At 38.2% G+C, this 57,671-nt stretch carries 33 protein-coding genes (2 of these 33 cut by a window edge); 14 read left to right on the top strand and 19 right to left on the bottom strand.

Annotated elements, in window-relative coordinates; genetic code table 11:
- From WFH39_RS10685 to WFH39_RS10620, 14 genes are all read left to right on the top strand, one after another.
- Positions 1–896: the 3' end of a SusC/RagA family TonB-linked outer membrane protein gene (locus WFH39_RS10685; RefSeq protein WP_336689891.1), read on the top strand. It extends 2,119 nt beyond the left edge of the window; 896 of the gene's 3,015 nt are visible here — the last part of the coding sequence; its start codon lies off the left edge, out of view; its stop codon occupies positions 894–896.
- Positions 897–906: 10 nt separating this feature from the next.
- A complete protein-coding gene (locus WFH39_RS10680; RefSeq protein WP_336689890.1) occupies positions 907–2,739 on the top strand; it encodes a RagB/SusD family nutrient uptake outer membrane protein in 1,833 nt (610 codons plus the stop codon).
- Between the two features lie 80 nt (positions 2,740–2,819).
- Positions 2,820–3,842: a pectinesterase family protein gene (locus tag WFH39_RS10675; protein WP_336689889.1), complete on the top strand. Its 1,023-nt coding sequence runs from the start codon at positions 2,820–2,822 to the stop codon at positions 3,840–3,842.
- Positions 3,843–3,870: 28 nt separating this feature from the next.
- Positions 3,871–5,280 (top strand): pectate lyase family protein, encoded by a 1,410-nt coding sequence (locus WFH39_RS10670; RefSeq protein ID WP_336689888.1) that lies wholly within the window; start codon positions 3,871–3,873, stop codon positions 5,278–5,280.
- A gap of 50 nt (positions 5,281–5,330) precedes the next feature.
- Positions 5,331–6,326, top strand: a complete 996-nt coding sequence (locus WFH39_RS10665) for a DUF4861 family protein (RefSeq protein WP_336689887.1) — start codon at positions 5,331–5,333, stop codon at positions 6,324–6,326.
- 11 nt (positions 6,327–6,337) lie between these two features.
- Positions 6,338–7,597, top strand: a complete 1,260-nt coding sequence (locus tag WFH39_RS10660; RefSeq protein ID WP_336689886.1) for a glycoside hydrolase family 88/105 protein — start codon at positions 6,338–6,340, stop codon at positions 7,595–7,597.
- A gap of 234 nt (positions 7,598–7,831) precedes the next feature.
- Positions 7,832–9,475 (top strand): glycoside hydrolase family 43 protein, encoded by a 1,644-nt coding sequence (locus tag WFH39_RS10655; RefSeq protein WP_336689885.1) that lies wholly within the window; start codon positions 7,832–7,834, stop codon positions 9,473–9,475.
- 123 nt (positions 9,476–9,598) lie between these two features.
- A complete protein-coding gene (locus tag WFH39_RS10650) occupies positions 9,599–10,432 on the top strand; it encodes a rhamnogalacturonan acetylesterase (RefSeq protein WP_336689884.1) in 834 nt (277 codons plus the stop codon).
- A gap of 4 nt (positions 10,433–10,436) precedes the next feature.
- Positions 10,437–12,104: a glycoside hydrolase family 28 protein gene (locus WFH39_RS10645; protein WP_336689883.1), complete on the top strand. Its 1,668-nt coding sequence runs from the start codon at positions 10,437–10,439 to the stop codon at positions 12,102–12,104.
- A 147-nt stretch (positions 12,105–12,251) separates the two neighbouring features.
- Positions 12,252–13,160 (top strand): alpha/beta hydrolase, encoded by a 909-nt coding sequence (locus tag WFH39_RS10640; RefSeq protein ID WP_336689882.1) that lies wholly within the window; start codon positions 12,252–12,254, stop codon positions 13,158–13,160.
- Between the two features lie 181 nt (positions 13,161–13,341).
- Positions 13,342–14,313, top strand: coding sequence for a pectinesterase family protein (locus WFH39_RS10635; RefSeq protein ID WP_336689881.1), 972 nt, complete (start codon positions 13,342–13,344; stop codon positions 14,311–14,313).
- 264 nt (positions 14,314–14,577) lie between these two features.
- Complete coding sequence (locus WFH39_RS10630; RefSeq protein WP_336689880.1) at positions 14,578–15,315, top strand: rhamnogalacturonan acetylesterase; 738 nt, start codon at positions 14,578–14,580, stop codon at positions 15,313–15,315.
- A gap of 172 nt (positions 15,316–15,487) precedes the next feature.
- Positions 15,488–15,841 carry a cupin domain-containing protein gene (locus WFH39_RS10625; protein ID WP_336689879.1) on the top strand — a complete coding sequence of 118 codons (354 nt, stop codon included), beginning with the start codon at positions 15,488–15,490 and terminating at the stop codon, positions 15,839–15,841.
- A gap of 587 nt (positions 15,842–16,428) precedes the next feature.
- Positions 16,429–17,547 carry a pectate lyase family protein gene (locus WFH39_RS10620; protein ID WP_336689878.1) on the top strand — a complete coding sequence of 373 codons (1,119 nt, stop codon included), beginning with the start codon at positions 16,429–16,431 and terminating at the stop codon, positions 17,545–17,547.
- A 127-nt stretch (positions 17,548–17,674) separates the two neighbouring features.
- Here WFH39_RS10620 and pelA read toward each other — a convergent pair whose 3' ends face one another.
- The 19 genes from pelA to WFH39_RS10525 all read right to left on the bottom strand — a co-directional run.
- Entirely contained in the window at positions 17,675–18,700 is a 1,026-nt protein-coding gene (gene pelA, locus WFH39_RS10615) for a pectate lyase (protein WP_336689877.1), read from the bottom strand.
- A gap of 11 nt (positions 18,701–18,711) precedes the next feature.
- Positions 18,712–19,896, bottom strand: a complete 1,185-nt coding sequence (locus WFH39_RS10610) for a DUF4861 domain-containing protein (RefSeq protein ID WP_336689876.1) — start codon at positions 19,894–19,896, stop codon at positions 18,712–18,714.
- Positions 19,897–20,818: 922 nt separating this feature from the next.
- Positions 20,819–23,515 (bottom strand): triple tyrosine motif-containing protein, encoded by a 2,697-nt coding sequence (locus WFH39_RS10605; protein WP_336689875.1) that lies wholly within the window; start codon positions 23,513–23,515, stop codon positions 20,819–20,821.
- Between the two features lie 78 nt (positions 23,516–23,593).
- A complete protein-coding gene (locus WFH39_RS10600; protein WP_336689874.1) occupies positions 23,594–25,168 on the bottom strand; it encodes a T9SS type A sorting domain-containing protein in 1,575 nt (524 codons plus the stop codon).
- A gap of 86 nt (positions 25,169–25,254) precedes the next feature.
- On the bottom strand, positions 25,255–26,955 hold the full coding sequence (locus tag WFH39_RS10595) for a family 16 glycosylhydrolase (RefSeq protein ID WP_336689873.1): 1,701 nt from the start codon (positions 26,953–26,955) through the stop codon (positions 25,255–25,257).
- A gap of 485 nt (positions 26,956–27,440) precedes the next feature.
- Positions 27,441–28,337, bottom strand: coding sequence for a glycoside hydrolase family 17 protein (locus tag WFH39_RS10590; RefSeq protein WP_336689872.1), 897 nt, complete (start codon positions 28,335–28,337; stop codon positions 27,441–27,443).
- Between the two features lie 86 nt (positions 28,338–28,423).
- Complete coding sequence (locus WFH39_RS10585; protein WP_336689871.1) at positions 28,424–30,787, bottom strand: MFS transporter; 2,364 nt, start codon at positions 30,785–30,787, stop codon at positions 28,424–28,426.
- Between the two features lie 21 nt (positions 30,788–30,808).
- Positions 30,809–32,293, bottom strand: a complete 1,485-nt coding sequence (locus WFH39_RS10580) for a glycoside hydrolase family 30 protein (RefSeq protein ID WP_336689870.1) — start codon at positions 32,291–32,293, stop codon at positions 30,809–30,811.
- Positions 32,294–32,428: 135 nt separating this feature from the next.
- Complete coding sequence (locus WFH39_RS10575) at positions 32,429–33,640, bottom strand: glycosyl hydrolase family 17 protein (RefSeq protein WP_336689869.1); 1,212 nt, start codon at positions 33,638–33,640, stop codon at positions 32,429–32,431.
- Between the two features lie 329 nt (positions 33,641–33,969).
- Positions 33,970–37,392 (bottom strand): hypothetical protein, encoded by a 3,423-nt coding sequence (locus WFH39_RS10570; RefSeq protein ID WP_336689868.1) that lies wholly within the window; start codon positions 37,390–37,392, stop codon positions 33,970–33,972.
- Between the two features lie 148 nt (positions 37,393–37,540).
- Positions 37,541–38,368: a glycoside hydrolase family 16 protein gene (locus WFH39_RS10565; RefSeq protein WP_336689867.1), complete on the bottom strand. Its 828-nt coding sequence runs from the start codon at positions 38,366–38,368 to the stop codon at positions 37,541–37,543.
- Positions 38,369–38,386: 18 nt separating this feature from the next.
- Entirely contained in the window at positions 38,387–40,270 is a 1,884-nt protein-coding gene (locus tag WFH39_RS10560) for a glycosyl hydrolase family 16 (RefSeq protein WP_336689866.1), read from the bottom strand.
- A gap of 11 nt (positions 40,271–40,281) precedes the next feature.
- Positions 40,282–43,410: a glycoside hydrolase family 2 TIM barrel-domain containing protein gene (locus WFH39_RS10555; protein ID WP_336689865.1), complete on the bottom strand. Its 3,129-nt coding sequence runs from the start codon at positions 43,408–43,410 to the stop codon at positions 40,282–40,284.
- 563 nt (positions 43,411–43,973) lie between these two features.
- Positions 43,974–48,596, bottom strand: coding sequence for an FG-GAP-like repeat-containing protein (locus WFH39_RS10550; protein ID WP_336689864.1), 4,623 nt, complete (start codon positions 48,594–48,596; stop codon positions 43,974–43,976).
- Positions 48,597–49,577: 981 nt separating this feature from the next.
- Positions 49,578–53,123, bottom strand: coding sequence for a PAS domain S-box protein (locus tag WFH39_RS10545; protein ID WP_336689863.1), 3,546 nt, complete (start codon positions 53,121–53,123; stop codon positions 49,578–49,580).
- 5 nt (positions 53,124–53,128) lie between these two features.
- Positions 53,129–54,271, bottom strand: a complete 1,143-nt coding sequence (locus WFH39_RS10540; protein WP_336689862.1) for an FIST signal transduction protein — start codon at positions 54,269–54,271, stop codon at positions 53,129–53,131.
- Between the two features lie 598 nt (positions 54,272–54,869).
- Positions 54,870–56,057 carry a HupE/UreJ family protein gene (locus tag WFH39_RS10535; RefSeq protein ID WP_336689861.1) on the bottom strand — a complete coding sequence of 396 codons (1,188 nt, stop codon included), beginning with the start codon at positions 56,055–56,057 and terminating at the stop codon, positions 54,870–54,872.
- A complete protein-coding gene (locus WFH39_RS10530; RefSeq protein WP_336689860.1) occupies positions 56,017–57,384 on the bottom strand; it encodes a DUF3500 domain-containing protein in 1,368 nt (455 codons plus the stop codon). The genes WFH39_RS10535 and WFH39_RS10530 overlap by 41 nt, the downstream gene beginning before the upstream one ends.
- 26 nt (positions 57,385–57,410) lie before the next feature.
- Positions 57,411–57,671, bottom strand: partial view of a TonB-dependent receptor gene (locus tag WFH39_RS10525; RefSeq protein WP_336689859.1) — the 3' end only. It continues 1,941 nt past the right edge of the window; 261 of the gene's 2,202 nt are visible here — the last part of the coding sequence; its start codon lies off the right edge, out of view; its stop codon occupies positions 57,411–57,413.

Here is a 57,671-nt window from a genome sequence, read left to right as displayed (position 1 = left end):
ACGCGAATATCTCTGCCAACAAAAATGTGATAAAAAGTTTAGGAAACAGTGCTTCTGCAAGTGCGAATTCTTACTTATATCCTTCCGGATGGCAAAATAACCTGAATGATTTCCTTGTACAGGTCGGAAAACCGGTAGGAACATATTGGGGCTATATTACCGCAGGAAGATATGAAATAAGCGATTTCGATTATAATCCTACCACTCAGGTTTATACTTTAAAAGCCGGAATTCCAAGTTCTGCAGCAGCAGCAAACGGAGCGAAAGCTGTACAGCCGGGAGATCTTAAACTTGCAGACCTTAACGGTGACGGAATTATCGATAATAAGGATATGACGGATCTTGGAAATGCGCAGCCTAAATTTTACGGAGGTTTCAACCAGACATTCCGATACAAAAACTGGGACATGAGTTTAATGTTCAACTTCTCTGTAGGAAATAAAGTATATAACGCGAACAAAATAGAATATTCTACACAGTATCTTTACCGGGACAACAATATGCTGGCTGAAGTTGCCAACCGATGGAGATGGTTTGATGATGCAGGAAATAAAGTGAATGATCCTACCGCTCTTGCAGCTTTAAATGCCAATACAACAGGATTTACACCGCCTGCCGGAGCTTACTTCCTTCATTCTTACGCTATTGAAGACGGTTCTTTCCTGAGACTGAACAACGTTACAATAGGATATTCTTTAGGAAAAGATTTCACCAAACAATTGGGATTATCCAATTTCAGATTGTATTTTACGATGAACAACCTGTTCACGATTACAGGGTATTCCGGATATGATCCTGAAGCCAACACAAGAAGAAATCCTTTAACACCGGGGGTAGATTATGCAGCGTATCCGCGAAGCAGATTTATTTTATCAGGAGTTGATATCACTTTTTAAACCTAATATTATGAAGAAAAATAAATTTTTAGCCATTCTTTTTTCTGTCATCGGAATATTTTCTCTGAATTCTCTTAATTCCTGCGAAGAATATTTAGATGTAGAAAGCTTATCCAATACTTCAGAAAAACAGCAGTTTGATTCCGCGGCAGATACATTTTCTGCTTTGGTCGGAGTCTACAACGCAACCATGGGAGACAACACCTACGGACAGAGAATGAACCTGATTCTTTCGCAATCCGGAGACGATATGAGAACTTCGGGAGATTATAACGCAAACGACCGAAGAGGGGTAAGCTGTTTCGGAGCCATTCCAACAAATACTGAGCTTTTAAGACCGTTTTTAGATACGTACGCAGGAATTGAAAGAGCCAATCTGGTGATTAAAAACATTCCGCTTTCTCCTGTGTATCAGACGGGTTCAGCAGCAGATAAAAAATTAATGGACAGATATTTGGGAGAAGCTTTAACTTTAAGAGCACACTTCTATCATGATCTGATCAAAAACTGGGGCGACGTTCCTTTTCAGGATGTTCCTTCTGCTGATCTTCCGAGCGTGTATCTGCCAAAAACAGACAGAGATGTTATTTATGATAAAATTCTGGACGATCTTTTAAAAGCGGAAAGTTTAGTTCCGTGGAGATCCGAAGGCGGAACTACCGCTCAGAGAATTTCGAAAGCAGCCGTAAAAGGATTAAGAGCAAGAATTGCACTGGCAAGAGCCGGATATTCATTAAGAAGAAGCCCACAACAGATGATGCAGGGTTCCAATCCTCAGAAATATTATCAAATTGCTTATGACGAATGCAAAGACATCATCAATTCCGGACAGCATCAGTTGAATCCGAGTTATGAAGGATTATTCAGATCACTTCATACTAACAGCGCAGATACATCCAACGAAATAATTTATGCCATCGGAGCTTTCGGAGGAAACTCCAGAACAGACAGTAAAATCGGATATTACAACGGTTTAAGACATGATGATACCGACTGGAAATCTTCCGGAGGAATCAGCGCAATTCCTGTTTATTTCTATGAATTTACAAAGTATGACCTGAGAAGGGATGTAAATATTGCCATCTTCAGGGTAAATACTTCAAAGCAGGAAGAGCTTCAGACTTCCATCAACTGGAACGATGGAAAATTCAGAAAATCGTGGACTTCCATCACCGGAACTTCACAAAACCTTGGAATCGACTGGCCTTTGCTGAGATATGCAGATATTTTATTAATGTTTGCGGAAGCCGATAATGAGCTTAATAACGGACCTTCTGCACAGGCAATCAATGCAGTTCTTTCGGTAAGACAGAGAGCCTATGCAGGAAATTTAAGTCAGGTGGGAACCATTCCGACCGACAAAACAGGATTCTTTAATTATATCGTTAAAGAAAGACAACTGGAATTCGGAGGTGAAGGTCTCAGAAAATACGATCTGATCCGCTGGAATCTTTTAGAAACGAAAATCAACGAAACAAGAGCCAAGCTTACCCAGTTTATGAACGGTACAGGAGCTTATGCCAACGTTCCTGAGTATATTTTCTACAAAAAAGTAGCCTATACTCCTACAAAAACAGCACAGCAAAACGTAACTGACATCGATTTCTACACTGCAGCCGGAGTTGCCAAAGCAGACATTTTCTACAGCCCGAACCAAAGTGTTGCAACGCCTTCCGGATACACAAAAGTAAACTGGAGACTGGCGATGACGCAACCTTACATCAGTGGAGATCCTGTGAAAAGTTATGCCTATTATTTTCAGGCCAACAGAAAGGAATTACTGCCGATTGCTTTAGACGTAATCAACTCCAATTATAATCTTACACAGGATTATGGGTATTAGAAAATAGTTCACATTTATATCAGAAAAATACAGGCTTCATCTCCAAAGTGGAGTCTGTATTTTAATCAAAAAAAATTTCAATGAAAGCTTCCTTTTTTCTTAAAAATTTAAATTCTTTTTTTGCTTTTCTGATCGTATTGCTCAGTTTTCTTTCTTTTAAAGCCAATGATAAAACCATCGTGGTTTCAAAAGACGGAAAAGGAAATTTCTCCACCATTCAGCAAGCCATCAATGCAGCAGAAAACGGATCTTCCGTAAGAACGAAAATTGTAGTAAAAGAAGGAATTTACAAAGAAAAAATTACCATTCCGGAAACAAAAGGCGCTATTTTGCTCGAAGGTGAAAATCCTGAAAAAACCATCATCACCTACGATGATTTTGCATCAAAAAAGAATCCGGAAGGAAAAGAATTCGGAACTACAGGTTCTTCAACGGTTTTTATTTATTCAAATGATTTTACGGCAAAAAATATTTCATTCGAAAACAGCTCAGGAAAAGTAGGACAGGCAGTTGCTGTTTTAACGACGGGCGACCGAATAGCTTTTGAAAACTGCAGATTCTTAGGAAATCAGGACACCTTGTATTTAAAAGGCGTTCAGGATTCATCAGACAAAACAAAGCCTTCCAGAAATTATTTTAAAAACTGCTACATCGAAGGAACAACCGACTATATTTTCGGAGCAGGAAACGCTGTTTTTGAGGATTGTATCATCTATTCCAAAGAATCGGCAAGCTACATTACCGCGGCTTCTACTCCACAGGAAAACGAATTCGGATTTGTTTTTATCAATTCAAAAATAGAAGGAAACGCAAAAGAAAGTTCAGTCTATTTAGGAAGACCGTGGAGACCATTTGCAAAGACCGTTTACCTCAATTGTGAGATGAATTCCACCATCCAACCGGAAGGATGGCACAACTGGAACAAGTCTGATGCAGAACAGACCACATTTTATGCAGAATTTAACTCAAAAGGAAATGGTTCAGATCGCTCGAAAAGAGTATCATGGTCGCATCAGCTAACCAAAACCGAAGCCAAAAAATATACAAGAGAACAGGTCTTAAAAGGAAAAGACAACTGGAATCCGCTAATAAATCTTAAATAAATATTGTAACCACCACAATTTTTCAGCAATGAAAAAATACATCACAAAACTTTTTATCGCAGGAATTTTCAGCATTGCAACCAGTGCCGAAGCGCAGAATATTCTCAGCTTTCCCGGCGCCGAAGGTTTTGGAAGATACACAACAGGCGGTCGCGGCGGAAAAGTCTATTTCGTCACCAAACTTACAGATGACGGTTCAGAAGGTACTTTAAGGTATGCTTTAAACCAGAAAGGAGCAAGATACATTGTCTTTAAAACAGGCGGAACCATTTATCTGGATTCTCCGTTAAAAATAAAAGAGGGTAACGTTACGATTGCCGGACAAACCGCTCCCGGAGACGGAATTACGGTTGCCAATTATGAAACCTTCGTTGCGGCAGATAACGTGGTGATCCGTTACATCCGTTTCAGAATGGGCGATCAGAAAAAGTTTGAAGGCGATGCTTTCGGAGCGAGATTTATTAAAAATCTTATCGTCGATGACTGTTCAATGAGCTGGTCTACAGATGAAACCGTTTCTGTATATGCCAATGAAAATACAACCGTACAGTGGTGCATCATTGCGGAAAGTTTAAGGAATTCCGTTCATCAGAAAGGCGCTCACGGATATGGCGGAATTGCGGGCGGAAAATACGCAAGTTTTCATCATAATCTGTACGCGCATCACGACAGCAGAAATCCCAGACTGGGAGAATATGCGGGAAGTAAATTTGCATTGACGGATCTTACCGATTTCAGGAATAATGTGATCTACAACTGGGGACACAACAGCATTTATGGCGGTGAAGGGATGAATGTTAACATCATCAATAATTACTATAAACCCGGACCTGCAACCCTCAGCAGACAACGGATTGTTGCTATTGATAAAAATGAAAAACCGGAAACCGAAGTGTATAACATATGGGGAAAATACTACATAAACGGAAATGTAATTGAAGGAAATCCTGAAGTTTCAAAAGACAACTGGACTCAAGGAGTTTTTGCACAGATAAAGCCGTCTTACCACCTTACGGATCAGGATAAAAACAAAATAAAAATCAATCAGCCTCACGACATTCAGAATAACATAAAAACACATTCTGCAAAAGAAGCTTACGAAAAAATAGTACAGATCGCTGGAACTGCTTTAATAAGAGACGCTGTCGATTTACACATTCTAAAAGACGTAAAAAACGGAAGTTTTACCTACGAAGGTTCAAAAGGAAGCACAAACGGAATTATAGACTCGCAGAAAGATGTCGGCGGATTTCCTGATTTGAAACCGGGAACTGCGCTACCCGATTCTGACCATGACGGAATGCCTAACGAATGGGAAATTAAAAACAAACTGAATCCTGAAGCTGCTAATGCCAACGGAAAAGATCTGGATAAAAACTATGACAATATTGAAGTTTACTTTAATGATCTCGTGAAAAACATAACCGGACAACAATAAAGCAATAACAATGAAACTTTTATTGAAAACAGTGATCTAATAAAATGTATATGAAATTGAATGTATTTAAAATAATAGCTGCAGCAGTATTGGTGTCCTCAAATTTTCAGGCTCAGAATTCTGTTATTCAAAAGATCAGAAGCAATCCTAAAGCTCCCTTCTCTTATGCAGAACTTGCAGTGAAAGAAGGCGGAAAATGGGATGGCGACAAATACATCGGCGGAACTTTCAAAAACGTTCAGGAACTCACAATTCCGGAATCGCATACCGATCATTCCACCTACATCAGATACGAAGGCATCGGTCTGGAAAACAACCAGATCGGATACCGCTTATATCTCGACTGGAGAAATGCAACAGATATTTTTGGTAAAAAAGTAAACACTCTGGTTTTACCGGAAGTCGGACAGGACGGTTTTGAATCGTACCATCACGATGCAGCCTGGGGACAGGATATTCTGAAATCCGGACGTACCATCGGAATTGGCTCCTACGGAAGATACGATGAGCAGAATGATTTTGTTGAAACATTTAAAATCGTAAAAAGTACCGCCGCGAAAGTGGTGAATGAAAAAGAACAGTCTTATGCAACCATCGAATACAAAGGCTGGAAAACATGGGGCGATGCCATTGATCTTGCTTCAAAACTTACCATTTTCAATAAAGACCGTTTTGTAAAAGTGGATTTAAATCTCAGTAATTCTATTTCAGGGTTATGCACCGGAATTGTTGCCATGAAAAATATTCCGTTAAAACAGGGAATCAGCAAAAATAAAAAATGGGCTTACATTGCAACTTACGGTAACCAGACCGAAACCCAAAAAGACGATAATCTCGGAATGGCAGTCTTCTACCCTCTTGAAAGTCTTGATAAATATATAAAGACAAAATCTACGCATACCGTAGTTTTCAAGAAGACAAAGAATGTTTCCTATTACTTTTTAGGAGCATGGTCTCTGGAACCGAACGGTTTAAAAACTGAAGAAGCTTTTTATCAGGATTTAGATCAAAAACTGGAAGTTTTAGATAAAAATAATCAACTTTAACGTTTACAATCATGAATTTCATTACTCAGCATATCAAACTATTCACCCTTGTCGCTTTGAGTTCGGGAATTTTTTCTACCTGTGCGCAGACAAAAACTCCGGTTAACGCTTCAATTCAGAAACAATCTTCAAATTCCGGAAAAAAAGTTCCCCTCAATCTGAAATGGTCAGAAAGAATGCTGCTGTCCGAAATGCACCGTTTTCCTGAGGCATGGATGCTGGATTTCAGCAAAACCCCGAAATGGACGTATCCTACTGCCATTGTTCTGGATGGTGCAGAAAAATTGTATACCAAAACAGGCAAAAAAGAATACTACAACTACATCAGCGAATTTGGCGAAAAGCTCATTCAGGAAGACGGAACCATCATTACCTATGAGCTTGATAAGTATAATATTGATATGCTGAACAGCGGAAACGTTCTCCTCTATCTTTACGAAAAAGAAAAAAAAGAAAAATACCTGAAAGCACTTCAGACGCTTCGTCTTCAGATAGACGGACAGCCAAGAACGAAAGAAGGTTCTTTCTGGCACAAAAAAATCTATCCTTATCAGGTATGGCTGGATGGTTTATACATGGGAATGCCTTTCTACACACATTATACACACGACTTCGTGAAAGGAGCCGACGCTTCAAAAGCCTATGATGACATCCTTTTACAGTTCGATTCTGTTCAGGAGCATCTTCTCGATAAAAAAACAGGTCTTCTCTATCATGCATGGGACGAAAGCAAAAAAGAAGCTTGGGCAGACAAAGAAACCGGACTGTCGCAGAATTTCTGGGGAAGAGCAATGGGATGGTACGGAATGGCAATGGTAGACGTTTTGGATTATCTGCCAAAAGATCATCCCGGAAGACCCAAATTAATTTCTTACATTAAATCTTATACCGATGCCATCATTAAAGTTCAGGATAAAAACAGCGGACTGTGGTATCAGGTTTTGAATAAAGCAGGAGAAAAAGGAAATTACACCGAAGCAACTGCCTCATCCATGTTTGTTTACACTATCATCAAATCTGTGAACAACGGTTATTTGCCGAAATCCTATAAAACGTATGCTAAAAAAGGCTACGACGGAATCATTAAAAATTTAATCACTGTTGATGAAAACGGAGTGGTAAATTTAAATAAATGCTGTGCAGTCGCGGGTTTGGGCGGAAAACCTTATCGCGACGGTTCTTACGAATATTACATTAATGAAGAAATCCGTTCCAATGACGCCAAAGGAACAGGGCCATTCATTCTGGCAAGTCTGGAGTTTGAAAAATAATACTTAAAACCATTGAGATGAGGTTAAGAAGAATTTTAAAGTATAGCTAATCTTAACTACACTAAACTCCTTAATAAATCTTAATGGTTAAGAAATTTTCAACAACTATCATTTGCTGAGTAAATAGTTTATGCTGAGCTTGTTAAAGTACCATTGCGACTGGAAAATGTACAGTAAGCAATTAAAAAAAATCTTTTCGCTTATGGCGTTAAAACCAGATTAAAAATCTGATGTATGAAAACAAAAAATATTTTAAATATACTTTCAATAGCTATTTTTTCCATTGTATCAAATTATTTGAGCGCACAGGAAAAAAATTACGTTTCCGAAGTATGGACTGCCGATCAGGGAAAAAACTATAGAAATCCCGTTCTGTATGCAGACTATTCCGATCCGGATGTGATTCGTGTGGGAGATGATTATTACATGACGGCTTCAAGTTTCAATGAAACTCCCGGTTTGCCGATTCTTCATTCAAAAGATATGGTGAACTGGAAACTGGTGAATTATGCCATTCAGGATATTTTGCCGAAAGAACATTTTTCAACCCCGAAACGAGGCGACGGAATCTGGGCTCCGAGCATAAGATTTCACAACGGCGAATTTTATATTTACTGGGGCGATCCCGATTTCGGAATCTATATGGTGAAAACCAAAGATCCGCTGGGAAAATGGGACGAACCTGTTTTAGTAATGCAAGGAAAAGGACTGATAGATTCCTGTCCGTTCTGGGATGAAGACGGAAATGCCTATCTGGTTCATGGCTGGGCGGGAAGCCGTGCCGGAGTAAAAAGCATTTTAACATTAAATAAAATGAATCCGGAAGGAACAAAAGTGCTGGATAAAGGCGTTCACATTTTTGACGGTCACGATGCTCATCCCACTGTTGAAGGTCCCAAAATGTATAAAAGAAACGGCTATTACTATATTTTTGCTCCGGCAGGCGGCGTTGCTACAGGTTGGCAATTGGTATTGAGATCAAAAAATATATACGGACCTTACGAAGAAAAAATTGTACTGGAACAGGGTTCCACAAAAATAAACGGTCCGCATCAGGGAGCGTGGGTAGATACACCTTCAGGAGAAGACTGGTTTTATCACTTTCAGGATGTGGATGCGGGAGGAAGAATTATCCATCTGCAACCTGTAAAGTGGGAAAAAGACTGGCCTTTTATCGGAATTGACCATAATAAAAACGGAATTGGCGAACCTGTTTTAACGTATAAAAAACCAAACGTAGGACAATTCTATCCTATCGTTACCCCGCCCGAAACCGATGAATTTGATGGTGAAAAATTAGGATTACAATGGCAGTGGAGTGCAAATGAAAATATCGTATGGTCTTCCAAACTTCCCGGACAAAAGTTTTTAAGATTATTTTCCATGAAATTTCCCGAAAGTGAAAACAACCTTTGGAATGTCCCGAATCTGTTAACTCAGAAATTTCCGGCGCCCAATTTCGCAGCTTCCACAAAAGTTAAATTAACGCCCGAAGAAGCCAAAGAAGGAAAAACTGCAGGACTTTTGGTGATGGGACTGGATCATCAGTCCATCGTGATTACCAACAAACCGGATGGATTTTATGTACAGTTAAGAAGATCCGAAAAAGCAGATAAAGGCGGCGAGGAAAATATTTTATTTGAAACAAAATTAAAAAACAACGAAGTCTATCTGAAAGTAAATGTAAACGAACCGAATGGTTTATGCCAGTTCAGCTACAGCGAAAACGGAAAAAATTTCATCAAAACAGGTGATCTTTTTCAGGCAAAACCCGGAAAATGGATCGGAGCCAAAGTTGGGTTGTACAGCATCAGTACATCAAAGGCACCTCGAGGCGGATATGCCGATTTTGACTGGTTCAGAATCACCAAGAATTAATTTTTATTTGATTAAAAAAATCTGCTCCATCTGCAACATCTGCGAGTGAAAAAATTACAATCAGATCCTTCGTTCTATTTCATTCAGCAATGACATTGTACAAAAAAAATTTAGTTAGAATCAATGAATAGGAAAATTTACAATATAGTTTCATTTTTAATCGTCGTTTTGCTGTTGTCGGGATGCAAATCTCAGAACACTACAGCAGCAAAACACGTTAAAAAGATTACCCATATTTATCTCATCGGAGATTCCACCATGGCAGATTACACCGGAAACTACGAACCCGGAAAAGATTATATGAAAGTAAGATATCCCATTACAGGATGGGGACAGGTTTTTCAACCGTTTTTTATGAAAGACAGTTTGGCTTCTTTAAAACCTGCCATTTCAGCGGACTCCGTGGAAATTATCGACAAAGCACATGGCGGAAGAAGCACGCGTACATTTTTTCAGGAAGGAAGATGGAGAGAGGTGTACGAACATTTACAGCCGGGTGATTATGTCATCATGCAGTTTGGACATAACGACAGTTCGGAAAAACATCCGGAACGGTACGTAAACATTCAGGGATACAAAGAATTCTTAAGATTATTTGTAACGCAGACGAAGCAGAAAGGAGCAAATCCTGTTATTTTAACTCCCGTTGCCAGAAATTACCCATGGAAAGACGGAAAATTGGAAAATGTACACGGCGAATACGGCAAAGCTCCTATTGAAATTGCTAAAGAAATGAACGTTCCGTATATTGATCTGAATACATTATCTATGGAATATTTTACCGGAAAAGGACAGGATTTTACCACAACTCATTACTTTATGAATCTTCCGGAAAATGTATACGAAGCCTATCCGAAAGGTCAGAAAGACAACACTCATTTTCAGCCCGAAGGAGCAAAAGTAGTAGCATCCATTGTTTATCAGGAATTTAAAAAAATAATTAAAACTCAAAAATAATAAAATGAAGAAGACTTTTAAAGTGATCGGTTTAGCAGCAGCAATGCTATTTTCAGGGCAAATCTGTGCTCAGAATTCTGATATTTATAAAAATATTGAGTTTAAAATGCCGCAGGTTGCAGAAACTTCATTTGCAGCCAACACCGTTTCCATCACACAATACGGTGGAATTGCAGGCGGAAATGTAAAAAATACAGAAGCTTTTAAAAAAGCAATTGAAGATCTGAGCAAAAAAGGAGGCGGAAAATTAGTCGTTCCCCGCGGAATGTGGCTTACCGGTCCCATCGTCTTGAAAAGCAACATTAATCTTCATGTAGAGGAAGGAGCGATGATTATCTTCAGTAAAGATAAAAATGATTATCCGTTGGTAGATGTAAGTTTCGAAGGATTGAATACAACGCGTTGCCAGTCTCCAATTTCGGCAAAAAATGCAACAAATATTGCCATTACAGGAAAAGGAATAATCGACGGAAGCGGTGATGCATGGAGAGCCATCAAAAAAAGCAAAGTTTCTGAATCTGAATGGAAAGAAATTGTAAAATCCGGCGGAATTGTATCTTCTGACGGCAAAAACTGGTATCCTTCGGAAAGCTATAAAAAAGGATTGGAAAGCAGCTCCAACTTCAATGTTCCCGACAAGATTTCCAAAGAGGAATTGATTACTGTGAAAGATTTTCTCCGTCCGGTAATGGTAAGTCTGGTGGAATGCGACAAAGTTTTGCTGGACGGACCGACCTTCCAGAATTCTCCGGCATGGAATCTTCATCCTTTGATGTGTTCCAATGTCATTTTAAGGAATCTTACCATCCGAAACCCATGGTTTTCTCAAAATGGAGACGGTCTGGATCTGGAATCCTGCAAAAATGTTCTGATCTACGACAATACCTTTGATGTGGGAGATGATGCCATCTGTATAAAATCCGGAAAAGACAAAGACGGAAGAAAAAGAGGAATGCCAACTGAAAATGTTATCATTAAAAACAATATTGTGTACCACGGTCACGGAGGTTTCGTCATCGGCAGTGAAATGTCTGGCGGAGCAAGAAATATCCACGTTTCAGACTGTACTTTCATCGGAACAGATATCGGGCTTCGTTTCAAAACCACGCGCGGAAGAGGAGGAATTGTGGAAAATATTTACATAAAAAATATTGATATGATTAATATTCCGACTCAGGTTATAGGCTTCAATATGTTCTACGAAGGCGCATCTCCGGTTCTGGAAGACGGGCAGAAACAGGAAGGCAACAAAGCTCCGGAAAAAGTATATCCCGTAACGGAAGAAACGCCGGTTTTCAGAAATATTTTCTTTAAAAACATTACAGCAGCCAATTCCGATGAAGCGATTACTTTATTCGGTTTAGCTGAAATGAATCTTAAAAATATTGTGATTGAAGATTCTCAGTTTGATACCCGAAAAGCTTTAACCATAGTAGATGCAGACGGAATTCAGTTAAAAAATGTAAAGCTGAAATATTCCGAAAGAACGGGAGCAACGATCTACAACAGTAAAAACATCAATCTTTCAACCGTAAAGTTTGATTCGGCAAATAAACCTGTTGTAAAAGTGTTAGGAAATAAAACAGGTGCAGTCTTATTACCGAAAGAAATTACATCTGATAAAAACTCGCTTTCTATCGGAACGGATGTAACGAAAAATGCAGTTAAATAGTGTATCAATAATTTAAACCATTAAGATCAATTAAGCTGTTAAGACAGATAAGATCGCTTTATTTTAAGATAAAATCATACTGATTTTCTTAATAAAACTTAACCTCTTCAATCTCCTTAATGGTTTAAAAATTTAAAATTTGACAACATGATGTTTAACCGAAAACATACTTATATTTCTATTTTTTTTATGGGGACAATGGCATTCGGACAGGTAAATCGACCGAATGCTACTCCCTATACCAACGAAGGAACATTTGAAAAATTCAAAAAAAAATATCCGTTTATAACTCCGATTGACCGTCCGGTTCCTCAAAATATCAGAATCGAAAAAGATGTAGAATATAAAAAAATCAACGGAATTTCTCTGAAAGCGGATGTGTATTATCCTTTATATCAGAATAAAAAATATCCCGGAATTGCAATGGTTCATGGTGGCGGATGGATTTCAGGAAGTAAGGAAAACGAAAAATTCATGGCGATGGAACTCGCTTCAAAAGGTTATGTGGTGATTGCCATCGGTTATCGTCTGGCTGATGCTGCGAAATTTCCTGCCGGAGTGGAAGACATCGAAACCGGAATTGAATGGCTGAAGAAAAACCATAAAAAATATTCTTTAGACCGAAATAAAATAGCGGTTCTGGGAGAATCTGCCGGAGCGCAGATCGCCACTTTGGTCGGTGTAAAATCAAAAAATAAAATTCAGGCAATCGTAAATGTAGACGGAATTGTTTCTTTTATTCATCCCGAAGCGGAAGAAAGTACCTACGCTTCCTATTGGCTGAACGGAGACAGAGAAAGCAATTTAAAAAACTGGACAGCCGCTTCTCCGTTGGAATTTGTGGATCAAAATACCCCTCCTACTCTTTTCATCAACAGTTCGCAGCCACGATTTCATGCCGGAAGAGACGATATGATGAAAAAACTGAAGAGTTATAATATTTGGACGGAATTTCATGAGATTAAAAATACGCCACACTCCTTTTGGTCGGCAGAACCATGGTTTACGGAAACATTGAATCTGACTGTTGATTTTTTAGATAAAGTTTTGAAATAGTGATCTTAAACGCAAAGTTTTTATTAATAGATATGTTAAATTTTAAGGAGCAAAGATGAATCAACAAGTTGATTTGATGAAGTTATCGTCATAGCTTGGCGAAGCAAATTTTATTTGCCTTTACTCCCTAAAAATTATGAGGCTTTACAAAAATCTTTGCGTCAAAAAAATAATTCAAACTATGAAAAAATTATTTTTAATCTTTCTCATTTCGATGGCAAATTTGCTGTTTGCCGGAAATGATCCGTATATCAAAATTACCGTTGCAAAAGACGGAAGCGGAGATTTCATCTCGATTCAGAAAGCCATTAATTCCATCAGAGATTTGGGTGCGGAAGAAGCTTTAATTTTAATAAAATCAGGAACCTATCATGAAAAAGTGGTGATTCCTTCTTCAAAACATAAAATTACGCTGGAAGGCGAAAATAAAGATAATACCATAATTACCAACAATGATTTTTCAGGAAAACCGGATTCTTTCAATGAAAAGATGACCACGTTTAATTCTTATACGTTATTGGTGATGGGAGATGACATAAAAATCAGCAATATAACGATTCAGAATACTTCCTGTAATGAAGGACAGGCGGTTTCACTTCATGTGGAAGGTGATCGTTTTATCATTAAAAACTCGATTATTTCAGGTTGTCAGGACACCGTTTATTCCGCAACCAATCACAGCCGACAGTATTTTGAAAACTGCTTTATTGAAGGAACGACTGATTTTATTTTCGGACAGGCAACCGTTGTTTTTAAGAACTGTACGATTAAAAGTTTAGCCGATTCGTTCATCACGGCAGCCGCAACGGAAGCAGACAGAAAGCATGGTTTCGTGTTTTTCGACTGTATATTAACTGCAAAAGAAGGCATTACCAAAGTGTATTTAGGCAGACCTTGGAGACCTTACGCAAAAACAGTTTTCATCAATACAGAAATGGGAAAACATATCCTTCCAGAAGGTTGGAATCCGTGGAAAGGCGACAAAATGTTTCCCGATAAAGAAAAAACAGCCTATTACGCGGAATTCGGAAGCAAAGGAGAAGGCGGAAATACTTCAAAACGCGTAAACTGGTCGCATCAGCTCACAAAAAAAGATCTGAAAAATTATACCGTAGAAAAAATTTTTGATGGCTGGAATCCTGAAGATAAGTAATGAGTAATTGATAATGAGTAATGATTACCATTCGCTAAATCGACATAGGAAAATGAGTGTTTAGAAAATTAATTCTGTGAACGTTAAGAAAATTCTATTGTTTGAGCGCGACCAAAATACTGAATAAAAGACAAACATCAAATTCGCGCGAGTTCTAGGATTTTTAGTGAATAGAAATAATTTTTAGCGGAAGTTTCCAGGTCTTGAACTTTTGATTCTTTTGTTTCCAAGACAAAAGAATATAAATTAAAAAATTTATTTAAAATGAAGAAAATACTTTTATTTTTTAGCATCGCAGTTTCAACTTTAATGATGGCTCAGCAAAAACCCACTCTTTTCTTAATCGGAGATTCTACCATGGCTAATAAAGAAAATCCTGACAAAAATCCGGAACATGGATGGGGACAGGTTTTCCCCCAGTTTTTAACCAACGGAATTGAAATACAGAATCATGCGGTGAACGGAAGAAGTTCCAAAAGTTTCAGAACGGAAGGACGATGGGATCAGGTGGAAAAACAACTGAAAAAAGGAGATTTCGTCATTATACAGTTTGGTCATAACGATCAGAAAATCAAAGACTCTACAAAGTTTACCAATCCTTACACACAGTACAGAGCGAATCTTGAACGATATGTGAATGAAGCCAGAGCAAAAGGGGCGATTCCTGTTCTGATGACTTCCATTGTAAGAAGAAACTTCAACGAAAACGGAGTATTGATCGATACGCATAAGGAATATCCTCTGGTTGTAAGAATGGTCGCAAATGATCTGAAAGTTCCTTTTGTGGATATGCAGTTGTTAACAGAACAGATGGAAATTTCTTACGGCCCTGAAAATTCAAAAAAACTTCATCTGTATTATAAAGAAAGCGAAGATCCGTATTATCCTAAAGGAAAAGAAGATGACACGCATTTATCGAAATTGGGAGCGGAAACGGTGGCTAAATTAGCCACGAAAAGTTTAAAGGCATTAAAAATAGGGTTGGAAAAGTATATTAAATAATAGAGATCCCGCTGATTATGCGGATTATACATATTAAAATTATTTTAAAGATCTGCTCAATCAGCAAAATCTGCGCAAGAACAACATAAAATCAATCAATACATTAGATTTCTCCTTCCTCGAAATGATAGGATGTAAAAATTAGTTTAATAAAAATTGAAAAAGCAATAAGATGAAATTCAAAAAAGAGCCTTTCTTAGATGGGAATTCTGAATGGGAAGATTTGGGAGACGGCGTTTCCAGACAGTTCGTCGGATATAATTCCCAGGTCATGATGGTGATTGTACAATTTGAGAAAAATGCTATCGGTGCATTACATAATCATTTTCATTCTCAGATCACGTATGTTGCGGAAGGAAAATTTGAAGTTACGGTTGATGGTGAAATGAAAATTTTACAGAAAGGCGACGGATTTTTTGCGCAACCCAATATTTTTCATGGGGTGAAATGTCTCGAAGCAGGAAAACTGATTGATGCGTTTGCTCCTTTCAGAGAAGATTTTATTAAAGATGAGTTTTCGGACTAAATTCAAGTTCGGGATTTAATTTCCACCTCAAATACAACAATCTGTTTTTCAGATAAATAAAACATTTACCAAACAGCTAATATTTTTTTCCTGAAGATATTCCGTTCATCAGACTTGATCTGTAATACCGGATCATCTTTGGGATTTTTATTTATTATTTAACTTCAGTTCGGGATAAGAAATAAATTTAAAAAATTGATTTATAGAATTATATTAATTTATCGCAAAGAAAAACAAAAGATTTTTTTACTTATTGAGAGTTGGTAAGCTAAAAAAAAGGCACTTCGTTTATTTAAAAAAGACAAAAATGGTATTACTTTGATCAATTTTACGCCTTTGTATATCTTAAAAGCAGAATTCCTGATAATTGAATCTCTTTGTTTAACCTTGCATTTAAGAAGACTTATCCCGAACTCAGGTTATTTAAAAAGTAAATAAATTTTATACATTAAATAAAATGCAACCGATTAACTAAATTAAATAATTAATATTATAATTATATAAATATGGATATTTTAAAATATAAATTATTTAATTGAAGTATTTGTAATTTCGAATCCTATCATAATTAAAAACAATTACTTACTATGAAACAAACATTTAAAGCTGCTTTTGCTACGGCAGCTCTCTGTTCGGTTTTTGCCTTAACCGGATGCGGACAGGAAGAAATTAAATCTGATTTGTCCGAAAACAACAGTGACCTGAACATGAGAAGTGAACTGGTTGCGAGTGCGGTAATTCCGTTAGCCGATTGTTCTGCTCCGGGATGGGCTTCACAAAACGGCGGAACTACAGGAGGCGGAACTGCCGCTGAAACTACCGTTACCAACTACGCCCAGTTAAAAGCTGCCATAGAAAATTCTGCGGTAAAAGTAATTAAAGTAACCGGAACCATTACTGTTTCAGCACGTTTATCGTTTCAGGATCAGACAGGAAAAACAATCTACGGAACGAGTGGTGCAAAATTAGTTTCTACCGATCAGACGAAAGATGGTTCAGGAATCATCAACATCAAAAGATGCAATAATATCATCATCAGAAACCTGATCTTTGAAGGTCCCGGAGCTTATGATACAGATGGCTGGGACAATGCTATTCTGGACGACTGCCGAAATGTATGGATCGATCACTGTGAATTCAGAGACGGAGTAGACGGAAATTTTGATATTAAAAATAAATCTGATTTTGTAACGGTATCCTACACGAAATTCCATTATCTGAAACCTCCGAAAGCAGGAGGATCGGGAGGAACAGACGATCACAGATTCTCCAACCTGATCGGTTCCAGCGACGGTGCAACAGCAGATGCAGGAAAACTGAATGTAACTTTTGTTCGTTGCTGGTGGGCTCCGGGATGCAGAGAACGTATGCCGAGAGTGCGCTACGGAAAAATCCATATTCTGAACAGCTATTTCAACAGTTCTGTAAGCAACAAATGTATTGCAGCAGGAGTTCAGGCTAATATTCGTGTAGACGGAAATGTTTTTGAAAATGTAAACGAGCCGATTAACCTAATGAGCGGTTATACGGCAGTAACGGTTACTTCCAACAATACTTTTACCAACGTTACGGGTAATAAGTTAGGAAACGGAACAGCTTTTACGCCTCCATATACCATTAATACACTTTCTCTTTCTTCAGTAAAATCTAATGTTACGACGAATGCGGGAGCAACATTATCAGGGAATATCTGTAATTCTTTCTAAAGCAATTTTTTTTTATACTATTCATACTTTAAGCGGCTGTCCCGATCGGGACAGCCGCTTTTTTCTGCAGAACTTGGATTCTAATCTTTTTTACTAAACTTATCTAACTTCCATGATCCGCAATTAACTATAAATCAGAAATATTATTTTTTTCCAGCCATTTCGGATATTCTCTGGCAAGGAGTTTTTCGGCATAATCTCCGTACCAGCTGTAGCCGTTTCTCCGTTCTTCGGAAACTTCGTTATAATTGTATTTTATGCTTCCGTCGCGGTCTCCAAAAAGAGGTTTATTGTTATTAACATCATAAAATCTTGCCCAGATCACAGAATTTTTATCTTCTGTTAAAGTACGTACTGTTTTTCCGTTTACTTTGGCAACGTCGTAACTGTAGCCTTCAATTTTATTTTGTCTGAACCATTTTATGGCAGATTTTACGGATTTTTCGATTTCCGGAGTTACAGGCTGCATCATTAAAAATCTTACGATTCCCACAGATTCTGCAGTAGCTAAAGAGACAGGTTCAAAAGCTCTCGCTTTATCCGGCTGTAAGGTTTCTTCGTTGTACTGGTCTCCCCAGATTGCCGGAGTGTTTTTTTGCAGAACCTGCGTTTTTAAAATACACTCTATTCCTTTCTGAACGGCGGTTTTTGATTTTTCTTTCAGTTTTGGATCCACTACATCAAATCCGTTTTTTCCTTCGGCAACATTATACAGAACGGTTAAAGCATTGATCATGGCGTTGTCATTATACGTAATCTGCTTTCTGTACAATCCTTTATTGGGATAATACTGCGGAAAACCTCCGTTGTTTTTATACTGCATCAGCAAAAGATAGCTGATTCCTTTTTCTGCCGATTTTAAATATTCGGGATTTTTGGTGACAGAATATGCTTTAATGAGCGCATTAATCTCCCTTGAAGTCGCATTGTTGTCAATGGTTGCATGATCGTCTCCTGTTGCTTTTATCTTTCTTAAAAGTTCCTTGCTGAGAGGCAGATTGTAATTGACGACAGATTTATCTTCGAGCTGTTTTCCCCAGCCTCCGACCGGAAGCTGATAGATAAGCATTTTTTCAGCTAAAGTATCTTTTGTCTGGGCAGAAAGATTTACAGCAACCCAGCTTAAAGCAAGTATGTACAGTTTTGTTTTCATCCTTAATAATGTTATTTAATAGTTATCTGCAAAGGATTTGCAATGATCTGCGTCTGCTTTTTCAACAGATTCTCCCAGTCTTTTTGAGTCTGAATTTCTCCGCTTTTCTGCCATGCGAATCCTGCATAATAGGTAAGTTTCTTCTGAGGCTTTGTGATGACCAGCAAATTGCTCTGATCCGGAGTTTCAGATTTAAAAGCCAGCGATTTTTCAGTTATTTCAGGTGTTACCACAATTCCCTCTCCTACAAAGGTATCATCAATTTTTTCCCAATGAAGATAATAGCCTTCTTTGTCGTTAAGTTTTGTTTCTCCTTCGTTTTTATGGAGGGTAATTCCGATGGTGTAATTCGGAACCTTTTTTTCAGCTTCAAAAGTAGATTCGAATTTTGAAAAGTTTGAACTTAAATCTAAAGAAATTCTTTTGGTTTCTTTTACTCCAAAATCACTCCATGAATTATATGTAAGTTCAAAAACCGTTCTTAAAGGTCCTTCTGCAATGGTTTCTGAGGTAACAAAATTCTGTGAGACCTGTAATTTTCCGTCTTTCCAGATTCCGATTCCTCCGGTTCCGCGGCTGTCTCCTACGTGATAAGGATCGTAGCCTTCTCCTCTGGAATCTCTGTGGTAATACATCGGATCGGTTAAGTAGCCTTTGTACCATTTATTGATAACCGACTGCTCTGTTCTTTTCAGCCAGATATCGACTCCGCTGGAAAGGGTACTTTCTTTTACTCCAGCCAAAGCTTCTCTCTGCCCTTTCGGACCGTACATTCTGAAAGCAATTCTTTCATTTTCCCAGGCATAATCGTCTACTCTTTCCGGAACCAGTCTGGAATAAGTGGTTACTTTACTTTCGGAAACCGGAGATTTTCCATCGGCTATAATGGTATAATTCTCAGAAGACTTTCCCTGAATGTGCACCATGAAAAGCAACTCATCATTGTTGCCGTCTCCATCGTTATCGATCCATTGAATGGTTATTAATTGTCCTTTACTGTTTTTTATCCTTACATCTGCTTCTTTATTTTTATTTAAAAATGATTTTAGCTGTGAAACGGGAACTGCAACCACTTCATTTCTTTCAAAATTCAGATTATTTTTCACCTGAACAGAAGTCTGGGCATTGCACAAAGATGAATTAATGCAACCGATTGCACAAGCGAATCCAAGAATAGAATTTTTAACTGTAACCATATTTTGTATTGCTGAGTTAATCTTTCAAAAGTAAAAATAATTTTTGTTCACCGAGAGAAAATTCTAATGATTTAACAAAAATTTGTGACATTTAATCCGATATTCTTTTTTAAAATAAAAATACTTGCTGATAAAAGTTTCTGTATGGTTTCATCAATAAAAGCTTATAACAAGTTATAAAGTTGTTTAAGGTGAAATGCTAAAAACTCTATGGAGTTTTATCTGTGTAGAATCATATTAGGCTTACGTTCGGTGTTGCGTAGGAACGCTATCTTTAGAAAATTCAATCCTACGGATTGATTGATAGATTTATTCTTATTTCTACACAGATTCTGCTCTTAAAGGAGCAGAGATCTTTACTTTAAACAACTTACATAATTAATTCAACAAAATTAAAAATAAAAAGCGTCCACATTTCTGCAGACGCTCCAAACTCAATCTTCTTCATAATACATCGATCACTACTTTAACTCCTCCACATACATTTTTATTGTGTTTTAACCCTCTTTTTTTCTAAAAAAATCCCGCAGACTGACAATCTATTTTTTATCTAATTAAATTGATTAAAATCTCAGATCATTGTTTTATAAGCCTTAATTAAATACTGATCTGCTTCATCTGCGGGAAAAACCTGAACAAATTCTTAAAAAACCACAATCACATGAACTTGTTGGTTACCTCATTTAATTTTACAGTATATCCGAAGTACTTTTTAATCATCTCTATTTATATAGATGCAGAAAAATGGAAAAGCGTTGGAAAAATTTTTAAAAAAAATATTAATTTTCACAAAAAAGACCATAAACCACTGATTATAAACCTAATAAAATTTCAATAATTGTTACAGGAAAAAGTTTCTGAATGATATTCAGAAGAAAAATTTAATCATGGGCAGAATTTAGGTAAGCATATTTTTAGAAATCTATTCTAAATTATTCAGAAAATCAAACAGATCATCTTCCGGTTTCAGCCCGAGTTTTTTTCTCAGTCTGGATCGGCTTACATTGATACTGGAAGGCAATACCTGAAAAATATCTGCCATTTCTTTAGAATTCAGACCAATTTTAAGATACGCGCATAAACGCAGATCGTAGATGGAAAGATTCGGGAATTTCTTCCTCATTGCCTTAAAAAATTCCTGATGCAGTTCATCCATCTGGATTTCGAAGGTGTGATCGTCTGTTTCCAGATAGGTTTTCAGGGTTCTGCGGATTTCTCCGAGTCTTATTTTAGAAATATTAGGGTTATTCTCTATTTCAAGTATTTTCTCGTTAATGGTGGAAAGAAGACGGTTTTTATCCTCATCCTCTTTGGCTTTGGTGGCAAGTTCTATGGTCTTGCTTTTAATTTCTTCCTTGAGGTTATTTTTTTCGTTTTCAAGCTGCTTTTGCTTTTCAAGAATCATTTCCTGCCTGTGCTTTTCTGCCTGTTCACGGAGCGCATTCTGCTCTTTTTTCAGGAGTTCCAGTTTTTGCTTTTTGAGTTTATTTTCCTGATATCTTTTGAGGAAATAAAATAAACCAGCGATCATAAGAAGATAAGCAACATAACTATACAGGCTTCTGTACCAAGGCGGATTGATTCTAAAGGTAAATGTTTTTACGTCAGATATCTGTTTTCCGATTTTAGCTTTTACCAAAAGACTGTATGTTCCTTCTTTAAGACCAAGAAACTCTATTTTATTTTCAGAATTCCAAACAGACCAGTCTTTAGAAAATCCATCTAAAAAATATGAATATTCTACTGCATCTTCATTAGGAAGTGAAAATACAAAGCGGAGATTATTAAAGCGATAAGGAAGCTGCTGCTGGTTTTCCAGATCAAAATTTCCGGTGTTGTTAAACATTTCCGCTTTTCTGAAAATAAGTCCGGAACTGAATCTTTCCTTATTCTGAAGATTCAGTTTTTCTAAAGCAAAGCCATTGTATACAGGAAAAAAATTGTAGTCTGTGGATATTTTCTGCGGAATATAAAAACCGGGAAGTTTTCCGCTGATTACCGGAAGCTGTATTTTGTCTGTAGCAGGAAAAAATTTATTGTTCCGGTTATTAAAATCATACTGTTCTGCAGTTGTGAATATTTTGATCTTCTGATGGATTCTGTAAATATCAGGAAGATTTCCTTTAAAATTATTGTCCGGAAAAATCTGACGGTTAACCGGATTAAAATTATCATCTACAGTCGTCCTCAGAATACCGTAATTAGGAATGTTGATCCAGATTGTATGGTCGTTTTCCACTTCGATCTGGCTTACCGCTCCTACGATTAAATTCATCTTTTTAATGAATTTCAGCGTATTATTTTCTTTTTTATAAACAAAAACTCCGGAATAATTCCCTGTTAAAACATAGTCTTTTCTGAAAGGAGTAATTGCAGAAACACCATATTCGTTATTAATCTTTTTCAGACTATTTTTATCCAGTACGAAAAGACCTTTGTCGTGGCCACAGTATAGATTTCCGTCAATATTTTTAAGCGTCCAAACCTGTCCTTCCGATCCTTCAATCATCTGTAAAAAAGTACCGGAACGCGGATTTCCCATTTCATTCCAGTCTGTAAAATACAATCCCTGATTAGAACCTAAAAAGAAAGTATCGTCTTTAAAAGCGGCTGTGTAACCCGTTCCGAAATCATCATCCTGACTATAGAAATACGTAATATCATTTTTAATATCTACCGAAGAAATTCCATAATCCAGACCTAACCAAAGTTTTCCGTTTTTCTGGTAATGCATACACAAAACCGTATTATTCGGCAGCCCTTTGCTTTTGTTGATGTGCTGAATGATTTTACCATTCAGATCCGTGATGTAAATTCCGTCGAGTATGGTTCCGAAAGCATAATACTGAGTTCCCAGATTGATAAAACTGAAAACTTTACCTTTGATCAGAGAAGGAGAAACTTCAAATGACAGCGGGGTAAGTTTGCCATTATTCCATTCAAAAATCCCTTTGTTTTTAGTTACAATCCGTAAAGCATTGCCGTTGATAAATACACCACTGATGTCTAACGGATTATTATCTGTAAAAGGAAAAATAAGCTTTAACTGTGAGCCGTCATATTCAAACAGTCCTTTCTTTTCATCGGCAAGAAATAATCTTCCGTTCACAAAAAAACTGTTGGAAAATCTGGACTGTGCAGAAATTTTGGTAAGCTTTTTATACGAAGAAATATAAATGTTTTGATGAGAGACAAAAACCATCTGATTTTTAATCTGATACGTTCCCCAAAACTCTTCATTCACACCACCTATTTTCTTTCTGTAAGGATACAGTGAAGTAAAGCTGAATTTTCTGAATTTATTTTTCTTCCAGACTCCAAAATCCATATCTGCACCGGCGTAAATGGTAGAATCATTGGCAACGTACAATGATCTTGTATATCCTCGGTAACTCTTGAAATGGCTCCATGTTTTACCGTCAAACTCCAGAAGTCCGTCTTCGGAAGCCATATAGATCATGCCGTTTTTTGCAGATTTAATATCCCAGATTTTACCGTGATTCCCATAATTTTCGGGCAAATAATTCTGCACAAAAGGCATCCCTTTTTCCAAAATGCTCTGCGCATCTGAAAAAAAACTCAGGAACAATAAAAAGTAAGCGAAAAAATATTTTAGCATCCTTCCAAATATAAACAAAATTTAAGAAAAAACGCCCGCTTTTGCTAACGCACGTTTATAATGTATGGATGTATTTAATTATTTTACAATAACTTTAGAAGACTGAACTTCCCCTTTATCTGTCGTGGTTTTCAAAATATACATTCCTTTAGCAAATCCTTGTGTGGATATGGTATTTGAGTTCTCACTTTTTACTTTTTGTCCCGATAAAGTATACACTCCGATGGTTTTCACTTTACTTTCTGCCGTAATTGTTTCACCGACATTCGCAGGATTAGGATAAACTCTCAAGCTTTTGGAAATGGCAACTTCATTGGTTCCCAACACTGTAGCTTTATGAAAATAGAGATTATCAAAATAAACCGTTCCAATGTTGGAAGTAATCACAAACTGGGCGATATCATTTCTTGCAGCATTATTCGTCCAACTGCTCAACGGAACATCGATAGAAAGCCATTGCCCTTTCACCAAAGCCGGTGTACTTCCTGCATTCAACGGAAGCTCCAGAGCAGAAACCTCACCGGAAGTTCCTCCCCATTGTGAAAGTTTGAGATTGAATACTTTTCCTACCAGATCCACACTATTGTCGATCCATATATCCATATGGAAATGGGTGAAATTAGTTGCATTGATATGATGTCCGGCTCCGCTGAAATCCACTCCTAAGAAATTGGTAAAAATAATTTTTTTAGTATCGTTTCCTGCTACTTGAATATCTAAAATACTGGAATCATCCCAAACCGCAGACCACGCATCAATCGGAATATTCGTGTACGCATTGCTGAACATTGAAATTACGTCCGTCGTTGCCCGCGCAGGAGGAGTCGGAGCCGCTACGTTAGGTCCTGAAACCACATAATTTACCGTGTACGTTTTGGTTACCAATCCGTTTTGTGAGGTTACCAGAACAGTTGCCGTACCCGGAATTGCCGATGCCTGGGTAATGACTTTTGTTGCGCTTGCATTGGTAGTTGTAGCTGTCGTAATCTGTGGAACCGCCGTGGTTCCCTGCGGATATTCCAAAGTGTAAGAAACAATGGCAGAGCTGAAGCCAGTAACAGTGGTTCCGTTTACTTTCAGATCGCTTAATGTGGCATCTGCCGCCGGATTTACCGGATTTTTCCAGAAATAGATATTATCCAGATAAATGGTTGAAGGATTTGCTCCGGACTGCCCGTCAAATTTCAGCTGAAAAACGGAATTCCACGTCATTCCCGTGAATGCAGATTTTGGAAGATCCACGCTGCTCCATCCTGCATTGGTAAGAGGAACATTCACTAAAAATTCACTGGCTCCCGTTCCGTTATTGATAGGCGAAACTTTAAGCACGGCTCCTGCAGTATTTGTCCATACATCAATGTGAAGATATTCCATCGCCGCAGCATTCTGTGTGGTAAGATCTGTTCCCTGATAATTAAAATTAGAATACACCAGAATATTGTTTCCGGAGCCCGAAACCGCCTGAAAAGATGTGTTCACACTTCCGGACTGTCCCCAGTTCGGATTATAGTTCGTAGCAACATTCGTATAGGCATCACTGAATATGGAAATCACATCCGCTGCGGCTTTTGTAGGTGTAGGTGCATTAGTTGTTGGCTGAGAAAAGCCAAAACTAAATGCCAAAAGCATTAGAAAAAGAGATAAATTTTTCATCTTTATAAAGTTTTAAAAATTAGTATTATTGTTGACTGTTAATTTTCAGAAATGATGTTCTTAAAAATCGCGAATCCTTTTTTGTCTTATTTTTTTACGATTTTATATGTATTGACTCCTTTGGAATTTTCAATTCTGATTAAATAAGTACCTGCTGTAAAGGAACTAAAATCTAAATCCAAAGTCGTCCCCACATTTTTTTCAAAAAGTTTCTTCCCTGAAAAATCATAAAGTGTAACCGTATTTTTGTTTTCAGGTAATCTCAGATTCAGGCTATTTTCAACAGGATTGGGATAAAGCAGTTCTTTGGCTTTTAAAAAATCTGTAACTCCCAGAGAAATACACGTATCGCCAACTACGTAAGAATAATATTTGGTCACCGACATTCCTCCTGCGTAGGCAAACTTCACCGCATAATTAATTGTAGAACCCGCGGTTTGTCCTGTAATGGTAACAGAAAATTTCTTTCCGGAAACATTGGTCATCGGGGTTTCTGTAAAAGGGGTTTGTTTCCATAAGTAAGCTACAACACCTGTTTTATCGGAATCTAAAAGTTCAAACGTAATTTTCACATCGGTTCCAATGGTTTGGAAGTCGTATTTGTATCCGGTAGAAAATGCTCCCTGCGAAGCTAAAGTAGAGGTTCCGCTGCAAGCGGTATTGATATTGGAAAGAGTGGTTGCATTTACCGTGATGGGATTATTGACCGCAGTATTTCCTGCTGCATCGCTTGCTGAAACCATAAATGTATAGCTGGTTGTTGGACTCAAACCTGAAATTATCACAGATTTCTGTATTCCTGATGTACCGTAAACCGTTTGTGTCGTACCACCCGAAATCTGATAGGTAATTGCTCCAAAATTATCGGTTGCATTCAGTAATAATTCTACGGAATCGCTAGTTACCGCTCCAACAGTCGCCGTAAATTGAGTGGGCGCAACAGTATCCGGAGTAGTGTTTTGATAGACTCTCACATAATCAATAATCATCGAAGCATCGGTAAATGTGGAAGGAATAGTTCCTACAACACCGCCCATTGCAATATTAAGCAGCAGATACTGTTCTTTATCAAAAGGCCAGGTTGATGCATTTTTTACGGAAGGATTATAGGTATAATACGCTACTCCATCTAACAAAAATGTTATTTGATTCGGCGACCAGTTCATCGAATAAATATGATAATTGGCGGTAATATCTGATGAAGCCAACATTCCGCCATGGTTGACAGAATTTCCTGACGAAGACGGCGTATGCAAAGTACTTTGAATAAAGTTATCAGGAGCAGAAGGGAAAATTCCGTATTCCATCATATCGATTTCTCCGCAAGCCGGCCAATTGGTATTTCCGAAAGTAGAAGCGAAATAACCACCCGGTTCATTCACATTTTTTCCTAAAAGCCAGATTGCAGGCCATGTTCCCTGATTTTTCGGAACTTTTGCCCGAACGTCTATTCTGCCGTATTTAAAGGCGAATTTTGAATTTAATCTTGCTGAAGTGTAATTTTTGGTATACCCCTGATCGGTAAAGGTTTCTTTTTTAGCAACAATATTCAGTTCCCCGTTGCTGGCGAAAGAATTGGTGATGAGATTGGTGTAATGTTGCTGCTCATTATTATACCAACCTGCTGTTGTAGGCAATTGGGTCTGATGAAACCATTTGGTATTGTCAACCGCTCCGTTGGTGGAAAATTCGTCGGACCAGACCAGATCATTGTACACCACATCGACCTGCGCCAAATAGAGTGTGCTGAAAAGAAATAAAACGATATGGTGTAATTTTTTGATCATAATATTTTTTTTATTCCCGCAGATCTTCGCAGATTTTATACGCAGATTTTCGCAGATATTTTTGTTTTATAATGATGTCGCCACTTTGTGGCTTTCTTTTCGATTTTATTCGTATTTCATAGGGCTTCACCCTATGCTTTTGATGTCGCCCTTTCAGGGCTTTTTTTAACTTTTTTATTTTTAAAATGACTTTAAAAGATTGAACTCCTACGGAGTTCTGATTTTGCATCATTCTTTTTTGCTACACAGATAGTACTCTTACGGAGTGTTTTCTTTTTTTGTTCTTAACCTTGTCAGGGTTTGAAACCCTGACAAGGTTTTTGCGTTGAATCTCTCGCAGCCCGACTTGAGTGCAGCTCTTTTTGTGAGGAGGAACGACGAGCAAAAAAGCGGGAACGGAAGGCGGATTAAGCTGCCCAAAAAAATTTCCCTCTTCCAGCATCCATCACCCAACATCCAACTTCCGACTTCCATCTTCCCTCTCATTAATACTTCAACTTTTCGTGCTTATCCCAGATTCCCCAATGTGCGCCGACTTCGCCTTCGGGACCTATTTTCCAGGATTCATCGAAAGAGGAAAAGTAGAAACAGTCGATTTCCTCGTCCATATACCACAATTGGGTACTGATGAAATAATCCAGTGCATTTTTTTCTGATGGAAAAGCACCTTTTAGTTCTTCTCCTTTGCTTGGCCAACCTGTTTCGGAGATGATGACTGGTTTTCCATTGGCTGCCTGTTTTGCCTGCTCATACATTTGCTTTATATAATTGAGCGAGTTTTCGGCGGGACAACTTTCCCAAAACGGATAACAGTTTGCCAAAATAACATCGCAAGCTTCGGTAATTCTTGGTTTTATCGTGAATTCATAATAAGCATCTACGTAACCTACCGGAATTTCGGGGATTTCTTTTTTTACACGATTAATAAAATCTAGCAACTCGTCTTCGGACAAATCTTTGCGGTACATTACTTCATTTCCGACTGCTGCAATATCTACAAAACCTTCTTTGGCAAGTTTTATCAATCCTTCCACTTCTCTTTCGTTGATTTCGGGATCGTTTCCGAGCCACGCTCCGACCAAGGTTTTCATTCCGAATTCTTTGGCGATTTTCGGGATGTGTTCGTTGCCTTCGGTGCAGGAAAACGAGCGAACCCACGAAGTGTGTGGTTTCAGGATTTCCATTCTTCGGCGAACCTGTTCTTCGGAAATGATGTCACCGGGTTTTTGTCCGTCTTCGTATAAACTGAAACAAAAGCCGTGAACGCCGTTGTACAGAATTTCTCTGAACAAATCTTTTTTTTCGGTTTCGGTTTTTCCTTGAATGTAATTATCCTGATTTTGCTTGGGTAAGGATAAATACTGCTCTGCTCTGTATGACATGTTCTTAGATTATAGTTGTGATAAATGATGATTGATAGATGATGATTTAGTCTAATATCTCTTGTCTTTTAGTCTTATATCTTTTTTTAAAATTTGAATTTTTCATTAGCACCCCACAATCCCCACGAAGTTCCTGCCCAACCTTCGTAATGGATTTTCCATGACTCATCGAAAGAAGAGAAATAAAACAGGTTAATTTGTTCTTTTGATGCCCATTTCTGGGCTTCGATGTAGTATCTCATCAGATTTTCGGGAGATGGTTCTGCATGTTGTACGGCTTCACCTTTACTTGGCCAACCAGTTTCTGCGATGATGATTTCTTTTCCGCCTGCAATTTTTTGGGTTTGATGATACATTTCCTGCAAATACATTCCGGCGTGGTCTATGGATGCGCCTTCCCAGAAAGGATAACAATTAATTAAAATTTTATCACTTGCCGCTACCAATTTCGGGTGGTTAATGATTTCATAATATACATCGATATACGTTACAAGAACATTCAGTGTTTGATTTTTAACTTGTTGAATGTAACCCAATAAAGTTTCTTCGTTTTGGTCGCCACGGAAAAGCACTTCGTTTCCAACGGCGGCGATATCTACATTTCCTTCTTTGATCAATTGAATTAAAGACTGAATTTCCTGCTGATTTTCTGCATCATCTTTGCCAATCCAAGCTCCCATTAACACTTTGAAGCCCATTTCTTTGGCGATTTTCGGGATATTTTCGTGTCCGTGAGTAGAAGAAAATACTCTGATCCATTGCGTATGAGGTTTTAATATTTCGAGGCGTTTTTTGATCTGTTCTTCGTTGATGAAGTCTCCCGGAAATTGTTTTTCGTTAAAGACGCTGAAACAGATTCCGCTCATTCCGGCTTTGAAAACCGTTGAAAATTCGGTTTTTATACTTTCAATATGGGTGTAATCGACCGTCGGGAAATAATATTGTGAGAATTTCTGTTGCAATTGCGCTCTGGAAAGTCCGGTAAGTTTCATTCCTTCCAAAACATTGTTGGCACCGTATCCTGAAGGTTTTGGGGCTTTTCTTTTTTCTAACAAATCTCTTACTTCTCTGGCTTTTGCTTCATCTACATCATAATTTTTCATGGTCCAAATGGCAGTCAAAGTTCCAAGAATCGGAATTCCAACAAAGAAAATTCTTAACCAAAACATCGTTTCATCGGTTTGTGTAGCGGCATTGGATTGAAAAGCGACCAGAGAAAGAATCATCCCACTTAATAAGCCCGCAACAGCGGTTCCGAATTTTACCATCCACCAATAAATGGCGCCTAAACTTCCTTCTCTTCTTTTTCCTGTGTTGAGTTCATCAATATCGATTACATCCGAAGTCATGGACATCATTAAGGTAAACAAACTCCCGATTCCGAAGGAGAAAAACGGCAACGCAAACAGAAACAGATACGGTTTGCCCGGAACGAAAAGTAAATACAGTAAAATGTAACCCACGATTGAAATGCTCTGAGAAACCAAAAATGCTTTCTTCTTCCCCATTACTTTCGACATTCTTGCTACGATAGGAATGACTACAACGGTCGTGATTATCGCACCTACGCTTCCGAATAAAGTGGGCCATAATCCAAATCCTTCTTCATTTCCTTTAAACAAATAATATTTGATGATGAAGTAGGAAAATCCGGCTGTAGTCTGAAATGCATTAAATATTAAAAAAGTAGCAATACATATTTTTCTGAACGGTTTAATTTCTACCGAAGCTTTTAATCCTTCTTTGATTTCACCAAAACTTCCTAAAATTCCTTTCAAATCAATCGGGCTGTAGTTTTCGTGGAGTGTCGATTTGCCTGGAATAAAAAATGCCGGAATTGCCGCTAAAATGGCACAACCAATAGCAACATAAACCGCCAAAGTTCTTACCGCAACATCACTAGATGGAAACAAGGACTGATCTGCCATGATTACCCAAAACCAAGGTGCAACCACCCAAGCTAACTGACCAATCAACTGAGAAGTCGCCATAATATTGGTGCGCTCATGGAAATCGTCGCTCATTTCGTAACCCATTGCTACATAAGGAATACTGAAGATGGTGAGTCCTGAATAAAAAATAAGTGAAACCACCAAAAAGTACCAAAAATTGTACGTAACACCATTTTCAGCATACAACTGCCACATCAAAGCAAACGAAATCCCTAAAATAATAGCTCCTGCTAAAACATACTGTCTTCTTCTTCCCCATTTCGATTTGGTATTATCGCTTACATATCCCATGATCAAATCAAACAAAGCGTCATAAAACTTGGGAATAAAGTAGGTTAAGCCTAACAAAAATCCGCTAAAGCCGAGTTTCTCTACCAACACAACGGTGAAAATCCCGATCATTGCAGGAAACATCTGGTTCGCCAACATTCCCAACCCAAAAGCGACCTTCTGACCGATTGGAACTTTATTCGCTGGTTTTTTGATTTGATCTGCCATTTTTCTTGTGTGTTTTTTTAATTAAAAAGTTAAATGAACCGTTTGCAGTGCTTTTGCACTGATGCGAATCGGAATTTTTTGATTTTCTAAGGAAATTTCTATATTTTTTGCCTGTTCTGATGGGTTGAAAACTACCACCGCAACCGAACCGTCGGGATTTTTAGCAGCTGTAATTTTTAAATCAGAATCGGGATTTTCAAAACCAATTCTTACCGCTTCGGGACGAATAAATTTGCTGAAATGCGCCATCGTGTAGTATAAAGGCGTTACATACACTTCGTCTGTTTCGGGATCTACCAAAATCGGTGCGCCACACCAGTTTTTAAACCAATTCGGACCGCCGTTTTTGTCCAAAACCATATTCCAATCGATCCAGCCATCTACCTGATTGTTCAAGCAGCCGATGATATCTCCTGCGTAACGGAACACCGGAACGTATTTCGGATGCAGATATTTTTCTTCTTCTTTCGCCCAGTCAAATCCCCAGTCTGTCGCTTCTGCGCTCCAATACCACGAATCATCTTTCCATTTCGGAATATCGCCGTCTATGCAGGCTTCGGTTTGAATTAAGTGTTTTGACGGATTTTTCTGATGTGCATATTGCAGCTCGTCTTCAAAAATTTTATAGGTGCTGTCGTACCAATGAATGGCTGTTCCTGCAAAATATTTGGAAGATTTTTCGGAACGGTACATTTCGTTTACCCAGTTTTTAAGTTCAGAACGGTTTTGGTCGTAGCCGAAAATTTTTACGTTTCCGTAGCCGTCTTTTTCTAATTTCGGACCAAGGAAATTTTCCACGAAATCGGTCATTTCTTTTGGGGTAAACAACATACTTTCCCAGTTTCCGCCGTTTCCGTGGGGTTCGTTGATTACAGTAATTCCCCAAATCGGAATGTCCAGTTTTTTATATTCAGTTAAATATTTTGAAAAATAGAGTGCAAAGGTTTCGTTGTATTTCGGCAATAATTTTCCGTTGATCCACGCATTGTTATCTTTCATCCAAGGCGGTGAGGTCCACGGTGAAGCCAGTATTTTAAACCCATTTTTTGAAATTTTCTGCGCTTCTTTAATCATCGGAACCAAATCGTTCATATCTTCCTGTACCGAAAAATGTTTCAGTTCTTTATCGTCTGCAACCGGAGCGTAGGTGTAATGTTTCAGAGAAAAATCGCAGGAAGCAATCGTGGTTCTGGTTAAAGAATAATTGGCTCCATCTTCCCCAAAATACAATTGCAACACTTTTTCCCGGTTTGCTTTGCTTAATTGGTTGAGCAAATACGCAGAACTTTCGGTAAAAGCACCACCAAATCCCGTAATTTTCTGGAATTTATGTTCGGGATTGAGTTTGATTTTAACTGAATTTTCAGCAGGTTTTCCTGCAATTATTTTCGTTAACTGATTTCCGTTTGCCGAGGTTTCGTAGATATTCGCTTTCCACGATTTTTGAGATTGACAACTCATCATCAAACTGGTTATTAAGGCGATATGTAAGATTTTTGTTTTCATATTTTTGGATTTGTTTTCCAAATGTTTTTTTATCTCGCAGATTATACAGATTTCGCAGATTAAAAAAGTTTAAATAAATCTGCCCAATTAGATAAATCTGCGAGAGCATTACCTTTTTGAATCATCTGAAAATTATCATTTCGTTTCCAACAATTGTTTTTCAAATTCGCGGTGTGGAGGCATTTCCACAGAATCTAACAATCGTTTCAGATTTCCGTTAAAGGTTTTCTGAATGGTGTTTCCGTCCCGTTTTAGTTTTTTAAAAGCGCCTTCATCCACCAAATTCCAAACCGCATATTTTGCATTTCCATCTACGGTAAACAATCCGAAATGATTTTCCGAACCGCCTGAATTTCCGGCATCTTTCCAAGGTTCGTCGAACGCTTCGAAATAGAAACAGGAAATTCCCGCTTCATTCGTCCAATCGCGCATTTTGTGGTAAAAAATTCCGGCTTTGTATTCGTCTACTGCTTTAGAATCGTTGCTTCCATACAGCTCATTGGAGAATGTTGCCCAACCGGTTTCGCCAATATGAATTGGTTTATCTACGCCTAAACTCTGCATATACTTTTTCACCGAATTGTACTGTGATTTTGCGTAATTCACGGAGCGATTCATCGCCAAATCCAATTGTTTTTCTTTGGAATATTGAAATTCATCTTCCGAAATTCCCCAAAAAACCGGGTTGTAATGCGTGTCGTGCATCGGATAGGTGTGCATCGAAATATAATCGACTGCTTTTATCAACTCATTGAGGTCTTTCGTGTGATAGTCTTTGTCGCCACCACCCCAACTTGCAAAATTGTCAGAACTCGTGATCCACAAATCTTTTGGCAACTCGCCTTTTTTCTTTAAATCCTGCAAATGATTCACCCATTTCAAAATCACGGAAGGCTGCACGTAATAAGCCGTTGCCCATTTTACCATCGCTTCGTTTCCTACTGCAATGACTTTAATGATTTCCGGATATTCGTTCGCCAATTCTACAGCGTGTGCAATTTCAGAGGCGTTTCTTTCGCTTTCTTCGTTGTGATTGGGTTCAAAACCTGTCCACGCATTTTTACAGTCGATCCACGCTCCGAGCATCACGTACATTTCAAATTCGGGATTTTCCTGACGCAATTCTTTAATCGCTTTCAGCACATTTACGGCTTCCGGAAGATGTACATTATACGTTCTGATGATTTTCACACCCATCGCCGAAAGAATTTTCATATCTTCTTTCAACTGCGAAACGATAGGTTGCACTCTTCTGGAATTGGTTCGGTAACCGCCGTAAGACATTGCCAAATAGTTAGGATTTCCTAAAATTTCGGATGCACTTTTATGTTTGATTGTGTTTTGCATACTGTTACACGACATTAAATAGGTCAAAATAAGGATTGGTATTACACGGAATAATTTCATTAATCATTGAAATTTTTTCATTGTTGCCCGATAAAAAGAATTTTCACCTCAACCATTTAAATGTTTATGAGATAGATTAACAGGTCGCTCCTACGGAGCTTTGCATTCTTGGACCCTTTCATTTTCTATTAACAGTACGCTCCTAAAGGAGCTGTATTTAGTCCCATCGGGACTTACTGTTAATAGGAAATTTGTATTCTTCGGTAAAAAGCTCCGTAGGAGCGACCTTTTAATTATATTTTTTTATCAGACAATAATTATTTTTTTCGTTATTTCAACTGTTCTTTTCTAATTTTCACTTTAATCAAAGAGATTTTTCCGTTTCTTTTGAAGATATTTTCGGAGTCTTCTTGATTAATGGTTAAACTGTTCTCTATTTTTGCTTCGCATTGTTCATTAAAAATTTCTACGCTTTCGGTTTCCGAAATTTCATAGATTACAGGAACTTCACACTTGGTAAAAAATAAAGCATTTTTAGGTACTTTCAGTGATGAAGCGTTAGATTGTACATCAAAATATTCGATTATTTTTTCTTCTGTTAAGAATTCTTCTTTTCTTAGCAAATCGGGCTTAAACTGCAATTGTCCGTCTTTTATCGCGATTCCTAATTCTCCGAAACGGCTCAGCAAATCTTCTTTTACCTGTCCCGTCATTCCCGGTTGTTGTGCGCCTTTTCCAAATGGCGTGTGCGAATACGCATCGGTTGGAAATGCACCATACAATTCTGGAGATTTGTGAACGCCGATTCCTTCGTTGATTTCATAGAAATGTTCCAATAATCTTCCCACGGTTTCGGGCGAAGCATTTTCATTGATGGCTTTTTGGCAAACTTCCATTACGGCTAACAATAATTTGGAAACCATATGCCAATAAATAGAGCCTAAACCTTCGTAACCGTAGAACGTTCCGCTTCTTCCGGTAAATTCTTTATGATTAAAAACTTCTTCAAAAATTGCTAAAATCAAGGCTTTTTCCTGATTTTCAACTTGTAAAGCATCCAAAGCCAATTCTAAATCGCCTGCATTTTTGAAATTTCCATTGAAATGATAATTTCCTAACACATCTTTTTCGATGATTTGCGTATTTTTTTCGGAAACTAATTGTTGAAGCAATGCTGATTGCTGAACCAAATTTTCCGGAATGCTGTTTCTTTCTAAAAATCCTTTCAATTGCTTGTTAGGATACAATAAATAGCTGTATTGATCCTCCCGGAACAACGCTGAATTTTTCAATGCGTCCAAAACTTTTAAGCCTTCTTCGGAAGTCAGAAATTGAGAACTCAACACGGCAACCTGTCCTTCCAACATTTCGCTGAGATACGAAACCGCAACAGATTTATCATTGGATGTCATCAAATTATACGCGTGATACAAACCGTCTTTTCTTTCATTGGCTTTGATAGAATGTTCCAAAAACTGAAGTGACAGATTGGTAAATCGTCTTAAGCCTTCCAGCGAAACGGTTATTTTTTTACCCCAAAATCCTTTCTGATATACGTGATTTCGGTACTCCGAAGCGGCTTCGCCAAATAGATCGAGGATTTTTTTGCGGTCTTCGTTGCTAATATTTCCTTCCAACAACGCTAAATTTTCCTGAAAACCTTCTCGTATTTTTTTGTAAAAATCGACCAGTTCGCTGGAGATTTGTACGTTTTCCAACGCCGAATTTTCAAAAACAGCCTGGAAAAATTTCATCATTCTTCGCAGATAATACAGCGTGACCATCGAAACTCCGTTTCCAACCAAAGCGTTGTTAGCATCGTTCCATTCCGGACGCTGTGTGTTCATCCAAATTCCGCCTTCCAAAATGAAGTTGGATAATTTGGCGAGAACCGTTGCGAGTATTTTTTCGGTGAAATTCACTTTCAAAACGTCTCCGTTTTCGTCACAGAGCAAAGCACCGTCTGCGCCGATTTCTTTTCTTCTTTCGTGAATTGTTGAATCCAAATCGAAATCAAAATCAATGGTATCTTTCGGATTTTTCAGAATTTCGGTGTAGGATTTTATTTTATACGGAACATTGGCGTACACGAAATATTCTTTGTCTAAAAGTGTTTCCAAAGAATTTGGGAAATAATTTTCGGCAAATTCTAAAAATTTCAACAGATAAATAATCTGATGATCGCCCCAATATCCGATGTAACTCCAAGGATCATCGGCTTCAATCGTTTCCCAATCGAAACCGTCTTTGGTTACCCGATACGGATTGTATCCGTCAAAAGTCGTTGCGTTGAGGAATTTAAAAATCATTCCCTCGATAAAATACGGATAGGAATGCGCCAAAGCTTCCCAATTCTGGAAAATATCTCTCCAGTTTCCTTCGTAATCGAGGATTTTAGAACCGTCGGTTTCACTTCTGGTATTGATGGAAAATTTGTTCCAGGGACGGGAAGGATCGCCATGACGGCGGGAAAATTTGAGCGGTAAATATTCTTTAGCCAATCTTATTAAATTGGCATCTTCTGTATTCTTTAACGATTCATTTAATTCAAAAAGATTAAATTTTTCTGGAAGATTATTTAAAATTTCTTTTGAATGATTGAAAATATTTTGATTCGCTTTTTCTAAATATTTGGAAAAATCCCACTTTTCGATGGTGTAATTGTCATCAAAAATTCCGCCACGCATTATGTTGAACAACGTGTTGGAAAAATGACGGCTGTCTCGCAGATCGTCTTTGGTAAACTGCAATCCATCGGCAGAAGCGACTAATTTTTTGAGATTTTCGGTGCCTAAATCAATATCTTTTTGGATGTTTTCAGCAATATTTTTTTCGTTTTTAATTCTTTCAATCCAACCGATTACATTGGATTGCGACTGATTCACATTGGCGATAAACCACCATTCTTTCTCATCATTTGTGTTTAATTCTAATTCCTGCTGAATAAAATAGGCTCCTTTTTCGCCTTTAATATCGTTTTCCTGTGTAATTTTTTCACCTTTTCTGAAATTTTTCAACTGAAGTGAAGACAGCAAATACGTTGGATTTTCTGTGCCAATGGAAAAAATGGTGTTTGCTTTCAAGGCTTCACTTGGTTCTGCTTTATCCACGATAATGGCACTTAATGCGAAAATTCCGAGTCCGGATATTACGTCGAGTTCGGTACGTTTGTAGGCATCGCCCAAATTGCTGACACGGTTTTGCAAATCGCTTCCGATTCCGTACGGTAAAATATTTTGCAGTCCGTCTAAAACGGTTATATATTGATTTTCAGCCGCTAAATTTTTGATTTTTGATTTTTTGATGAACCCAAATTCGCTGCTGTTGTTCCACTCATAGGAAAAAGCAAGTGATAAATCATGGTTGATTTCTTCAAAAATAATCTTGTTTCCGAATTCATTTTTATAGACATTTCTCGAAGTGTGAAACTGCGCTTCATTGCGAACGGAAAAAGGTTCCCAAACGATAATTTCCTCTTTTTTATGAATCTGAACCATCGTTTTGCTTCCGGTAATTTCTGCCGATTCGGTGATTTTATCATCGGTGTAGTACGGAAAAAGGGCAAATTCTGAGTTTTTTCTCCCTGCGGAAAGTCCGCCATTGCTGGAAACGAACATCCAATGATTGGAATCGCTGACGATGGTCATAAAAAACGGACGCAACGTTTCGACATCGGAGATTTTGAAAAAAACTTCGTGGTTGATTTTTATTGTTTCTAAAGAAGGTTCGATATGGGAAATCGTGGATTGCATTAATTAATTTTTGATGAATTATTTTTGAATTTGGTTTGTAAAGCCCTTCCGAAGGAAAAATTTCCTTCGTTAAAATGGTATAAAAATGTTGTTTAATGGGGAAACCTCACAGGTTTTAAAAACCTGTGAGGTTTTCTGTTTGAAAAAATTATTTTGCTTTGTAAACTCTTACATAATCGATGTACATACTTTGCGGGAAAGAGGTGCTGTCCGTTGGAAATCCTACGAAGTTCCCTCCCACTGCGACATTAAGAATCAGGAAAAAAGGATGATTGTACACCCACTCTCCGGAAACATCCGAAGATTTTACCCGATGATAAAGATATCCGTCTACAAAAAAGTCTATCTGGTTTTCCTGCCATTCTACGCCAAAGACATGAAAATCCTGATCGAATCTGGCATTCTGCAATCCATACGCTTTTGTTTTTGCATTTCCGCCGGAATATCCTGGACCGTGAAGCGTTCCGTAGACCACATTCGGGATATGCCCTTTCAGTTCCATGATGTCTATTTCTCCGCACTGCGGCCATGTTACAGTGTTTACATTATCGCCTAACATCCAGAAAGCAGGCCAGATTCCGGGACCGTAAGGTGTTTTGATTCTGGCTTCAATTTTTCCGTAAGCATGGGAGAAAAGTCCCTGCGTTTTCACCCTTGCTGAGCTGAAAGCATTGCCGTTTTTTCTTGCCGTAATCACCAGATTTCCGTTTCCGTCTAAAGAAACATTATTGGTGGAGTTGGTATACGACTGCAATTCCTGATTTCCCCATCCGTTGTCTCCGTTTCCTAAATCGAATGTCCATTTTTTATTATCCGGAAGACTTCCCGCAGTACCATTAAATTCATCACTCCAGACCATTTCAAAGTTTCTTTCGGGCAATGTCTGTACAGATTCCCGATCGCATGCACTCATCGAAAAAAGAAATGCAGGAACAGCCAGAAGCTTTAAAATTTTATTTTTAGGTAAATATTTCATAATTGTTCTTTTAAAATTTTAGTTGTGGAAATAAATATTATCAAAGAAAATATCTCCGTTTCCATCTACTTTGAATTGAATGATGTTGCTGAGTACAACCGGAGAGAAGGAAGAAAGCGGGATGTCCAAACTTTTCCAGCCATTGGTATTGGCACCAATTCCTGAAGGAACGGAAAGCGCGTACGCTTTTTCTACAGGTCCCGGACTGATGAGATAGAAATTAAGATTAGTAGAATTGGCAGTATAGTAGTCTATATGAACATATCCGTAAGAAGAAACGTTGAGCGGGCTTGCAAACTGGGTTCCCTGATAGTTTAGACCTGCATATTTCAACGTATTATTTCCGGCAATCGCTGTTTGGGAAACGGCGGTACTTTGTCCCCAGTTCGGATTAAAATCTGTTCCCGAAACGTTGGTATACGAGTCACTGAAAACAGACAATACACCGGCCGCAGGAAGAGTTGGCACAGGTGCAGCCGCAGTTGGCGTTGCAGGAATAATGCTTCCATCGTTGTAATAATAGATGTTATCTGCATAAAAACCGGAAATATTGGTTCCCACAAAAACAATTTGCCCGATATGAGCTTTTGTGCTAAGCCCTGTAAACTGAGTAAGTTTAATATCAAAACTTTTCCAGACCTGAGAAGCTAGAGAAGTTCCGGCAATGGTATATTCACCCGTTTTATCATCACTTCCTCCATACACTCCGTCTGCTCCGAAATCTACCACCTGAATTTTTAAATTAGCTCCGGAAGCAATAGCATTGGGAAAATAGAAATCGAAATGTAAAGTAGACATCAAACTGGCATTTACTGTCGGGTTGCTGGACTGTATTCCCACAAAATTAAAATTGGTATAATTAAGAACGTGGTCATTATTCACTGTAAAATCAGCCGATTGTGTGGTCTGATATGGAGCCCAGTATCCGTTGTAGTAATCTACAGGAACATTGGTATAGGCATCACTAAAAATAGAAATGACTTTATTGGAAGGCTGTGTAGGTACAGGCGCATGAACAAAACTTCCTGAAGAATTAATGGTAAGGCTTCCATTTGCTGTATTACCGCCTAAAGTAGCCGTAATAACGGAGGAACCGGATCCTATTGTGTTTACATTTCCAAGCTGGTCTACCGAAGCTACTGCTGTATTGGAAGTTTTAAAGTTGAAATAATATGGGGTAAGATTCACCGCCTGTGTTGCTCCGTTGGGCATACTGTAAGCGGCGGTAAGTCCGTCGATTTTATTATTTACACCTACAAAAGAGGTAATCGTTTTGTTGTTTCCGTTCAGGATGGAAGCTGACTGATAGGAAATGGTTCCGAGCTTTTCGAATTTCACCTCATCTACCCAAAAGGTATATCCTTTGTTGTTTTCGGGACCTTCGGAATAGAAAAACATTCCTTTTTCCATTTTTAGTTTTGAAGGATCAGGAATCGGGATAATTACTTTTTTCCAGTTGGTATTCACCGGAAGTGCGGAAAGGGATACCTGATATTTGTTTTCGCCGAGATCATTCCCAAAACCAATCACGTCTATATTGGCAGCCTGAGTTGCTTTGATCCAGAATGTTAATGCATTGTAGTCTGAAAGATCTCTTCCTACAGAGGTGTAAAATGATCCTCCTGCGTAAGCTCCTTCGGGACTTCCATAATCCGGAACGGCAAATTTCATGGAAGTGGTTCCTGAATATTTTACCTGGGTATCTACATCAAATGCTTTTACATCCGATCCTCCGAATGCCGAATAATTCAGTCCTGAACTGAAGGCATCTATAAAAACTTCCGGATTTTTGGAATATTCTGCCGGTTCAAGTTCGCTGATGTCTCTCTGACAGCCAAAAGCAACTAAAAGTGAAGCACTTAATATTACTCTTGTAAATGTATGTTTAAATATATTTTTCATTTTTGTACAAGTTATTTACCGATGTTGATTTGAATATACGTTCTTATCTCCCATTCGTTTCCGTTCGGGAACCCGATTGCGGTAGGATCAGGAACCCAGTTTCCGGCTCCGTTAATGGTATATGTAGGGGCATATCTCGGAGAATACTGATCTAAAGTTCTGTACGTCCCGCGAACTCCGATTCTTGTTCCCGGAAGAATCCACCATTCCGGTTTTCCGATTTCAAGAGAGAGATCTCCCATCAGCTGCATCGGGAAGGTAAGGTTATAATCTCTGTGGTAATCGTAAGGTCCCCAGTCGTTCAGTTTGAATGCTGTAACAAATTTTAATTTTTTGTAAATGGTTCTCAGCTCCAGTCCGAATCTTTCGATTTTTCTGGTATCGCTTCCATTCGCCTGTGCCGTTCCGCCGTAAATATTGGCAATCACTCCGAAGTCTGAGCTTACTTTAGAAACAATTCTGGCATTGGCTTCCCAAAGATTAGCTGCCGGTGCAGCTCCCGGAAATGCGAACGTGGTTCTTCCGTCCGGTAAAATTCCTATTGCAGCATCCTGTGTTGTCGGCAAATGTCTGTATACAAATCCTGTACTGAATGCAAATGGTGCATCTTCTGTTTTATCACTGTCCCACGCGTACATCCATGTAGCCGGAGTAGGATCATACGTGAAAAGGATTTCTCCTGCGGTCTGCTCGCGGTTTGCTCTTACCACAAAAGGATCTTCCAGTATGTTTCTTGGTCTTCCCGGTGCAGGTGCATTTGCCGGAACCGGACCTTCGATCGGTTTCTGCCAAAGGAAATTAGGCGCAATCTGGAAATTTCCGATGTTGTAGGTAAATCCTGAGAGTACATTATACTGGTTTCCGCTTCCGCTGTCTTTTAGTCTCCATCCGGTAAAGGTTTGCGTGTAATCTGCTCCTCCATTGGCAACCAGCCCCATCATGGCTCCCTGAGCGTACCAGTTGAATTTTCCGCCGGTGTAGGTAAATTTGGCTTTTCCTCCCCAATTGTCTTTTCCGCTGATCTGATCCTGATAAATATTTCCGTCTCTGTACAGCTGGAATGTTCTTCCGTTAAGCGGCTGTCCGCCCCAGATTCCTCCCAGATCAACTCCGAAGTTTCCGAATTTTCTCTGAACTGCTAATGTTACTCTTCTTGTTTTAGGCTGAGGAATGGCAAATGAACTCTGTGTATCTCCTCTTTGATCAAGATCTTCATGATAGATTCCTGTAAGATCAAATTTCCCCGCTTTTCTTGAGTATTTCACCAATAATGCAGGGTTGGCTCCCCACCAGAGTTCAGGTCCGAAAGCTACTTTCAGCCCGTTGATTTCTTTTTTTCCGGTGAATTCAAAACCGAATGGTGCCTGTCCATTGTAGATGTCCATATTAGGACCATAATTGGCTTCAGGATAAAGTCCGAAAATATCGCCTTCATATCCCCAATGGTAATGCCCTGTTCTGTAAAATCCGTGGAGATCAAAGTATTTCTGATTCCAGGTATAACTTGCGTTGTACACCTGAATTCTGTTGAGATCTCTCATTGTGGTTGTGGTTCCGTCTGCATTCATTACCTGAATGGCTCTTCCCCTATTTTCATAAAATATCTGATCAATAGGATTTTCCGCCACATTTCCCAGAATATTAAAATTCACATTGGCTCTCATATTGGCAGTCGGATTTCCTTCTACTCCCACGTAATAAGATTCCATATGATCAAAACCCTGTCTGTTCGGATAGGATGTATAAGCATCTGTTTTATCTTTCGGTGTTGTGATGAGACTTCCTCCTGTACTGAAGGTTGAAAAATCTGCTCTGAGATTGCTTATTCTGATGAGATCATTGCTTTCTCCTTTCAGAGCAGCCTTATCTCCTCTTGCTCTAAGGCTTGCATCGGTTATGCTGATGTCATTGAAATAGTTTTTAACCGCACCGGAAGATTTCATCTGGGTACTTTCGTAAGGATTGTACTGATGAACCTGTTTTAAGGTATAATATGCACTTCTGGGATACAACTGGTAATGTCCTGTAGCATCTGTTTTTCCTTTGGCGCAGATCCCGAACCATTCTTCGTTCATGTTGTTTTCGCCTTTCCGGTAATCTCTGATGTATCCTCCGTTACTCCATGAAGCATTGGTATTGTGTACATCCAGATCTTCGGTCTGTTTGTATTTCCACCAGCCGTCGCTAAACTGGAACGTAAATCCTCCCAGAGCATTTCCTGCTTTTCCCATACCGGCTGCATTTTCATAAATTTCCTGCCAGTTTCCGAGCAGGTAATACGACTGTGCATCCTGATCTTCTTTTTGAGAAAGCTCGTTAAAAGAGTCTGCCCCAAATTCTGTGAAAAGTACCGGTTTTCCGTATTCTGTTTTTACTTTCAGGAAAAGATCGCCAAAAGAAGCACCGCGATAGACATTGGTTCCGAAAATATCTACATCTTTACATTCTTTGGCAATGATATCCAAGAACAGGGTATCTCCGTTACACAGGGCAATTGGATGACCGGAATCTACGGATTTCATTTCCAGAGCCGCCTGATTAAACAGCTTGTACATGGCAACTGCTTTCTGGGTAGATTTTCTGTCTTTCACCGGAATGTCTTCTGTCTCTGCTCCTTCCCAGAATAAACCGTAATTGTTTTCGTTTCCTAAAAGGTAAAGCAAAAGTCCCGGTGTATTTTTATACTGCTCTGCAAGTTCTTTTGCTTCTTTCAGTAAGAGCTCCTGTGTTGCAGGATTTGCATAATCTGTATTTACTACCCAGGATCCGTTCACGGTAAGACCATATCTTCCGAAGGAATGATTGAGCATGGTGTAAATTCCATAATTTTCGTAGATGTAGGTAATCCATTTTGCAGGAATTCCGGTGTAGATTCTTACGGTATTTACGCCCATATTTTTCAGAAGTCCCATTTCATCATCCAGAGCTTTTTTGATGAAATCATCGGACTGCTTCCAAAGGGAATAGTTGTAATTGGTTCCGACAGGATAGTAATCCCAGTTCATTCCGTTTACAATGAAAGGCTTCCCGTTTACTTCTAATTTTTGTCCGTCGGCATTATTCGCCACCTCAACTTTTTGTGCCTGAGCGTGGGAAAGATGAGCGCCGATACAGGCCAAAAAAAATAATATTCTTTTCATTATATATATAATTTTCTATTCATGTTTATTATTCATAGGGATATAAAATCTGCTCATGAATCATTTCTGCCTAAATTAAAAATGTTAACAATTAGTTCATAAATAATATGTATATACATTTGATATACATATTTATTACATTGACTATCAAATACTTAACTAACGAAACACAATACATGAAATCATTTTTATGCAGAAAGATGAGCTTATTTTTAAGCAATTGAATTATGAATTATTTAACATTTTATATCAGTTAATCCTAAAATTTTTAACCTTAAATAAATATTCAACTGTAAAATATGCTCTGAAAATTTTCACACTTTTAAGAATTTTGAGCCGCAAACCGACAAAGTATTTTTATGATATTTCATTTTCTGAAATAAAATTCTTTAAGAAATTATTGAAACTGATGTTATAATTCCTAAGCATTATCAGATTTAAATACACTGCCATTTTTTAATGCAAAAAAACCATTCGATCTCTCGAATGGTTTAACATGAAAACATTGTACTCTGCCATTTTAAAACTGACTTGGGATGCAGAGTTGGGAAAACTAATTATTATTATTCTCTATATTTAACCACCATTTTCTTTGTATATGATTTATTTTCAGAATCTGTAACTTTCAGTAAATAGTATCCTTTGATTTGTAATGGAAGATCGATTCTTACTTCTTCTGAAGGACTGAAATTCTTTTCCAGAATAAGCACTCCGTTAACATCAATAACTTCAGCTCTTATTATTTTCTTTCTTGTATATTCCGCACCTTTTCTGTGTTCCAGTCTTATAAATGCCACATCGTTTACAGGATTCGGATACAGATGAACTACTGTCATTTCCTGTTCCTGTGCTTTAGACTGGATGGTATTGGTTACCGTATTGGTTTTCAGAAGATTTTCATCATCAAATGCAATAGATGCACTGTTTTTAATTTTCGTATCTTCTTTTAATCCTTTTTTAGGCAGGATTGAGAAGGTAACATAGCCCTGAGATCTGTCTGAGTCTACAGAAGTAGACGGTAAAAATATATTTTCCAGTTTAAAGGTAATCTTGTTATCTATAATTTCCGTAGATACGTTATCATGACTTGCCGATACCAGTTTAAAGGTATTGATGTCTAATTCCTGCGGAATTGCATCTATAATCGATACATTCTGAGTAGCAAAGTTTCCTACGTTCTCAAATCTGATGGTATAAGTAAGCATCTGATCCGGCAGTATATATCCTTCTTCTCCATACCCCTTCGGATAAACCAGAATATCATTAGGATCTATGGCTCCGTATACGTTGTAATTTTGCATCAACAGGTTATCGTCTAAATTACAGTCTGCAGATGGATTTACAATTTCTCCTTTAAAATCTAATTCATCTCCAACTAAAACAGATGCATCTGTACCGGTCATAAAACTGATTATTTTATTGCCAAAAGGATTCAGAGATCCCACGCTCCAGGAATATCGCGTATAGTTTTTTGAGTTTGCCACAAAACTTTCCTGCTGCGCAATTGGTGAAGACGGACTGATAATATTTACAGATGAAGGTATGGTAAAGTTTATAACGCTTGAATTGGATGTATTTCTGGACTGATTGCTCACCACAATTTTGAACTGATTATTGGTATATCCTTTACGGATAGCAGTTCCTCCCATATTTATTTTTAAATCTGTATCGTTACAGGTTGAATTTGCAGCGATAAATATTTTTTGGGAAGGCTGATAATTGGTCAGATCAAAAACTTTAGACCCTGCACTTAATCCGTTTTCTTCTAAAATTTTCAGCTCCACATCATTCTGTGTCGTATAGAAACTGAAGGTTCCGTTATCACTGGAGTATACTTTGGCATTCGTAGGCACCACTTTAATAGCCGCTCTTGAAACGGTAGGTTCGCTGTCCTGCTTCACGCCATCATTATTGCTGTCGAAATAAACGATACCGGAAACTTTTGTCTGCTGAGGTTCTACGATTTCGAGTATTTGGTTGGCAGAAACATTCGTCAGCTTCTGAATGATTCCGCTTGCCCATTTAACGGTGATCGTATTGATGGTTGCTGCGTTTCCTAGTCCAAAATGCTGTGTATAGCTGCTTTGTCCTCCAAATCCGCTCTGGCTGTTTACTTCTCTCATCTGTGTTTTGCTGCCTGTTTCTACAAATATTTTTGTACCGATGGCAGAACCATTGCTTTCAGTGGCTTTCAGATTAATTTCTAACCATTTGTTGGTATTTCCGTTATTGACGAAAATATGGTTTTTCTGATTAGAATGGGTTGCCACGGCAAGATCCAGATCGCCGTCATGATCGTAATCGCTCCATGCGTGTCCGAAAGAAAGTCCGAAATTATAGGTAATCGCTTCGTCTCTGTTTTCAGTAAAATTCCCGTTTCCGTCGTTAAAGTAAAGGAATTTTCTGATTCGGTCATTGGTAACAAATAAATCTAAATCTCCATCATTATCTATATCTGCAAAGCTGCATCCGTGAGAACTTCCTCCCTGATTAACGATAGAATTGGTAATTTTCTGGAAATTGCCGTTTCCTAAATTTTTATACAGGAAATTGGTTGTGCTGTTGGAATTGGTAACAAAAAGATCCAAATCGCCATCATTATCAATATCTCCCCAGCAGCTTCCTACAGATTTTCCGCCTTCCTGATTGATGATGTTATTTTTCTTGGAGAAGGTTCCGTTTCCGTCGTTATGGAATAGTGAATTTTTATTTCCGCTGCCATTAGGAACGAATAAATCCATCAGTCCGTCTTGGTCATAATCTGCCCATGTTGGTCCAAGAGAAGAATTGGCTTCCAGCGGAATGGCATCTGCCTGCTCTTTTACAAAGCCTCCGCTGCCTGTATTTCTGTGCAGCTCATTGTATTTTGTAGGGAAATAATTACACATAAATACATCTACTTTGTTATCATTATCATAGTCTGCAAATGCTCCTCCATGATAATAAGAAACATCCTGAGTAAAAGATTTGGTATTGTCTGCGACTAATGTACCGTTATCATTTCTGTAAAAACGGTTGGGATTTCTTGTATTATTAAGAACCAATAAGTCTTCATCTCCGTCATTATCCACATCTGCCCATGTATTACTCATAGAAACACCGTCTTCAGGTAAAACCTGTCCTGCTGTAAAACCTCCGGTCTTATTATTCATAAAGATTCGGTTAGGCGCTGTAAGTCCCATATCTGTAATATAGATATCATCATATCCATCATTATTGATGTCTACCCAGCTGATGGTCCATGAGTTGGAGGTGTAAGAATCAAATACAGGATCTTCCAGACGGGAAAATATAAGTTTGGACGTATTGGTTGTCTGTACAGATACAGAATTAGCGATGGTAGACTGCTGCGTTTCTCCGTTCACTTTTCCTGTTACCACGGTTTCAACGGTAGAGTTAAGGGTAGTTCCTACCAATTCTCCGTTATTGGCACCTACAGTTGCCACAACTTTAGTTTCAATCTGATACGTAGAGTTAGGCTGTAAAGTAGGCAGGTTATTGTATTCTACTTTTGTTTTATCATTAAGCTCTGTAATAACCCCCTGTGTCTGAGACTGATTGGGATTAATGATTTTCGATTCTACCACTTTTAGACCTTCCTGTACGATAACTTCCACCGAAGGATTTGTTACTTCCCCGCCCGTTTTAACCTGAGAAACTACGGTTGCCTGTTCGGTCGGGATAAGTGCATCATCACTTACATTGCTTGTCTGGGTAAAAGAATGTTCCAGCGAGCTTCCGGTATAACACATCCAGTTATCGTTGAAATTACTGTTCATCACTGCAATGTCATTATTACTTTCCACGATCAGATAAGGTCTTTCCGGTCCTGACGCTGTACCTGTTCCGTTATAAAATGCCTTCCATTCATTCAGACTTATGGAGCAGTCTGCGTATTTCTCGGGGGTTATGGTAAATGTTTTACTAAACTTTGTTCCGTTGGTTAAAGCATCTTTTACAGTAACGGTAGCCCCTGTTTTTGAAAATAAATACAGGTGAGAAAAAGAACCGTTATACTTGGATCCTGTTAAAGGATTGGTTACATTGGTTTCATTTCCGGGAGGAGCAATATACGTAAGGAACTTCTTTCCTGCTGTGGTTCCGCTTTCGGAAGAAACCATTGTCGCCATGTCGGAGGTTCCCGGAGAGCCGGTTTCAAACCAGTTTCCTTCAAAAACAGAAACTTTTTTTCCTGCGGTGCAGGTAACTCTGAACACGGTAGGATAAGAAACATTTCCACTGGTTTTTCCTACCCAGTCTCCCGCCGCTAAGCGATTGAGAGAGAAGGTTTGTACAGGTACCCAGTTTCCGTTTACAAAACGATCCAGTTTCACGGTATTGGTATTGTCCCAGCTTACGATCCTGATTTCCTGTTCGCCTCCCGCCTGATAAGGAACAGCGAAATACATCAGTTCTCCGGAAGAACTTCCATTGGATGTGGGAACATATCCTCCTCCGTCCCGCTCATTACCGAATAATGCGCCATACTGCATGGTTACGGGCTTATTGGCGACAAGCATATAGGTTTCTCCCGAAATCATTACATCCCTTCCTTCCGGAAAGCTGTAAATTAAATCCTGACCGACGTTCAGTGTTTTGGAAAAAACTTTAACGGGATTTTCAGCATCAACATCGGTAAAGCCTGTATTTGTTTTTGCCTGAGTAGAGATTTTGTAAAAGTCTACTACTGTATTGTTCTGGTAAGCAAATACATTAATATCTCTGTTAGAAGAGGTAATCATAGGAGCATAAACAATAAATTTCTGTCCGATAGAACTTTTATCCACACTCGGAACCCAGTCATGCTGCCAGTCGCTGTTTGTACTTTGGGAGGCATATACCAGTTTATTGGATTTTACAATAAAATAGTCTCCGTCCCATTTTAAAACGCCGCCGGAGGCGTATCGGGCATCATCGTTAATCCCATTATCTTTAATATAGAGCACGTAACTCTGTCCCGCTTTCAGTACGCCGGTTTTAGAATCGTCCGTGTCTCCGTCTGCGCCATCATCAATAATATTAAATTCCGTATCGTCGTATATGGCAGTTACGACCAGACAGACATTTCTTTGTACAGCATCATTATTCGGAGGAACGTAAATTTGAAAGTAAGTTGAGGGCTCCCCTGTTGCATAGAGATTATTTACCCCTAAAAAAAGAATAAATAAAAAGAATAAATTTTTCATACTTGCTGTTATTTTAGGTTAACATACCATAATCAACAAATATGCTTTTCTTAAAAACAACTGATTTTCAATAATTTAAACCTCATGCCAAATAAAAAAAATTCCAAAATAAAGAATTTGTTTCATTTTTTGGAATTTTAAACACCCTATTGCCGGAACAGAACTTTTTACTGCAATTAGAGTCAGAAAATCAGAATGAGGAATTAAATAAAATCTTAGTATTATTAAAACTTTTTGTGTAAAAGTTCTTTATTAACACCTCATCCTGGATTAGCAGTTTATATTAAATGATACGAAAAGTCAGAGAAAACACAGGTTAAATTCCCTTATTAACATTTCAAAATCAATTACTTAAACATATATCCATTTCCAAATAATGGAAACATGAATTGAGAAGGTCTTTAGAAACAGATTTGCTTCAATCTATAATTTACTTTTAACATTAAGATTAAGCCTCTTTAGCTTAAAAAAACTTAATAAAAATCAATGTATTGCTTTCTTAATTAGAATCAGTTTAACTAGCTTAAATTGACTTCGCCAAATCTAAAGATTTCTTAATGTTAAATTTAAGAATAAACAAAGTTTATTTTAATTGAGAAAGTTAAGAAAAGCTGTAAAACTTTTATTTAGCAATATTTAACAGGCTCTTAAACTTGTCTAAACTTTTTTACCGCAAAAGATGCAAAAGATTGTAACACTTTAGTAGTTTAAGTTTAATACTTAAATGGAAAAAGAGCACATAAGTTTAAAAAAATCACAGATTTTTTCTCTTTGCATACTTTTGAAATACTTTAAATAAATTCAATAAAGTCTTTGTCTCTTTTGCAGTTAAATTTAAAATGAGTTTAACAAACGAGACTAAATCTTAATGGTAAAAACAAATTATAAATTTAGACACGCTCTAAAAATAAAATCCTACGTATTCCAAAAAGAATATTTTTATTTAAAAAAGTTTAAACAAACTCAATATGTAAACAGGCTCTAAAGTTCTTTCTCCTTAAGCAAACGTACAGCCGAAGATAATATGTCTTCTATGTAACAGAACATTTCATAAAGTTCCTGATGGTCTATTGATATATCTTTCGATTTTGCTTCGAGTGTTTTCACATGTTCTGTGATGGAGATTATTCCTATCTGTTCTATGCTTGGTTTTATTTTATGGGTCAGCCTGGAGATCTCCGCGTAGTTCTTTTCCACAAAAGAAGTGTGGATTTGCGGAAGTACATTTTCAATCTGGCTGATGAAGATAGTGATCATTTTTTTTACAAAACTCTCATCTCCTCTGCTTAACAATCTTAAATTCTGCAGATTATAAATTCCCGCTTCTTCATTTGTATCTTCCTGTTCTGTTTTTCCTTTTGTGTAATGATATATGGTTTCCAGCAGTTCATTTTCAGAATAGGGTTTTGTAATGTAACTGTCCATTCCCGCCTTTCTGCATTTTTCTACTTCTGTTTTAAATGCATTGGCCGTCAATGCAATAATAGGGGTAGAAACATGGTATTGCTTTCTCAGAATTTTCGTAGTTTCTATTCCGTCCAATTCCGGCATCTGTATATCCATGAGAATGATATCAAAGCTTTTCTCTTTTAATATTTCTAATGCTCTGGCTCCGTTTTCCGCTTCGGTAACGATACATTTAAAGTTTTGAAGGGTGTTCTGTGCAACCAGTCTGTTTAGCTCACTGTCTTCTACCAGAAGAACCTGAGTTCCTTCCACAGAGATCTCCTGACTGAAGTCTGACCGGTTTTCTAATTTTTCCGGTATTCCTTTAGGAAGAACCAGTGTAACATCTATTTTTGTTCCTTTCTCTTTTTCGCTTTCTATTGTAATGTTTCCCTGCATCAGCTTTACCAGCTCTTTGGTGATCGCCATTCCTAAACCGGTTCCGCCTACTTTTCTGGCAATGGATGCATCTTCCTGATAGAATTTTTTAAAGATCTTTTCGATGAATTCTTTGCTCATTCCTATTCCGGAATCCACAACACTTATTTTTATCTTCTGCTTATCCGGATTATCCTCCAAAAATGTACATTCTACCCTGATCTCTCCTTTGTTGGTAAACTTCAGAGAATTACCGATGAGGTTGTATAATATTTGTTCGATCTTCGAAGCATCCCCCCTGAAAACGGGAGCAATATCTTTAGGAAAAACAGAGATCAATTTTATATTTTTCTGCACCGCTTTCGGCTGAAGAATATTCACTACGTTGTTCACTGTCTGCTGTAAAGAGAAGTCTTTAATATCGAGAGACATTTCGCCGGCTTCTATTTTAGAAATATCCAAAATATTATTAATGATGGAAAGCAGATGCTGAGATGCACTGTTGCTGTTGTCTACAAACTGTTTTTGTCCGGAGGTAAGATCCTGTTTTGCCAATTCCCTTAAAAATCCGATGATTGCGTTAAGCGGTGTTCTTATTTCGTGGCTCATGTTTGCCAGAAATGCTTCTTTAGCTTTGGAAGCTTCCTGCGCATTTTCTTTTTCTTTCTTCAGCGCTTCTTCCATGTGTTTTTGGTCGGTTATATCCAGATGGATTCCTACAGATCCGATAAGATTTCCCTTATCGTCATAATTGGGAGCTGCACTTATTGCCCACCATCTCAGCTCACCTCGTTTGTTTTTCACAGGAACCTGATAAACGCTGGAAAGTCCTTTTTTTCTGAGTGAAACATGATGCTCCACCAAAGGAATACTGTTTTCTTTGTATAAAAACAATTTTGAAGGTTCTTTGCCAATAAGTTCATCAATTTCATAGCCGGAAACATCACAAAAACTTTGGTTGGCATACTGTATTACTTCGTTGTTATCCACTTCCAGAAGTCCCAGATTCATGTTGGCAATAATATTGCGGTATTTTTGCTCCTGAACTTTTAAATTTTCTTCGGCTCTTTTTCTTTTTGAGATATCCTGAATAAAAGAACAGAAAAACTTTTTGCCATCCTGTTCTATGGGAATTATAGAAATTTCTATGGGAAATTCTTCTCCTGATTTTCTTATCGCAGAAAGTTCCAGCTGTTCATTAAGAACCGGGCCGTATCCTGTCTCCATATAATTTTTCATTCCTTCTTCATGGGCTTTTTTATGGATTTCAGGGATAATGGTTTCTGCCAGAGTCTTCCCGGTAATCTCCTCAGCCTTCCATCCGAAAATCTGTTCGGCTCTCTTATTCCAGAAGGTTATTTTCCCTTCAGAATCTGCATTGATAATGGCATTGATGGCGGAATTCATAATCAGCCTGTTTCTTTCTTCACTCTGTCTCAGGAGTTCTTTAGCCAAAACACTTTCCGTAATGTCATTATATTTCCAGAGATGTCCCCTGTATTTGCCGTTGATATAAATCGGAATGTAGTCTCTTTCCAGAAATCTTCCTGCTTTGGTTTCTAAAAGCTCATCTGTAACAATTTTTCTCTCCTCCAGAATTTCATTGATTCTTTCGGGAAACCTTTCCTCATTTGCAAAAAGATGTTTGGAATCTTCCGCAGAATTACTGCAGTCGATTCCCTGCATGGTTTCAGGAGAAAGAGGGATACTGAACATATCGCAGAACAAGCTGTTGGTAAAAAGAATTCTCCTGTTTTCGTCTTCCACCAGAATTCCGTACTGCAGGTTGGCGAGTAATGTTTTAAGCAGTTCGAGCGTTCTGTTAAGCTTACTTTCCATAAAGAATCTTACCCGGATATTTGCCAGAATCTGTGCAAACAGTTTCAGCAGATCATTTTCCTCGTTCCCGAAATTACGGTATTGATGCACTGCATCAAATCCTACAAATCCTTCACACTTCCCGTCGATCATCAAAGGAATGGCGAGAACACTTTTTACATTGTTTAAGAGCAGAAGATCTCTTAAATCTTTATCCGGAAAATCATCTGCATTATTAATGGTAATAGATTTTCCCTGTTTATGGAGTTCCACAAATTTTTCGAAAGGCTCCAGAGGAAAGTCCTGATAAAAACTGATATTGGAAAATATTCCTTCTGAGCAGTACTCATACAAATTGGAGCAGGTATTTTCCTGAAAGTCATATTTAAAAACATAAATTCTGTCCGCTTTTACAAATCTGGCGATGGCTTCAAGAGAACTGTTAATGTTATCATTAATTTCCTCTACAGGAATATTAATAAATTCTGAAGAAATATTCATTAAAAGCTGCTGAAACTCCAGCTGTCTGCTGAGCTGGTCTTCCACAGATTTTCTTTTCCTGATCTGCTCGGAAAGATATTCTGAAAGCTCTCCAAAATCTTCGGACTGCCGGATTTCCATATTCTCATCAAGCATTTTCAGTGACTGGTAGAGCTTACTGATAGAATCCTGCTTCAGAATATACTCTTTGTTAAGATCCTGATATACTTCCTGATATTCTTCTTCGCTTTTAGAGAAAGCATGGTTCATAAGTTCTTTATCTCTCTCGTAAGATGCATAAGAATCATTAACAGCAGATAAAAAATTACTGAATTCCGAATCTGAGTGAAAACTTTCCGGAAGATACTTTTTAATCTGTTTTTCCAGTAACTTATGATATTTCATTTTCTTTAAAGTATTTCATTAATACCGGTGATGGTGATGGTCTGGTTGTGCAGCTCGCAATTTTGGAAAGGCTTCAGAGGAGAAAACTCTCCGTAAGAATAAAAGCCCATTACGGCGGTTTCATTTCCCAGTACATCTACAACCGCATCTACTTCTTCTGAAATTCTGTTTCCCAAGACCAGCTTTCGTCCTACACAGCTGATAAGGATTGCCAGTTTAGGATTTGCGGAGTGAAAATCCTGGCATTGCTGTGCCGCATCCGTGGCTGCATCTATCAGTCTGTCGAAATTTGCCTTCATGAATCTTACCTTGCTTCCTTCCGGAATATCTCCTGCAAAAACCATATAATTTTCTCTGTCATTTACAGATAAAATCGTCCTAACTACCGTTTCTTCATTATCTTTCAGCTTTAGGGAAAGCGGAAAAAGCAGTGCGGAACTCGGGAGTTCTTCAGCATATTTTCCTAAATATTTTTTATAAAGATCGAGAGCATTTTTACCGTCTATTTCGTAGAGCTTATTTCCGGAAGATTTTGTTACCGTTTTCTCGATGCCGAAAGTTTCCCAGCCGCCAAAAGAAGCGTGAGAAAGCATAAGAGAACTGCCATAGAAACCAATGGCTGCAATATTATCGGGAGCAGGAACTTTGTTCAGCCCCGCAAGAGTTTTTTCAAAACGATCGCCATCGCCTGCAAGACCTCCTGAAATTAAAACTTCTTTCCGTTTTTCAGAATTAATTCCTTTTATCAGCTCACTTCCGTTTACGTTACTTCCGTCCGAGAGAACAAAAACCCATTTCAGGTCTTCCCGATATAAATTTTTCATCAGAGCAACTCCTGCTTCGTGGCTGTCTTTATAATCATTTATACAGATTTCTGTGGTTTTAATTTCAGAATTATCAAATCTGAGGGCGGTAACGGAGACCGTATCATCGTATACATCTTTACAAAATATTTCTCCTGCCGAAGAGCACAGAGCGATTTCAGCATTCGGGAATTTCTGTTGAATACTTTCAAAAACTTCGTTTTCGGACAGGAGCTTTCTTTCACCAAAACCAAGAACCAATTGCACTTCATTATAGTCTAACTGTTCATGATTAAGCTCTCTCGTCCATTTTCCTTCTGAGAAAAGTAATTTGGCTACCTTCATTTCTGCTTTTTTTGTCTGGTTTGAAATAAACTGTAACAGGAGATCTGCCTGCTGCTATGCTTTTCTAAGAGTACGAAAGAATTCTCACAAGTCCCGTTTTAATGCCTTTTCTGAGGAAAAAAAGATCATCAGATCTGAGATAAATATCTGCTGATAAAATGTCGTTTTCTGCTGTTATCAACTTCTTTTTTCGGCATCCCTTTGCATTTCTGAAAAGAAAAACTTCATAATCCTGATTTAGATTCCACGCCTCACTTTAAAATAAAATAATCTGTATACTGAGGATTTCATTGTTCATGATTAGTTTTATATTCAAATATAAAAAATATTAGGATGCCTTCAATGTTTTTTCTTACAGATTATCAGTACAATTAGAAAATGCAGGTTAGGATATGCCGGAGAAAATGTATAGTTCCGAAGAAAAAGAAGATGAGCGCTGCCTGCGAATATAAAGGCACAATGAACCGTTGAGAAATCCGGAAGACGGCTCAGACAAGAAATTCTGAAAGTAAACTTAATGCAATTACAGATACTGCAATGCATTAAGATTTAAAATTATTCTGAAAAAAATGAAGGGTATTTTACATGATCAATTCTGTTATCCCATAACGAAAGGCAGGCTTACAACTCTTTCATAGATCCAGTAACAAGCCATTACAATCACAAAAACAGAAACTGCCGCTCTGTAAAAATCGATATTCTTAAACCTGTTGGAAACGTAAAGAATAACAGGAAAACTTATCAGTACAATCAGGATCTGCACCAGTTCTATTCCCAGATTGAAGCCTAAAACACTCCAGATAAACTGACTGATATCCAGATTAAAAAACGTAATGGTATTGGCAAAAGCAAGTCCATGCACAAAGCCGAAAAGCAGGGCAATAAGAACTTCTTTCCCCAAAAAGATGGGTTTGGAAATGTTGATTCCGGACAGTAAGATGGTCATTGCAATCCCGATCTCTATATAATTCGGGTTGATATTTATTAAATGGATGGCTCCCAGAATCAGCATCAGCGAATGTCCTATCGTAAAAGCGGTTACGATTTTTACCACTCTTTTTACTGCAGATTTTTTATTGTCGAGAAGTTTCCATTTTCTGTCTTCTACAAAAAACGGGGCAACCAGAAGCAGGGAAATTAAAAACAGAATATGGTCTTTCCCTTCTAAAATATGCTTGAAACCCATTTCGACCATACTTCTGAACCCTGTAAAAAAGTTTCCTTCCTCTAATGATATATTTAAAGGCTGAATATTTCCGTCCAGATCGCGTGCTGCAACCCCCAGAATCTGATTAGAATTCTGTACTCCTTTTTCCCAGTCGGAAGCCAATCCTATAATCGATTTGTGATTATAGATCTGGTGTACAAAGGCATCGTAATGAAGGGTGAAATCTCGGGTATCTTCTTTTTTTTGTGGTTTTGCCGTAATTCTGAAATCTATTTTATCATACAGCCCGACCACAGAATCCTGTGTTCTGGAGATCTTATAATCAACAAGTTCTATATTCCAGAATCTGTTCTCAGAGGAAATTTTGATATGATCTTTAAAATACTCCTGAATCTTTTTTTTCTGATCCGGTGTTATTTTACCATTATAAACGATTTCAAAATCCCGAAGCGGCGCAGTAATATCTATCGCCGCACCGCCCGGATACATATGAAACATGACCTTTGTATCCGGCAGCGGATGTGCCGATGCAAAGACTGAAAAAAGGACAAAGAACAGAAACAGTTTCTTCAGCCCTTTATTTTTTGATGAGCTTTTGCCCATTTGTTTTTGTACCATTGTGTTGTATATTGAAGGTATAAACTCCTTTTTCAAGACTGCTTAAGTCGGCAGAGACAGAATTTTGTCCTTTCGGCAGACTGCTCTTTTCTATGCTTTTCGCCAATCTTCCGCTCTGGTCATAGATGTTGATTTTTGTATTTCCCTTTTCAGAAGCTGTAAAGTTAAAGGTTGCAAAATCTTTCACCGGATTAGGGTAAACTACAGGTTTAGATACCGAAGCAGCTGTTTCATTGGTGGATAATGTACTGCCCGTTCCTCCGTAATCTGTTGTATGATCTCTCCAAATGCTGTGAGGATGTTTAGGCGTGAGGATAATTCCGTTCTGTACAGAATATTCTATCCAGACTGATGGTCCGTCTATTCTTACATAACCGTTCTGGTTGGTCAGTGTGGCATCGGTAGACCATGCAATGTATGTATTATCCAGTTCATTATTATATTTTGTCATAATCGTTGCCGCATTCGTATCGTCCACATCATTTACGTAGGTTGCAATTGCATTGTAGACGAGCTGTTTCTGAGCGGTCGTTAAATTGCTTACTTTCAGTCCGGATTTGGTGGTCGGGAACAGCCAGTCTTTTCCGGGACCGCAGACCAAATCGGTGTACGTTGTGGAAAGCTGTGCCGTAGTAAGCTGTGCAGAAGATAATCCGGACAGCATATTCACAAGAGCCGTTTTTTCTTCAATCATTGGCTGATAGGTTACCGAATTATAGGTAAAAGAGGCAAAAGGCTCCGCAGCGACAAAAGAAGGAGTTGCGCCCACAAGAACTCCGTTGATATAGGTGTTGGAAACCGTTCTGTGATGCCCTGTCATCTGGATTTCAAAAGTTCCTGATAAAGATGGAGTTCCGAAAAACCCGATATAAAAATTACCTTCTCCGTAAGTGGTTCCGCCTCCGTTGTTTGAAAGATAATTGTCTGCCATCCAAAGTCCGTAGATCTCGTTATAGCCTTCGTTTCCTGTTCCGGATAAAGCCTGAATGAGATTTCTGGCAGCGGTTAACTGAGCCGTTGTAAGAGTTCCCATTTTCAGTCCGATTCTCGGAGACATGGCAGCAGGAAGATTCGACCATGTTTTTGCATTGGCATACGTATAAGCCAGCTCGAGCGTTGAAATCTGTGAACTGGAAAGAGTGGCTTTGAAGGCATTGGCAAGATCAATAATCTGTTGTGTGGTTACCACTGTTTTCGCAGCTTTATTTTTCTTGGCAATATTCGTCATAAACGCTGCTTTTGGGGTTTCCGTATCTTTTTTAAAAAAGCTGAAAAATGAAAGTGCCGCAACAGAAGTGGCTACAGTGATGCTGAATAGTGTTTTCATTGTATAAGTGTTTAAATTATAGGTCTCTAAAAGTTGTATTTTAAAATTAATCGTGCATTAAAGGGCGTTCCTGCGGTATAATGGATCTCTTCCACGCTTTCGGTTTCGTTTTGAAGACGGCTTTCGGTGAGGAACTGGGTTTCTTTCCATTTGGTGTTGAAAATATTATCGATATTAATTCCCACAGAAACTTTTCTGAACTGATAGTTCACAGAAAAATCGGTGATAAAATACCCTTTCGCTGTTACAGAATTATCCTCATTCGCAGGTCGGTCTCCTAAATATCT

It is taken from the genome of Chryseobacterium sp. MMO-72 (assembly GCF_037146035.1).
In the GTDB taxonomy this organism is placed as follows: Bacteria; Bacteroidota; Bacteroidia; order Flavobacteriales; family Weeksellaceae; genus Chryseobacterium; species Chryseobacterium indicum.
Note: the sequence above shows the minus strand (reverse complement) of the source record. Positions and strands in the feature narration are given on the sequence as shown.

Coding starts and splice junctions, on each gene's coding strand:
- WFH39_RS10680 (WP_336689890.1), top strand. CDS start 907: ATGAAGAAAAATAAATTTTTAGCCATTCTTTTTTCTGTCATCGGAATA.
- WFH39_RS10675 (WP_336689889.1), top strand. CDS start 2,820: ATGAAAGCTTCCTTTTTTCTTAAAAATTTAAATTCTTTTTTTGCTTTT.
- WFH39_RS10670 (WP_336689888.1), top strand. CDS start 3,871: ATGAAAAAATACATCACAAAACTTTTTATCGCAGGAATTTTCAGCATT.
- WFH39_RS10665 (WP_336689887.1), top strand. CDS start 5,331: ATGAAATTGAATGTATTTAAAATAATAGCTGCAGCAGTATTGGTGTCC.
- WFH39_RS10660 (WP_336689886.1), top strand. CDS start 6,338: ATGAATTTCATTACTCAGCATATCAAACTATTCACCCTTGTCGCTTTG.
- WFH39_RS10655 (WP_336689885.1), top strand. CDS start 7,832: ATGAAAACAAAAAATATTTTAAATATACTTTCAATAGCTATTTTTTCC.
- WFH39_RS10650 (WP_336689884.1), top strand. CDS start 9,599: ATGAATAGGAAAATTTACAATATAGTTTCATTTTTAATCGTCGTTTTG.
- WFH39_RS10645 (WP_336689883.1), top strand. CDS start 10,437: ATGAAGAAGACTTTTAAAGTGATCGGTTTAGCAGCAGCAATGCTATTT.
- WFH39_RS10640 (WP_336689882.1), top strand. CDS start 12,252: ATGATGTTTAACCGAAAACATACTTATATTTCTATTTTTTTTATGGGG.
- WFH39_RS10635 (WP_336689881.1), top strand. CDS start 13,342: ATGAAAAAATTATTTTTAATCTTTCTCATTTCGATGGCAAATTTGCTG.
- WFH39_RS10630 (WP_336689880.1), top strand. CDS start 14,578: ATGAAGAAAATACTTTTATTTTTTAGCATCGCAGTTTCAACTTTAATG.
- WFH39_RS10625 (WP_336689879.1), top strand. CDS start 15,488: ATGAAATTCAAAAAAGAGCCTTTCTTAGATGGGAATTCTGAATGGGAA.
- WFH39_RS10620 (WP_336689878.1), top strand. CDS start 16,429: ATGAAACAAACATTTAAAGCTGCTTTTGCTACGGCAGCTCTCTGTTCG.
- pelA (WP_336689877.1), bottom strand. CDS start 18,700: ATGAAAACAAAACTGTACATACTTGCTTTAAGCTGGGTTGCTGTAAAT.
- WFH39_RS10610 (WP_336689876.1), bottom strand. CDS start 19,896: ATGGTTACAGTTAAAAATTCTATTCTTGGATTCGCTTGTGCAATCGGT.
- WFH39_RS10605 (WP_336689875.1), bottom strand. CDS start 23,515: ATGCTAAAATATTTTTTCGCTTACTTTTTATTGTTCCTGAGTTTTTTT.
- WFH39_RS10600 (WP_336689874.1), bottom strand. CDS start 25,168: ATGAAAAATTTATCTCTTTTTCTAATGCTTTTGGCATTTAGTTTTGGC.
- WFH39_RS10595 (WP_336689873.1), bottom strand. CDS start 26,955: ATGATCAAAAAATTACACCATATCGTTTTATTTCTTTTCAGCACACTC.
- WFH39_RS10590 (WP_336689872.1), bottom strand. CDS start 28,337: ATGTCATACAGAGCAGAGCAGTATTTATCCTTACCCAAGCAAAATCAG.
- WFH39_RS10585 (WP_336689871.1), bottom strand. CDS start 30,787: ATGGCAGATCAAATCAAAAAACCAGCGAATAAAGTTCCAATCGGTCAG.
- WFH39_RS10580 (WP_336689870.1), bottom strand. CDS start 32,293: ATGAAAACAAAAATCTTACATATCGCCTTAATAACCAGTTTGATGATG.
- WFH39_RS10575 (WP_336689869.1), bottom strand. CDS start 33,640: ATGCAAAACACAATCAAACATAAAAGTGCATCCGAAATTTTAGGAAAT.
- WFH39_RS10570 (WP_336689868.1), bottom strand. CDS start 37,392: ATGCAATCCACGATTTCCCATATCGAACCTTCTTTAGAAACAATAAAA.
- WFH39_RS10565 (WP_336689867.1), bottom strand. CDS start 38,368: ATGAAATATTTACCTAAAAATAAAATTTTAAAGCTTCTGGCTGTTCCT.
- WFH39_RS10560 (WP_336689866.1), bottom strand. CDS start 40,270: ATGAAAAATATATTTAAACATACATTTACAAGAGTAATATTAAGTGCT.
- WFH39_RS10555 (WP_336689865.1), bottom strand. CDS start 43,410: ATGAAAAGAATATTATTTTTTTTGGCCTGTATCGGCGCTCATCTTTCC.
- WFH39_RS10550 (WP_336689864.1), bottom strand. CDS start 48,596: ATGAAAAATTTATTCTTTTTATTTATTCTTTTTTTAGGGGTAAATAAT.
- WFH39_RS10545 (WP_336689863.1), bottom strand. CDS start 53,123: ATGAAATATCATAAGTTACTGGAAAAACAGATTAAAAAGTATCTTCCG.
- WFH39_RS10540 (WP_336689862.1), bottom strand. CDS start 54,271: ATGAAGGTAGCCAAATTACTTTTCTCAGAAGGAAAATGGACGAGAGAG.
- WFH39_RS10535 (WP_336689861.1), bottom strand. CDS start 56,057: ATGGTACAAAAACAAATGGGCAAAAGCTCATCAAAAAATAAAGGGCTG.
- WFH39_RS10530 (WP_336689860.1), bottom strand. CDS start 57,384: ATGAAAACACTATTCAGCATCACTGTAGCCACTTCTGTTGCGGCACTT.